This is a genomic window from Alkalihalobacillus sp. NPDC127517 (assembly GCF_050276055.1).
Taxonomy (GTDB): Bacteria; Bacillota; Bacilli; order Bacillales; family Bacillaceae_D; genus Alkalicoccobacillus.
Genome location: NZ_JBNNQX010000004.1, coordinates 1 through 57671 on the forward strand (window position 1 = coordinate 1; position 57671 = coordinate 57671).

Here is a 57671-nt window from a genome sequence, read left to right on the forward strand (position 1 = left end):
GAATGATGATGATATTGATTGATTCATAAAAAATATTTTTATCTCTTTAAAAACCTTAAAACCATTGATACATTAACTTTTTCGGAGGGAGTCTCGGGTTCTCCTTTCGCTCGTTTTACTAAAATATAAATGGCGAATGATTCAATGATTGAATCATTCGCCATTTTTCTAATTGATTTTTCGATACGTACCAGCCTTTTCTTTCTTATTCCTTTTACTTCATCCACGCATCAGACTGCGGATTCTCTCTCCATTTTGCGAGCATGCTTTGTTCTTCTTCTGTAATCACTTGAGTTTCTTTTGCTACTTGGATCAGGGTTGTGTAATCTGTTAAAACCGTTGCTTCAACTTCTGCTGCTTTTAATTGCTCCATTGCTTTTTCAAGCTCATATGTAAAAATCGCAGCAACCCCAAGCACTTCAGCTCCGTCTTCTCGTACTGCCTCCACAGCAGATAAAGAGCTCCCTCCGGTTGAGATTAGATCTTCAATGACAACCACTTTTTGTCCTGCTTCAAGCTTGCCTTCGATTCGCTTTTGTTTCCCGTGTCCCTTTGCGCTTCCTCTAACATAGATCATTGGTAATTCAAGCTCATCACTTACCCATGCAGCATGCGGAATTCCAGCGGTTGCTGTTCCTGCAATCACATCAACATCGGGATAGTTTGTTTTGATCAGATATGCTAATCCCTTTGCAATCTCACGACGAACTTTAGGATAAGAAAGGGTCAAACGATTATCACAGTAGATGGGTGATTTGATCCCTGAGCTCCATGTGAATGGATCTGCAGGCTTTAGACTTACGGCTTCAATAGATAATAATGTTTCTGCAAAGGTTACTTTGTTTGACATGCTTTCATCTCCCATTCTGTTTTCACTTGTTGATACGCTGCATACGGATCTGCGGCCTTTGTGATACTTCGACCCACAACGATACCCCAGCTTCCCTTTTCTCTTGCCTCAAAAGGTGTAACAATTCGGTGCTGATCGCTAGGATCGTCTCCAGCTAATCGAATTCCTGGTGTAACAGTTAGGAATGTTGAACCACACACTTGATGAATATCAGCGACTTCATGAGCGGAGCATACCACCCCGTCTAATCCTGACTCCTTTGTTACCCATGCGTAATGAGCGACAACGTCATTTATTGGTTGATTGATTAATAAATCATTTGTAAGCATTTGCTGACTTGTACTTGTTAGCTGAGTGACTGCTATAAGCTTTGCGCGGTCACGTCCAGCGAGTGTCCCTGCTTCAAGTCCTTCACGTGCTGCCTCCATCATCCTTTGACCCCCGGCAGCATGAACATTTACAAGATCAACATCGAGACTTGCCAATGCTTTCATTGCTTGCTTGACGGTATTTGGGATGTCATGAAGCTTAAGGTCCAGGAAAATACGATGCCCCTGTTTTTTTAGTTCCTCAATCACACCAGCACCTTCGCGGTAAAAGCCTTCCATTCCAATTTTCAGATCTAATGTTTCTCCTTTAAAATGAGCTAGAAAGGCTTGTCGTTTTTCTTTTTGCTCAAAGTCTAAAGCAATAATTAACGGATTGTGCATGTTTCCTTCCAGCTCCCTCCAATTAGATCTTGTACATGGTCAGCACCAAGTTCATCTAGCATGTCCGGAAGCTGCTTAATGAGCGTTGGACAAATCGTCGGATCGACAAAGTTAGCCGTACCTACTGCTACTGCACTTGCCCCTGCAAGTAAGAATTCAATAACGTCTTCAACCGTTTGCACGCCTCCCATTCCGATAATTGGAATGTCAACCGCTTGACTGACTTGATGAACCATTCGAATTGCCACTGGTTTAATGGCTGGACCAGATAATCCGCCATACTGATTAGCTAGAATTGGTTTTCTGGTCCTGATATCAATTCGCGAACCAAGGAGTGTATTAATCATTGATAACCCATCCGCGCCAGCCGCTTCTACTGCTTTTGCCATGGTGACAATATCCGCAATATTAGGAGATAGTTTTACATATACAGGTACGGATGATACTCGTTTGACTTCACGTGTTAACTCAGCCGCGACTTCAGGAATCGTTCCAAAAGCAATCCCGCCCTTTTTTACATTTGGGCAGGAGATATTTAATTCAAGTGCATGGACATTTTTAACCTTTGAAATCGTCTCTGCCACTTCAATATAGTCTTCCATTTCAGAGCCTGCTACATTGGCAAGAATCGGCACATCATAAGCCGCCAATCGAGGCAGTTCTTGTTGAATCACTGCGTTAAGTCCTGGATTTTGCAAACCAATTGCATTTAACATACCTGATTTTGTTTCCGCCACACGAGGTGTTGGATTCCCAAATCTAGGCTCTGCTGTTGTTGCTTTAATCGCAATTGCTCCAAGCTCACTTAAATCATAGAATTCAGCATATTCCTTACCAAATCCAAAACAGCCTGATGCAGGCATAATGGGGTTCTTCATTGATAATCCGGGTAACTCTATGTGTAAACGACTCATACAACAACCTCCCCTACAGGGAATACTGGCCCATCCGTACATACTTTACGATACGAAGCACCCTCTGGATCTGATTCTACGTGGCATACACAAGCAAAGCATGCACCAATGCCACATCCCATTCTTTCCTCAAATGATAAGAACGCTTTACGCTCACGGTACCGTTCTGTCAAAGAAGCAAGCATCGGAGTTGGTCCACACGCATAAAGCACGTCAAACGCTTTTACCTCTTGATCGATTGCATCTGTGACAAAGCCTTTAACCCCGTAACTGCCGTCTACCGTTGCTACATAACAAGCTCCGAGCGCCTTAAACTCTTGTTCGTAAAACGCGTCTTGTCTTGATTGGAAGCCAAGCACTGCCGTTACCTCTACACCTTTTTTAACAAGCTCTTTTGCCAGATAGTAAAGTGGAGGAACACCAATTCCACCTCCAACAAGCAGCGCATGATCACCGGTTTGTGCTGCGTCTAATGGAAAGCCATGCCCAAGCGGTCCAAGCGTGTCTATTGCCACACCATCAGTTTTTGCAGAGAGACGCTTAGTTCCAGCGCCTTCTGCTCGGTAAATCATCTTCATTTCACTTGTTTCAAGGTTTACATCACATATACTAATGGGGCGTCGTAATAAAAGATCGTCGTAAGAATCCACTTTGATATGAAGAAATTGTCCTGGCTCACGCATTTGCTGCACAAGTTCTCCGTGACATGTCAATTCAAAAATATTACGCGCAATTTCATGTTGTCTTACAACTGTTAGCGTACCTCGTTTCTGTTGCATCGTGACATCCCCCCCTTAAGCCTGTGTTTGCATCGCTGGCATACTTTCTGAAGAAAACGTGATTGATTCTAGCACGCGTAGTAGTGCGTCTGCCGTATCAATCGATGTTAAGCACACAACTCCATTTTCAACAGATTCCCGACGAATTCGGAAGCCATCTCGTGCTGTTTGCTTTCCTCTTGTCAACGTATTGATCACAAATTGCGCTTCTCCTTGGCGGATGGTATCAAGCAGATGAGGTTTTTCTTCGCCAATCTTGTTGACAACTTGCACTGGAATGCCTGCTTCCTTAATAAGTTTTGCCGTTCCAGCGGTTGCTTGTAGGCTGTATCCAATTCGGTGGAAGCGATGAACAAGACTCATTGCTTCTTCTTTGTCCTTATCAGCGATTGTGAACAAAACTGAACCATGAGTTGGGATTTTCATACCTGAGGCAATCAAGCCCTTGTAAAGTGCCTTCTCTAACGTTACATCTCGACCCATGACTTCTCCTGTAGATTTCATTTCAGGTCCAAGTGTAATATCTACTCGACGTAGCTTAGCAAATGAGAACACTGGTACTTTTACTGAAACTTCCTTCGGTTCTGATTGATAGCCTGTCTTAAACCCAAGCTCTGGTAATGTCTTACCTAACATCACTTTGGTAGCAAGGTTCGCCATAGACACACCTGTAATTTTGCTTAAGAATGGAACTGTACGGCTTGAGCGCGGATTAACTTCCAATACATACACATCATCTTTGTGCCATACAAATTGAATGTTTAGTAGACCAACAATTTTTAAACCTCGTGCAATGGCAATCGTACGATCAATTAATCGCTGCTTTAATTCTTCTGGAACCGACTGGGTTGGGTAGACCGCGATTGAATCTCCTGAGTGTACTCCTGCACGTTCAATGTGTTCCATGATACCTGGGATGAAAACATTCTCTCCGTCAGAGATCGCATCAACCTCAAGTTCTTTTCCTGTTAAGTACCTATCAATTAAGACGGGATGCTTTGGATTCACTTTTACTGCATTAGCCATGTAATTTAATAGCTCAGCTTCTTTATAGACAATTTCCATTGCTCGTCCACCAAGTACATAGGAAGGACGTACGAGTACTGGGTAGCCAATGTCTGTCGCAATGACGACCGCTTCCTCGACAGATGTTGCTGTTCGTCCGAGTGGCTGTGGAATATCTAGTTCTAATAGCGCTTGCTCGAATTTATCTCGGTTCTCGGCGCGATCCATGTTTTCAAGTGAGGTTCCTATAATTTTCACCCCACGGTTTTCAAGCTCATCGGCTAGGTTAATTGCCGTCTGACCACCAAACTGAACAATGACTCCTTCTGGCTGCTCTAAATCAATCACGTGCATGACGTCTTCAATTGTCAGCGGTTCAAAGTACAGCTTGTCAGAGGTACTAAAGTCAGTCGATACCGTTTCCGGGTTGTTATTCATAATAATCGCTTCGTAGCCTGCTTCACGAATGGCCCAGACTGAATGAACCGTTGCATAATCAAACTCAATACCCTGTCCAATTCGAATGGGTCCAGATCCTAGTACTAAGATACTTTTCTTATCTGTTCGAATGGACTCATTTTCTTCTTCATAGGTTCCGTAGAAATATGGAGTGCTCGATTCAAACTCTGCTGCACATGTATCGACCATTTTGTAGACAGGTACAATGCCTTTTTCCTTACGTGATTGGTAGAGTTCTGCTTCATCCATTCCCCAGATTCTTGCAAGGTATGAGTCAGCAAATCCTAGGCGCTTTGCTTGTTCAAGTAGTTCGTCATCGTTTCGATTCTCGAGTAGCTCGCTTTCAAGCTGAACAATACGCTCCAGCTTCTGAAGGAAGAAGAAATCAATTTTTGTTAGGTCATGGATCTCTTGAATGCCAACACCACGTCTTAACAGCTCACCAATCGCAAACATTCTCTGATCATCTGGTCTTGAAATCTTTTTACAAAGGTCTTCAGTTGATAAAGCTGGCATATCCGGATCAATTAAGTGATCATAGCCTGCTTCAAGCGAACGAACAGCCTTTAAAATGGATTCTTCAAATGAGCGTCCTATGGCCATGACTTCACCAGTTGCTTTCATTTGTGTTCCTAGACGACGGTTGGCTGCTTCAAACTTATCAAATGGCCATCTCGGTATTTTTGTCACAACGTAATCAAGTGCTGGCTCAAAGCTGGCATAGGTTGTGCCGGTGATCGGATTTTTTAATTCATCTAGGCTGTATCCTACAGCAATCTTTGCTGCCATTTTGGCAATCGGATAGCCTGTAGCTTTTGAAGCAAGTGCGGATGAGCGACTCACACGTGGATTTACCTCAATAATGTAGTACTGATTACTATCTGCATCAAGTGCAAATTGAACGTTACACCCACCCTCAATGCCTAGGGCACGAATGATTGAAAGGGAGGAATTTCGTAGCATTTGATAATCACGGTCTGTTAACGTTTGGCTTGGTGCGGTTACGATGGAATCCCCTGTGTGTACACCTACTGGATCAAAGTTTTCCATGTTACAAACAACAATTGCCTGGTTTTTGCTATCACGCATAACCTCGTATTCTACTTCTTTAAAGCCAGCAATGCTTTTTTCAACTAAGCACTGCGTCACAGGACTGTATTTTAACCCACTCTGGACAATCTCGATGAGTTCTTCTTCATTATGCACAATGCCGCCGCCTGTTCCGCCAAGTGTGTAGGCCGGACGAACGATGACTGGATAGCCAATCGTTTGAACAAACTGAAGTGCTTCATCAAGGGTATGCACAATCTCACTCTCAGGCACAGGTTCGCCTAGTTCATACATTAAGGAGCGGAACTGTTCTCTATCCTCGGCTTGCTGAATCGCATCAAGTTTTGTTCCAAGAAGCTCAATTCCATATGCTTCAAGGATACCTGATTGCTCAAGCTCCATTGCCATGTTTAGCCCTGTTTGCCCTCCAAGTGTGGCTAAAATACCGTCCGGTTGTTCCTGACGAATAATTCGACTAACAAACTCTAATGTAATGGGTTCAATGTACACGCGATCGGCCATTGTTGTATCTGTCATGATAGTAGCCGGATTTGAATTGATTAGGATGACTTCATAGCCTTCTTCTTTTAATGCTTGGCATGCCTGTGTACCTGCGTAATCAAATTCCGCAGCTTGACCGATTACGATTGGACCAGACCCAATCACCAAAATTTTGTTTATATCTGTACGTTTCCCCATGCTACTCATCCCCTTTTCTATTTACGCTAGTACATTTGTTGTTTGTGTTTGATTCATTAACGCCATAAACTGATCAAATAAATGGTTCGCATCATGCGGTCCAGGATTCGCCTCAGGATGATACTGCACGCTAAACGCTGGATAGTCCTTATGCGATAGCCCTTCTACTGTTTCATCATTTACTGCGATGTGTGTGATCATTAAATTTGTTCCTTTAAGAGATTCATGATCAACCGTGTATCCGTGATTTTGGGCTGTAATATCAATGGCTCCAGTTGAACACTCTCGAACTGGATGGTTTGAACCACGATGACCAAAACGCAGTTTACTTGTTGTTGCTCCTGATGCTAAAGCAAGAAGCTGATGGCCTAAGCAGATACCGAACAATGGAACGTTTCCAAGTAAATCTTTTACCGTTTGAATCGTTTCCGGTACATCCTGAGGATTTCCTGGTCCATTAGAGACAAGTACTCCGTCTGCTCCTAGGCGAATGATTTCCTCTGCGGGTGTGTTGTAAGGTACAACTACAACATCGCATCCTCGTTCAATGAGTTCAAGTAGGATTCCGTGCTTCATGCCACAGTCAACCAACACCACACGTTTTCCATTTCCCGGCACATGGTAAGGGTCCTTTGTTGATACCCTTGATACTTGATCTTGAAGTGGTGCGCTATCCTTTAAGTCTTGCACAACGTCCTGAACATTTACATTCATAGAACAGATACGCCCTTTTAATGTTCCTACTTCTCGGATCATCCGCGTCAACTTACGTGTATCTATGCCAGACAGTCCTGGAATTCCTTTTGCACGTAACAATGTATCAAGTGATTCCGCGTTACGCCAGTGACTAGGAGCGAGCTCCACCTCACGAACGATTAATCCATGGATTGCCGGGCTGATTGACTCAAAGTCATCTCGGTTAATTCCATAATTTCCGATGAGTGGATAAGTCAATGTAACAATCTGACCACAGTAAGAAGGGTCTGATAAAATTTCCTGATAGCCAGTCATTCCTGTGTTAAAAACAACCTCTCCACTCATCTCTTGATCCGCTCCGAACCCTATACCTGCTAGTACTTCGCCATTTTCTAAGATTAGTTGTTTTTTCATTTTGTGATCTTCTCCTTTTCCCAAACCAATTTTCCATCTACAAATGTTTGCACGGACCATCCAGCACAGTTCCAGCCTTCAAATGGCGTATTCTTTCCTTTTGATGCAAAGTGTTGCTTTTGGATTGGTTCTGTCCGTTGTAAGTTAACAACCGTAACATCCGCCTTTGCACCTGCTTCAAGAGTTCCTGAGTCGAGACCAAATGTTTTTGCTGGAATGACCGTTAACCAATCAACAAGCTGTTTTAGCGTCATGCGGTCTTTTTGGACAAATTCTGTATAAAGAAGTGGAAAGGCTGTCTCAAGTCCAACAATTCCAAAAGGTGCTCGTTCAATTGGCGCATTTTTCTCTTCTTCCGTATGAGGTGCATGATCTGTCGCAATAAAATCAATCGTTCCATCGAGTAATCCTTCGATTAAGGCTGCATGATCCTCGCTGCCTCTGAGTGGTGGATTCATTTTAAAATTTGTATCAAGACCTGGTATGTTATCCTCACAAAGTAATAAGTGATGCGGAGTCACTTCTGCTGTCACACGGATACCCGCTCGCTTCGCATCTCGTACAACACGTACCGATTCCTTTGTACTAATGTGGCATACATGGTAATGTGCACCTGCTGCTTCTGCAAGGAGGACATCTCTTGCAATATGTACCGATTCACAGACAGATGGGATACCATTGATACCTTGTTCTTTGGAAAAGTTTCCTTCATGTACTGAACCATTTTGAATGAGTGTATTGTCTTCACAGTGAGCAACAATGGCCATATCTACCTCTGCTGCACGTTTCATCGCTTCAAGCATCACACCAGCAGACTGAACACCAACACCATCATCTGTGAAAGCAAACGCACCTGCTTCTTTTAACCCTTTAAAATCAGTGAGCTCCTGCCCTAATTGTCTTGTTGTAATTGAAGCGTATGGAAGGACTCGAACCGATCCTGTTTCTTTTGCCCGGTTAACTAACCATTCCATTTGTTCAGGTGTATCGGGCACTGGACGCGTATTTGGCATCGCTGCAATGGTTGTAAAACCGCCTCTTGCTGCTGCATTTGTTCCTGTTTCAATCGTTTCCTTTTTCTCACCACCTGGCTCACGTAGGTGCACATGTGCGTCAACAAATCCTGGAAGAATGAGGTTCCCTTCTACATCAATGGTTTCAGTCACATCACTTGGATCAGCTTCGTATTGAATTTGTCCATTAATCATATAGACATCCTTTAGTACTTGCTCTCCATCCTGCGTTAGTACGTTTCCGTTGATTAGCTTAATTCCCATGTTAACGCCTCCTTAGATATGTTTAAGTGCTCGTTTTAATACTGCCATTCGTACAAAAACACCGTTTTTCATTTGTTTAAAAATACGCGACCGCTCGCATTCAACAAGCTCGTCGGCAATTTCAACCCCGCGATTCACCGGGGCTGGATGAAGAATAATACTATGCTTTTTCATCATTTGTTCTCGTTTAATGGTTAAACCGTACTGATCATGATATTGATCTTTTGAAAAGCTTTCATTTCCATCATGTCTCTCATGCTGAATTCTGAGCATCATCATAACATCCGCTTTTTTTACGGCCTCGTCCATGGAGAGATATCCGTAGTGATCTTCAAATCCATTCATCCATGAGCGTGGGCCGCAAATCCAGACATTCGCACCAAGCTTTGAAAGCATTTCTGCATTTGAACGTGCTACCCTGCTATGTCTGAGGTCTCCACAAATCACTACATCTAAATTGTCAAACTCTCCAAATTCCTGTTGAATGGTTAGAAGATCGAGTAAGGACTGAGTTGGATGCTGTCCACATCCGTCACCTGCATTAATAATCGGAATCGAAAGCTTTGGAAGAAGTTTCGCATAATACTCGTCCTCGGGATGCCTGATCACAACGACATCAGCTCCTATGGATTCAAGCGTTTTTATTGTGTCATACAACGATTCGCCCTTTTTGACACTTGAGGTCTCTCCGTCAAACTGAAGGAGTTCAAGCCCCAATTTCTTTTGCGCTACTTCAAAGCTGAAACGAGTTCTTGTACTTGGCTCAAAAAACAGATTAGCGACAAACTTAGGTGTGTCAGGCGTCCACATTTTCCCGTCTGCAAACGCTTGTGCCTCGTTCAGCAGAGCTTGAACCTCAGCTGTTGTTAAGTCTGAGACAGAAACAAGATTTTTTCGTTCGTTGATATGAATGCTCATCACCATCTTAACTCCTCCTCTAATCATCCGATTAAAACAAAAATGCCTGGAAAGTGACACTTTCCAGGCAGGTTCAAACAGACAGGTAGTCTGCTTGTTTATCCATACCTTGAAAGTCTCTCTGTACTTTTCTTAAAGATACGCTTGTCATTTATTTAGTTTGAGCAGGCTCTTCTTTCATCTCACCAAACATGTCTGTTTGTCCATAGCTAATCTCCTTATTAGGGAGAACCAGGTGTAGGAAAATCCCAACGATTGCTGCAACTGCCATTCCCGGGATTTGAACCGATTCATTCACTTGAATGAAGGCACCACCAATTCCGAGAACTAAGACCACTGATGAGATGATCAGATTACGCTTTTCACCGATGTTAATTTGGTTATCAATTAACATACGCAAACCAGATGATGCGATGATACCGAATAAGAGAATGGATACTCCCCCCATAACCGGTGAAGGAATGGATGAGATAATCGCAGAGACCTTACCGATAAAGGAGAAGATAATCGCGAGAACCGCTGCGCCTCCGATAACAAAGACACTAAACACTCGAGTAATGGTCATGACGCCAATGTTTTCGCCGTACGTAGTGTTTGGTGGTCCTCCAAGACCTGCAGCAATCACAGTTGCTACTCCATCTCCAAGGATTGAACGGTGTAACCCCGGCTTTTTGATAAAGTTACGTCCAGCTACCTTACTGATAACCATTTGTTGACCAATATGCTCTGACAGTGTGACAACAGCCACCGGAACCATGATAAAGGCTATGCTCCATGAAAAGCTAGGCGTATAGGTGACAAACGGCACGATCATCTCAGGAACCGAGAACCAAGCTGCTTCTTTAATTCCTGTTGTATCAACAAGTCCTAGGAAGTAAGCAAAGCTATACCCACCTACCAGTCCAAACAAGATCGGCACCAGTCCTAAGAATCCTTTAAAGAACATCGTTGCAATGATCGTAATGCCTAATGTAACTAAGGCTGTCATTAAATAATTCACACTATATTCAGAAGCTGCGTTATACATCGCTTGATTAACCGCACTACCTGCTAAACTTAAACCGATAACCATGATGACCGGTCCAACAACGATTGGAGGTAAGATCTTCATGAGCCAGTTTACACCAACAGACTTTATAATGAGTGCAACTACTCCGTATACGAGTCCGGCTAGAAAAGCTCCAACCATCGCTCCTTCCATACCACCGATCAAGGTCGCTGATTGTATCGGGATAATGAAAGCGAATGAAGAACCTAAATAAGCTGGTATTTGTCCTTTTGTGACAAGTAGGTATGCAAGTGTTCCTAGCCCGCTTGTTAGTAATGCCGTTGCAGGGCTAATCCCAACTAGAAATGGAACCAATACGGTTGCGCCAAACATGGCGAATAAATGCTGTAAACTGAACAATAACCACTTATCGGCTCTCGGTATTTCGCGAATGCCTACTTCTTTTCCTTGAATCAATGAAATCTCTCCTACTCCTATTTCTCTATCAAAAAACCCCCATGCTCGCGGCAAGGGGGCGTAAGAAATAGACCGGGGCCAATGGTAGCCACGCTATTTCCTAACCCTCTTGCCAGCCTCTCTGGACTGTTTTTAAAGAGGTTTAATGTATACTTGTTTCTGAACGTTGATCAATGACCACTTCATCGGCTCCATCTGCTTCCGTCACTCTTGCAGAAATAATCTCCGTTTTAGAAGTTGGTACATTCTTACCTACAAAATCCGGTCGTATCGGAAGCTCTCTATGGCCACGATCTACCAAGACTGCAAGCTGAATTTGTTCTGGTCGACCTAAGTCAATCAAAGCATCCAGTGCTGCTCTTACTGTACGTCCAGTGAATAATACGTCATCGACTAAAATAACTTTTAATCCGGCTATATTAACTGGTATGTCGGTTCCTTGAAGGATCGGTTCTTCATCCTGATGTTCGTGACTTAAATCATCTCGGTACAAGGTAATGTCTACTTCGCCAACAGGAATATCGTCTCCTTCGATTTGTTCGATTTTCCGAGCTAGGCGAGCAGCAAGATGTACACCGCGTGTTTTTATTCCTACGAGTACGCATTGTTCTACACCTTTATTACGCTCAATAATCTCATGCGCAATTCGTGTAATGGCGCGATTAATGGCTGCTTCATCAAGAATGATACGTGGCATACACTCATCTCCTTTGTGATGATAAAAAGACCTCTTCCGAATGCTGGGAAGAGGTCTCGTTTGCACAGAGAATACAGTTCACCCTACGAACTAAATTGTGCGTTCCGTTTTCCTTCCCAGCCTCTCAGGACTGATCTTAAAGGATCATTTGATTACATTTAGTATCGCAAACTTGTCGATGTATGTCAACGACTAACTTGCAGTTTTTTAAGTAGAACCTTCATATCCTCTGGCATTGGCGCTTCAAATACCATATCTTCACCTGTACGAGGGTGTGTGAAACCAAGCACGGATGCATGTAGTGCCTGTCCTTTAATATCAAGAGTTTTCTTCGGACCGTACTTAGGATCACCTGCAACAGGATGCCCAATATACTTCATGTGAACACGGATTTGGTGTGTACGTCCTGTTTCAAGCTGACACGTGATATATGAATACTTTTCAAACGTTTCAACAACTGTAAAATGAGTGACAGCGTCGCGACCGTTCATATCAGTCACCGCCATACTTTGACGATCCCGCTTGTCACGACCGATCGGCGCATCTACTGTCCCATGCTCGTGTGGTATAACACCGTGAACGATAGTTTGATACAGACGTTTGGTTGTTTTTGCTTTTAATTGATCCACCAGTGACTCATGAGCCTTGTCATTTTTAGCGACCATTAATAAACCAGACGTATCCTTATCAATCCGGTGAACAATTCCAGGGCGAATCACACCATTGATTCCCGGAAGATCGGAACAATGATGGAGTAACGCATTAACAAGTGTGCCATTTGGGTGACCTGGTGCTGGATGTACAACCATCCCACGAGGTTTATTAATAACAATAACATCCTCGTCTTCGTACACTACATCCAAAGGAATATCCTCAGCAACTGCTTCTAGTTCAACCGCCTCAGGAACCGTCACAGTTAACTGGTCAGCCACTTCCACCTTATAATTACTTTTCACCGGCTCATTATTTAATGTAACATGTCCATCTTTAATCCAAATTTGAATTTGGCTTCTTGATACATCATCCATTAAGTCTGTTAATAGTTTATCGACTCTCGTTTGTGCTTGTTCTTCATTTACTGTAAATTCAAATTGATTCATGCTTGCTTCTCCTTTTTTGCTTTCATTTCATCACGGATAAATTTCAGCAATAGAAGAGCTACCCCAATACATAATGCCGAATCTGCCACATTAAAAATAGCAAAATCATATCCAAAAATATACGTGTCTGCGAAATCTACTACTTCGCCTCTAAAAACGCGATCAATAAAATTACCGATGGCTCCTCCCAGGATTAAGCCTAAGGGAATACCAAGGGACGGTTGACCCTTTGCTTCCTTTTGAATGTAATAAATGAGTCCAACCACTACAATCACTGTAATAATGTAGAAAAACCACATTTGACCTTGTAAAATTCCAAAAGCAGCTCCCATATTACGGTGAGACGTAATGTAAGCAACACCTGGAATTAATTCAATTGAATCTCCACGCTCCATGTTTACAACGACTAACCACTTTGTTAATTGATCGATGGCAATCATAATTAATGCAAGAATATATGACACTTGTGTTCCCCCACTCATAACACTTCACAAACTTACTACGTTAAGATTGTAGCACAAAAAAATGGCGATGACACGCCCCATCGCCACAATTCCTTATTCTTGCTCATCTAATTCATCTGAATACTCTTCATATGATTGATTATGCTGTACGTTAATGCTCACATCACCTTGATATCCATATATATCAGTACTTGCAAATTGTTCATACTGTTCAACCGTCCCACGATTTTCATCTTCCTCTTCGGACACTGTATCCTCATAGGTCAGATCACGTTCATTAAATCGTTCAACCGATTGATACGAGTCCTCACTATCAAATTCCGTTTCCTGGTCAGACCCATCGTAGTTATTTTGATCAAACCCACCTAGCACTTCTTCTTCTACAGGTCGATAGTCAGGCATCATTGGACGCTTGGTATCCGCCACTCTAGCTAACGGATTCGCCTCAAGTCTTTCAAAAGGAATTTCAATACCTGTCATTTCACACTTCCCATAGGTTCCTTTATCTATTTTTTCAATTGCATGTAACACCTCTTCATACTCTTCACGAAGGTGCGCATGCAAAGCCATATCCTTTTCTCGCTCATATAGATCTGTACCCGCATCTGCAGGGTGGTTATCATATTGCGAGAGCTCCCCCGTGTTATCTGAGAGTGCCTCCATTTTTTCACCATTTATTCGCCCATCAAGTCGTTCCTCTAGATGTTGCTGTTGACTTAACAATTGCGTTTTGATTGCAGAATAGTCTCTCATGCCCTGCCTCCTAAATCATTAGTCTTCTTAGAATGACCAAAAGGAGAGTTTTTCATGACAGTCAAATGATGAAAAGATGGAGTCGCTATGGATTTCAGTGCTCTTTGTTGATTTCGCCCTCTCTTTGATGATTCCAACCCCTCTTTGTTGATTCACCACATCTCCCTCAAAATTCTCGCACTTAACAAAAAATCCCCTGTCTAAAATAGACAGGGGGACTTCTTATTTGCTTATTTTGCGTAATATTTACGAACAATTTCAGCATTGTATGGGGTTAGATCTGGATATTCAGGATCCTTCCCTACTTCTGGTGAAACAACCCAAGAGCGGGCACAAACTTCACCTTCTGCTTTTTCAACGAGAACCGCTAAATCCTCAAATCTTGCTGCTTCTTCTGGTGCAGCCGCTAAGTTACCTGCAATGGTTACCTTTGAAACGATGAATAGCTTCTCCAGATTACCAGCGGATTCAAGACATTCGCGTGTTGCATCATCTGCATAAAGCGTAAGTGCTGATTGCAATGATTTTCCAATCACTTTAGCGTTACGTGCTTCTTCTAGTGCTTTTAAAACATCATCGCGTAAAGCCATAAATGTTGTCCATTTTTCCACTAGAGCTTCGCTTTCTGCAAAGGTTTCTGAATCAGGCATATCTGTTAGCTGTACACTTTCCTCTGTAACGCCTGGAATGTGCTCCCATACTTCGTCAGCAGTATGTGCCAAGATTGGGGCAGATAGCTTCACAAGTGTCACAAGAACATCATACATGACTGTTTGGAACGCACGACGCTCTGGATGATCTGCATGTTCAATGTACAAGGTATCTTTTGAGATATCCATGTAGAAAGAACTTAGTTCAACTGTACAGAAATTGTGGATGAGATTATAAACGGTTGAGAATTGGTAGTTCTCATACGCTTTTTTCACATCATCAATTAACGTATTTAGCTTCACAACCATAAAGCGGTGGACTTCGCTCATCTCACTGTATGCAACGCGATTTGAAGCTGGGTCAAAGTCATGTAAGTTTCCAAGTAGGAAACGGAACGTGTTACGAATTTTACGATACACTTCAGACACTTGTTTTAAAATTTTATCAGATACACGGTGATCTGCTTGATAGTCAACGGATGATACCCAAAGACGAAGGATATCTGCTCCAAGCTGATTCATTACTTTAATTGGTGCAATCGTGTTTCCAATCGACTTACTCATCTTACGACCTTCGCCGTCCATTGTGAAACCGTGGCTTAACACACCTTTGTACGGTGCTTTTCCTGTAACAGCAACAGCTGTAGATAAAGAAGAGTTAAACCAACCACGATATTGGTCAGAACCTTCCATGTATAAGTCAGCCGGACGGTCAAGTTCACTTCTTGCATGTAATACAGCCTGATGTGACGAACCTGAATCGAACCAAACATCCATGATATCTGTTTCTTTTGTGAACTCACCATTCGGACTATGCTCAGATGTAAAGCCTTCTGGAAGAAGATCTTTTGCATCCCATTCAAACCAGATGTTTGAGCCATGCTCTGCGAATAGCTTAGAAATATGACCGATCGTTTCATCGGTTAAAATCACTTCACCGTTCTCAGCATACAGAACTGGGATTGGAACACCCCATACACGTTGTCTAGAGATACACCAATCTCCACGATCACGTACCATATTGTGAAGGCGGTTTTCACCCCACGCAGGCATCCACGTTGTATCTTTAATCGCTTGAAGTAAATCATCACGGATTCGATCAATCGAAGCAAACCATTGTGCCGTTGCACGGAAAATAACTGGTTTCTTTGTTCTCCAATCATGTGGATACGAATGCGTGAAGAAGGTAAGTTTTAGAAGAGCTCCTACACTTTCAAGCTTCTCAGTGATTGGCTTATTAGCTGCATCATAGAACAATCCTTCAAAACCAGGTGCTTCATCTGTCATGACCCCTTTGTCATCCACGGGGCATAACACATCTAGACCGTACTTACGCGAGACAATAAAGTCATCTTCCCCGTGACCTGGTGCCGTGTGAACACAACCAGTACCAGCATCAACGGTTACATGCTCTCCGCACATGACAAGTGATTCACGATCATAAAATGGGTGCTGCGCTGTTACGTATTCAAGCTCTGAACCTTTGACTGTTTTTACAACGGAATGATTTTCCCAGCCTAGTTCTTCAACAAGCGTTTCAAGCAAACCGCTCGCAACAATAAATTTGTTATCTCCCGTTTGAACGATACTGTATTCAAGATCCGGGTGCACGCTAATTCCAAGGTTAGCCGGAAGCGTCCAAGGAGTAGTTGTCCAGATCACAAATTTCTCATCCCCAGCTAAAACGTCTTTGCCATCTTTTACAGCAAACGCAACGTAGATCGAAGCAGAACGCTTATCATGATATTCAATTTCAGCCTCAGCAAGTGCTGACTCAGAAGTTGGAGACCAATACACTGGCTTTTTACCTTTGTAGATCAACCCTTTTTTCGCCATTTCGCCAAATACTTTAATTTGCTCCGCTTCATACTCACGGTCAAGAGTAATGTAAGGATTCCACCAGTCTCCACGTACACCAAGTCGCATAAATTGCTCACGCTGCGTGTCAACTTGCTCTCTCGCATATTTTTCGCAAAGAGCACGGAATTCAGCAGTTGTCATTTCTTTACGTTTAATCTTTTTATTTTTTGTTAGAGCTGTTTCAATAGGTAACCCATGTGTGTCCCAACCAGGAACATACGGTGCTTGAAAACCTGTCATTGATTTATATCGAACAATAAAGTCCTTAATGATTTTATTTAGCGCGTGTCCAATATGAATGTCACCGTTCGCGTATGGAGGTCCATCATGTAGTACAAAAAGTGGTTTGCCTTCCCCTCTTTTTTGAACCTTCTCATAAATGTTCATATCATCCCAAATTTGCTGTTGCTTAGGTTCGCGATTTGGCAGGTTGCCTCGCATCGGAAATTCCGTTTTTGGCATGAGTAGTGTGTCTTTGTAATCCATTCATATCCTCCTTCTTCTTCTAAAAAACAGAAAAAACCTCTCATCCCAGTAAGGGACGAGAGGTTTTCCCGCGGTACCACCCTAATTTAGAGACACTTGCCTCTACTTTAGTATTCGTAACGCGAATAACACGTTGTAGCCTACTACCAGTTGGGTTCGGTACAAAACGAACGGGTGATACATACATGAATTTCATCTCGGGCTCGCACCATCCCCGATTCGCTTGTGATGAGTATTTCATGTAACGGTTCCATTCTTTGTCTTAACTTCATATAGTTTTAGTATGGATTATTATAAGCGAAGCACGAGTCAAACGCAAGCTCCATTGCTTAGTTAAACTTTTTCCTCAAAAACATGCTCGTCCGTTGTTTGTTCTTCATCAAATGAATCCCAATCATCGGTTTGTAGCATTTCAAGCTGTGCTTCAATTAGCATTTTAAATCGCATTTTGTAAACAGAGGCTTGTTTCTTAAGCTCTTCCATCTCCATCATTACTTTACGAGACTTTGTTAACGCATCGTTTACAATGCGGTTGGCATTCTTCTCAGCTTCCTTCACAATTAATTGTGATTCCTTCTGAGCATTACGGCGAAGTTCTTCTGCTGCCTCTTGAGCAACAAGAATCGATTTGTTCAGTGTCTCTTCAATATTATTGAAGTGATCAAGCTTCTCTTCTAAATTTGCCACCTGTTCAAAAAGATCTTTCTTTTCTCTTAGAACAGCCTCGTAATCCTTAATGACCTGATCAAGAAATTCATTGACTTCATCTTCATCGTAGCCACGAAAGGCACGAGTAAATTCCTTGTTATGAATGTCTAATGGGGTTAAAGGCATATCATTGCCACCTCCGTCAATTTGCGTTTTGTTTGGCAGATCATGCCTACCTGTTCCAGTAAAATATAATACCTCTTACATTCTACCTTATGTATGTTCGGCCTGTCAGCCTTTTTTCGCCCAACGAACTCGAATTTTTTCTTTTTTTGTCGTACCTTCAATTTCAACAAGCTTACTGCGGCCAAGACCACGAACAGATATATGATCCCCCTGCTCCAGCACAAAAGAGGTTTGCTCTATCTTTTTCCAGTTCACTTTAACTAGTCCCTTATCAATCGCCTCTGATGCTTTAGATCTTGCAATCCGGTAGATTTGCGATAGCATCGCATCAAGACGGAGAGAACTGACTGTTCCGGTAGAGTCAATCCACTTTTCATCTGGGACATGATAAGCTGAGACAGAGCCCTCTTGAAATTCAATCGACGCTCTGCCAATTTGTGTGACGTTCATTCGGATGAAATCAGCTGACTCCGCGGCGACAAGTAGTTGAATACTCCCATCTTCTACGGTCATATCTCCAAACTTTTCTCGCTTCAGACCGGAATTCATCAGAGCGCCAAGCAAATCCCTGTGAGTTAACTGGATAAACTTTGCTGGATATGTTGCAGTTAGTAAAGTGACTGGCCAATCAGCCTGATCCATATGTAAATAAACCGGATGAATGTAAGCTCTAGCTCGTTCTAAGCCTTCAGCCCCTCCCCAAATTCTAACCTGAACATCGTCTTGCTCCCCAATTAAGGATTGAACGATGTCTTGCTGGCGAGGATCAAGAAAATCCGTCATTTTGTCCTGATAACGAATGTCTGCATTTTCCTTCCACGTTAGAACTTGGTCGATAAAAGGCCGTTCCTCCGGTCTAAAATGGTCGTAAAGACTCATAGAAGCAAGCTCTCCAACAAGTAGATTAGTCCATTTCCAGCGAAACGAATCACTAGTAAAGCGACAAGTGGTGATAAATCAATCATTCCGATTTGTGGAACAAATTGTCTGAAGATATCAATATACGGTTCAACAAGCCGTCCAATCATTTTTCCAATGCTAGACTCTCTAGCATTTGGGAACCACGACATTAGAACCCAAGCAAAAATAAGAAGTGTATAAAGGGTTATTGCATTTTGAACAAGATTTATTAACATGTCCATTCTGTGATGTGTCCTCCATTCTGTCTATCGATCATACTCTCTTAATTGCATTTCAGTGATATTCCCTGAAATTTCTACATTGTCCGGTGTACACAAGAAGATATTCGGTCCAAGTTTATGAATATCTCCTCCAATGGCATATACCGTTCCACTTAGAAAGTGTACCATATGTCGCGCCTGTCCCTCAGGTAAACGTTGCATATTAATGATAACAGCTCTTCGGTTTTTCAAATGATCGGCAATTTGTTGTGCTTCTTCATCTGTACGTGGCTCCATTAATACCATTTTCGAGCTTTTTTGTGCACTTTGCAAACTAACAACATTTTGCTGTTTCTCTACTGTCTGTGGGGCTTTTTGTTGTTGCATTTGACGAGATTGTTGGAATGGAGTTTGCTGGCTTTGACGAGTCTGCTCTCTATCTTCACCAGTATTGTCCTCAACCACTTGTTCGTATTCCTCTACATGCTCGTCCAAACTGAAATAATTCCTAAACTTAGATTTAAAGCTCAAGCTAACCCCTCCTTACTTAATTTGAAGTTGCTTCATTTCCAACAAGAGCGGTACCGATTCGAATGAACGTTGCTCCTTCTTCAATCGCTACAACATAATCATTTGACATGCCCATGGATAATTGCGTACAAGGTGCGTGGGGCAGGTGAAGTGACATGACTTCATCCCTTAGCTTACGTAACCCACTAAAAACAGGTCTTGTTTCCTCTGGACGCTCTGTATAAGGTGCCATCGTCATTAGTCCTAAGACACGAACCGCTGGAAATGCTTCTAATTGGTTAATAAAGGAGAGAAGTTCATCAGGGTGAACACCAGCCTTTGATTCCTCCCCTGAAACATTTACTTGTACAAAGCAGTTAATCGTCTGACCATCTTCTGCTTGCTTTTGAAATTCCTTAGCAAGAGACACCCGATCAAGGGAATGAAAATAATCAAATTCATGAATCACTTGTTTTACTTTACGAGATTGTAATGATCCAATAAAGTGCCAGGTCGCTTGTTCATTAATAGCTTTCTTTTTCAATAGTCCGGCTTCTGCTCGGTTTTCACCGATATGTTCTACCCCTGCTTTAATTGCTTTTCTTGTAGTTTCATCACTTACATATTTTGTTACCGCAATGACATGTACGTCATCAGCTTGACGATTCGTACGAGAGCAAGCTTCTTTTATATGCAGCCCGATCGTATCTAGGTTTTCTTTTATGTTCATGCTCTCACCTCTATTTACGCTGTCCAATTACACTCATCATTCGACCTGTTTGACCATTGTCTGCTCGGTGTGAAAACATTCGTTCATCACTGGCTGTACAAATAGAAGACACATAGATTTGCTCTTTGGGCACACCCGAACGAACAAGCAATTGTTTATTAAGTTTTTTTAAATCAAGCAAAAACTTGCCGTTAGCTTGAGTGATATATGGACGTTCTTCGTGTTGGTCTAAACATTTGTTTACTGCTTCAATCACAACATCATTTACTTCATACGCCTCTCCGCTTATAGCTGGGCCAATCAATACATGGATGTCACGAGAATGAATTCCCTCATCGTGTTGCCACCTAGAAATCATTGCAGGACCGATTTGTCCAACTGTACCCTTCCACCCTGCATGAGCAAGACCAATCGTATGATGGTTCGGTGCCATAAAGAATAGTGGCACACAATCAGCATATAAGCTCGTTAACAAAAGGTCAGTGTCAGTTGTATAAAGTCCATCCGTTGCAGAAATGGCCGTTTGTAGGGATTCAGTACCTGAGCCTTGATGTTCTTTTGTTACTTTCTTAATGGCAGAATCGTGAATTTGATCGCCTACCACCCATGACGCAAGTGGGTAATCAAGTTCATCAGCAAGCTTCTGCCGATTGGCTATAACATCCTTATCAGAATCTGTCACATGAAGTCCTAAGTTCAAAGAAGTATATGGTGTCTGGCTAAAACCACCATGACGCGTCGTAAATCCAGCCGTCAAACCTGGATACTGCTGCGTAAAACAAGTTGCCTCTAAAAACGACTGTGACGTTTGCTTAAATATTGTTTCAGTTTTCAATGTGAATTCTTCCCTTCATCCTTCACATGAGTAGCTTTATGCGTCTAGTGTACCACATGTGTCCTAGTCATTAAACGACTTTATTCCCTCTTATCGGTTCGTATAAACGGCTTTGGTGCGAACGATGACGAAGGGAGATCAGGGGAAAACGGTTTTGGTGTTTTCACTAAGATGACATCAGAACCAATTTTAATGATATTTGTCCAAGGAATAACGACTTCTTCATCCTTCCCAAAGAACCCCATCATCTTACCTGAACTACTTATAATCATGGCTTCAATCTGTCCAGTCTCTAAGTTTAAGTCGAGATCCGTTAAATGCCCAAGCCGTTTTCCTGTTTCAAGGTTCACAATATCTTTTGCCTGCAAGTCCGAAATTTTCATCATAGTTGATCACTCCTTCATTCATGTATATGAATGACATAAAGCGTTCATGAAAAAAAGGGCCCTAGATAGAGAATTAATTCTCACACTAAGACCCGCTTTTTTAACTTTGTACATATTTGTTCATCTGATTAATAGCTGCTTTTTCTAGCCTCGACACTTGAGCTTGAGAGATTCCAATTTCATCGGCTACTTCCATTTGTGTTTTACCTTGGAAAAACCGCATATTTAAAATTAATTTTTCGCGATCATTTAAACGAATCATTGCTTCTTTTAAGGCGATATCCTCTACCCATTTTACATCTTTATTTCGTTCGTCACTGATTTGATCCATCACAAAGATCGGATCTCCCCCGTCATTATAGATCGGTTCAAATAATGAAACTGGATCCTGAATCGCATCCAGTGCGAAGACCACATCTTCTTTCGGGACATCAAGTACTTTTGCAATTTCCTGTACAGTTGGTTCGTGCTCTCGCTTTTTTTCAGCCATTAGATGATCACGGACCTGCAAGGCCTTGTAAGCGATATCACGTAAGGAACGCGACACGCGGATCGGATTGTTATCTCTAAGATAACGACGAATTTCTCCGATAATCATTGGGACTGCATAGGTTGAGAACTTTACATTCTGACCTAAATCAAAGTTATCAATCGATTTCATTAGACCGATACAGCCAACCTGGAATAAATCGTCAACGAACTCACCACGATTGTTAAAGCGCTGAATGACACTTAGAACAAGTCTTAAGTTTCCGTTTACCAGTTCTTCGCGAGCTGGCAAATAACCATCTTGAAGCTGTCTAAACAATTCTCTCATTTCATTATTCTTAAGTACCGGTAGCGTAGATGTGTCTACACCGCATATTTCTACTTTATGTCGTGTCAAATTCTTACCCTCCATTGCTTTGGGAGATGATGTCTAGGTAAAGTATCTCCTTTGGAGGTAAAAATATGCACTTACTCATGTGCCTAAAAGGTGCAAGATCGAATCACTCTTACTCGCCCTAGTTTAAATTTATTTGAAATTATTTCTAAGCTATTTTAGACCATTTTGTTGAATTCTTTTTGCAATCTTTTTATGATTCGTTTTTCAAGCCTGGAGATGTATGATTGAGAAATTCCTAGCATGTCAGCCACTTCTTTTTGCGTTTTTTCCTCAAATCCAGCAAGACCAAAACGAAGCTCCATGATCTGTTTTTCACGCGCATTTAACGTATGCAGTGCTTTTTTCAACAGCTTCCGATCGACCTTTTCTTCAATTCCTTTTGTAATGATGTCTTCTTCCGTACCAAGCACATCCGATAGCAATAGCTCATTGCCATCCCAATCAATGTTCAAGGGTTCGTCAAACGAAACCTCTGAACGTGTTTTGTTGTTCCGTCGTAGGTACATAAGAATTTCATTTTCAATGCAGCGAGAAGCATAGGTAGCTAGCTTGATTTTCTTTTCTGGGTTAAATGTATTAACTGCTTTAATAAGACCAATCGTTCCTATACTGATCAAATCCTCAATATTAATACCTGTGTTCTCGAATTTGCGAGCAATATAAACAACCAAACGTAAATTCCGTTCGATTAAAACAGCCCTTACAGCCTCATCTCCACTTGGAAGCTTCATTAATAATTCTGCTTCCTCTTCTTTAGAAAGCGGCGGGGGTAATGCCTCGCTTCCCCCTATGTAATAGATTTCATCAGCCTTCATGCCCAACCGTTGCAGCACACGATACCAAACGAGCGTTAGCTTGAGTTTTATCATTGTGACCTCCTTAGATTTTTAAATGGAGTACTAGGCTAACTGTTCACTTGGAGCGCCTAATACTTGCTTTGGATGAAGAATGGCTTGATATGCACCTTCAGGAGAAAGGTCGATTGCTTGCACACCTATTAGGACCTGAGATGTTTTGAATACTTGATTTTGATGAATGACGGTAACATGGTCTGGTTTGATAGCTGGTAAATATGGATTCGCCTGACCTACTGCACGAAAAGGAACAATTCGTAATCGATCGAACAACCAATGTCTCTTTGTACCTGATGACTCATCTGTCTCTAGCTGTATAATCGCTCTTACTACATCTTGTCCAAAAACCTCTTCTAGCTGTTTTGCCTCCATAATCATGACCGGTGCCCTTGTGATCGGATCACTTAACTGATTCCCACTATCGATTAACCCTTTTAGATGAAAGATATGTTCACCTAAAACGACTTCAACCTCAGCAAGCTGATGCAGGTTAAACGACTTCGCCTCAATGGTTTCAAATCGATGTTTCGAAAAATACCACACGAGTGGAAATCCAAATACAACCAACATCCAGCTGATTGGGCTTCCAATTGACGCATGAGGAAGCAGTCCCTCTGAGGTGATTGGAAGCTCTGATTGCCAAAAGAAATGGAGAGCAAACAATGCACCACCCGTCATAAATGTGACAAAATAAAACATGAGTAAGCCCTGGATATAATACGTAAAGCGTCTATACCCAAAAGCAACGAATATAATGAGTGCAGAATATACGAGTTTTGTCACAGGGTGGTAAAACCAATCTCCAATTGGCGTAAACATAAGAAAGACAATCAAGGACGCAACAAATGCACCGAATGTAAATCTGATTTTGGAATGGCGTCGTTTTAGAACAAGTGCAGTAAGTAGGAGTAGTAAATAGTCAATCAGATAGTTTAGTACCCAAATCACATCCAAATACAACGTCATGGGCATCAAACTCCTTCTGAATGTCTCTCAGTATAACTTTTCAATCATTTAATGTCTGTCAGTTCATGGCGAGAAAAGAGCGGTTATTTTAGGAAGTTTTAAAGGATTCTGTCACGCGGAAAATGGTTGGGGAAATCATTTGAAGTACGTAATCGAAGGATCATACTTTTAACGATACAACTAGAAAAAACCGAATGAATCCATTCATAGATTCACCCGGTTAAATCATATTTTATTCGATTATTAGTTATTGCGATTACGACGGTTACGCAGGAACGTTGGGATATCCAAAGTATCTGAGTGATCCGTTGTTGGTGCTTCCTGTTGAGGTTGTGAACGCTGTTGATACCTTTGTTCATTTTGCTGCTTAGCAGGCTCCTCTTTTTGTAGAGATGGTTTTGCTGGACGAGCTGACGACTGTTGTTTTGCATTTTCGTTATCATCAAAGCCAGTTGCAATAATCGTAATAACAATCTCATCTTTTAAGTTCTCATTAATAACAGAACCAAAGATCATGTTTACTTCAGCATCTGAAGCGGCAGAAACGATTTCAGCAGCTTCATGTACTTCATAGAGACTTAGGTTGTTACCACCAGTAATGTTCATTAAGACACCCTGTGCCCCATCAACAGATGTTTCAAGTAATGGAGATGAAATGGCCTTTTTCGCGGCTTCCGTTGCACGGTTTTCACCCGTTGCAATCCCGATACCCATTAGCGCAGAGCCTTTATCACTCATAATCGTTTTCACATCGGCGAAGTCAAGGTTAATTAAACCTGGTGTTGCAATGAGGTCAGAGATACCTTGTACACCTTGACGTAATACATTGTCTGCTTCACGGAACGCTTCAAGCATAGGTGTATTCTTATCAACCATCTCAAGTAAACGATCATTAGGAATAACGATAAGTGTATCTACTTTTTCTTTTAATGCAGCAATCCCGTTTGCAGCTTGATTGGAACGTTTACGTCCTTCAAATGTGAATGGACGAGTAACCACACCAACTGTTAGGGCACCGATCTCTTTTGCTACTTCAGCAATAACCGGGGCAGCACCTGTTCCAGTTCCGCCTCCCATACCAGCAGTAATAAAGACCATGTCTGCGCCTTGAAGAACTTCTTCAATTTGCTCACGACTTTCTTCAGCTGCCTTTTTTCCGATTTCCGGATTCGCTCCAGCTCCAAGTCCACGAGTAAGCTTGCCTCCGAGCTGATATTTCGATTCTGCTTTTGATAGATGAAGTGCTTGTGCATCAGTATTCACTGCAATAAACTCTACACCTTGAAGTCCATTTTCAATCATACGGTTTACGGCGTTACTTCCACCACCGCCAACTCCGATAACTTTAATCTGTGCCAGTTGTTCCATATCCGTTTCGAATTCCAACATGTTAAAATCCCCCTAATCGCCTGTCTGCCTGCTTGTATTAGTTACTCAAAAAATGACTTGAATAAGTCTTTCATTTTCGATTTTTTGTTTTGACTTTTTTCTTCGTATTCTTGTTCAATTGGTTCATGAGGTTGTTGTTTTTGTTGATTCCGACTTTGTCTTGAATTGTCTTCAAGATCTGTAACTGAAGCTGCAATTTCGCGCCCCTGTAACTTTACATTTCTGCTTGCGAATTGAATAAGTCCTACACTTGTTGTAAAGCGCGGTTCTCTTACTCCGATATAATCCGGAATCGCAATTCGTACATTTCCTCTAAGCAGGTCTTTTGCTAATTCTAACACACCTGGCAGCATCACAGTACCACCAGTTAAGACAAAGCCACCAGGGAAATCACGGAATCCTAAACGAACAAGCTCTTTAAAGAGTAGCTCAAAGATTTCTTCCATCCGTGGTTCAATAATGTGAGCTAATTCTTCTTGAGACATCGTTTGTTTTTCATTAGAGCCAATCGTTGTGAATGTAAATTGCTCTTCAGCATTCGCTTCGTCAACAAATGCCATACCGTGTTTTTTCTTAATTTTCTCTGCATCTTCTGTAGAAACCCTTAATCCAACAGCTATATCGTTGGTTAGGTGATCCCCACCGATTGGAAGAACCGAAACAGCCTGAAGTGCTCCTTGTTCAAACACTGAAACCGTCGAAGAACCTCCTCCGATATCAATGATACATACGCCTAAGCTTTTTTCGTCTTTTGAGACAGCAATTGACCCAGAAGCGAGTGATTGCAGGCAAATGTCTGCTATATCTAGTCCTGCACGTTCTACACAGCGCAGTAAGTTATGTAATACCGTTTTTGACCCTGTGATGATTGTTCCTTCCATTTCAAGGCGAACGCCAATCATCCCTCTTGGATCTGTAATTTCATCTAAGCCATCAACAATAAATTGTTTTGGAATGACATCAATAATTTCACGTTCAGGAGGGATCGAAACGACCTGAGCAGCATCAATGACTCTTCCAATATCTTCAGTACCAATTTCTCGATCGGGACTGGAGACCGCAACAACCCCATGACAAGGTTGAAGTTGCACATGGTTTCCATTTATTCCAACCACTACTTGCTTAATTTGCAAACCTACCATTCGCTCGGCTTGATCAACGGCTCGTTGGATTGATTGAACAGTTTCGTCTATATCAACGATTGCCCCTTTTTTAATCCCTTCCGATTCCGCTGTCCCGACACCAAGAACGTTAATCGTTTTGTTTGTAACTTCTCCAATGATCACTCGGACACTTGATGTACCGATGTCTAAACTGACATATGTTTCTGTGGTGTTCATTCTGCGGCACCTCCTTATCATTTAATCACAAGCTAGTTTCATATAGAATGAGAAGGTTATTGCCAGTTTATCAATTTAAAAGCGTTTAAACAGTAAAATGTCTTCCCTTTACTAAGATGAATATGTATACATTCAACACATAATAGGTGAGTTCCTGTTTATTCATTTTAATTAATTGATATCCAAACCTCTAATCCCATTTGCTTCTTCATTTCAAATTCTAGTTTAATTTGGAAACGATCATGTTGATCATAGTAGACTGATCATCATAAGCGTCAGTCCGTCTAGTACAAGTCTACACCAAGTTTGTTTACTAGAAAAGCGTAACCTACCGTCAATTCGCGGAAAACGTCCATTATTTTTTTAATAGGATCGTTTAAATAGAAATTGACCGCGTCTCAAGACCCGTATGAAGCCAATCGAGGTAGAACCCGTCCACTTATCATTTGTTTGGCATTTATTACATAAGTCAAAAATGCTTCAGAATGCCCAGAGGACTCCATGTACAGTGAGGATGTTTTCCCTATGACTGTCATCTGAAAATCTTAAATCCACCTACCTTAGTCGTGGTTAGCAATCCCCTATTCCTCGATCTCTTCTTCTTCATAATTTAAGTCCTCGAAATAAGGACTCATTTTCATGTGAAGGATTCCGTGTTTAGAGCGATCAACTTCTTTTGCAACAGAAGGGTATGGAGACATCCACTCTGAGAAATTATTCACGGATGTTTGAACGGTTAATCCATCATTCATATACAGACGAAGAGCTAAAGGGTCATCCTCAGTCGGAACAAACAGTATTTCAGATATTCGTTCTTTAATCTGATCAGATGTTTTCCCTAGTTCTTCCGCTAGTTTTTCAAGCTTAACGTTCTCATCCTCTGAGATAATGACCGGAGCATCTGATGGAATCTCTTCTTCTGGAAGGGCATTAAGCAATGAACCACTCTCAAGCATTGGTCGGTATCCATCCACTTGTTTCACATACCCTACTCTTGGATACTCCGTAATTGTAATTTCTACTGTATTCGGAAGTTTCCTTGAAAGCTCTGCTGTCGACACTTCTTTAAGGTCTTCAATCCTCTCAACACTTTCTGTTTTATGTAAATTCCAGATACTATCACCAGGAGAAAGATCACTCGCTTCAATGATTTCATCACGATCAGCCACTACGTTTCCTTTTACTTGTATAGTGTTAACCTGACTTAGTGGTGATTGAAAATAAATCATTAAGACTAAGAGAATAAAAAAGATCCCTAAGAATAACAGGAGTCTTCGGTTCGCCCGCTGTTTTCGTTGTTCCTTTAACGAAGGGATGCGGTCATTAACTGAAATCACTTTCTTGTCGCTCATGTTAACTCCCTTCTTAACATGTCCAATATCATGTCATGTTTCATTCCATTAAAAGTAGACGAGTGCATACAATTCTTCTTATATCGGTTATGTATATCATACATTTAAGAGTTTAAGCAGAATATTATCGTTGCGCCATTCTATTCTAGCATGAACACAGGTTTCAATACACTCGAAACCTGTGTGAGATCTTGTGATAAATTGGGCTTTTATGCTGAATTCCGTCTATTTTCACAACAAAAAAGAGCGGTGTCACTCACCACTCTCTTTTTTTACCATTTTGCATGTCTACTAATATTTAAAAGAATACCAATTGAAACAAGCATTAATGTGAGAGATGACCCTCCATAACTTAAGAGAGGAAGCGTAATTCCCGTTACTGGCATAAGCCCTGACACGACACCAATGTTAATCATCACTTGAATGGCGATCATTGTAACAATTCCTGCTGCTAGCAAACTTCCGTATAGGTCAGGAGCAGCGAGAGCCGCCCGTACGCCACGCCATAGTAAGATACCAAAAAGGAACAGAATGACGCAGCCTCCAATGAATCCAAGCTCTTCACTCAAAATTGCAAAGATAAAATCAGTTTGTGGTTCAGGTAGGTAAAAGTATTTTTGACGACTGTCACCAAAGCCAAGACCCATCAAACCTCCTGGACCAATGGCATAAAGAGATTGGATGATTTGAAACCCACTTCCAAGTGGATCACTCCATGGATCTAGAAAGGACGTAATACGTTGAATCCGATATGGAGCAGATGCGATTAAGCCAACAAATCCAGCTAATCCTACAACGCCTAACCAGACAAAGTGGCTGATTCGTGCCCCAGAAACAAAAATCATGACTACACATGTCCCAACCATGACCGCACCTGTACCCAAGTCTGGTTGAAGCATAATCAACGCAAAGGCACTCATCACAAGAGCGAGATTTGGGACAAGTCCTTTTTTGAAGGAGACTATTTTCTTTTGATTTTCAGATAAGTATCTGGCTAAAAAGATAGCCATTCCCATTTTCATAAATTCAGAAGGTTGAATTGAAAATGCACCCACACCAAGCCAGCTTCTTGCTCCTCCACGTACAAGCCCTACACCTGGAACGAGAACGAGAATTAACAGAAAAAAACATACAAGTAAAATAAGTTTTGCGTACGTTCTCCATGTCCAGTACTCTACTCTCATAATGAAAATCATGAGTGTGACTCCAACTACTGCAAAAAAGAGCTGTCTCTTCAAAAAGAAGAAAGAGTCTTCAAACCGATATTCTGCCCATGCCGCACTTGCACTGTATACCATAATGACACCAATGCACAGTAACGTTAGTGTCGTAAGCAACATGATATAATCCGGAGCCGATCTTGATTGTTTCATAAGACACCTCGATTACTTACTTAAGTCTATTCTTTACTCAACTTATGCTTGTACGAGTAGAAACATGTCCATTTTGTATGCAAAAATGCCTCTTGAGAGAACTCAAGAGGCATTGATTAATTCGGTAATTCATTAATTGCATGAATAAAGGCATGTCCACGTTCTTCAAACGTTTTAAACTGATCCCAGCTTGCACATGCAGGAGAAAGAAGAAGAACATCACCTTCACTGGATTCACGATAAGCCACATCAACCGCTTCGGCAAGTGTGCTGACCATTTCAAGAGTTGAAATATCTGTTTTGCGAACGGTCTCAGCAATCCGGTCTTTTGTTTCACCATATGTGATAACGGCCTTAACTCCTTGCAAGGAAGGAATAAGTGAGTCAAAGGAATTCCCTCGGTCAAGACCTCCAGCAAGTAAAATAACCGGTTTGTCAAATGCTTCTAAAGCTTTTGACGTAGCAAGAATATTTGTTGCCTTAGAATCATTATAAACCAATCGTCCATTTAGCTCTTTAACAAATTGAAGTCGGTGCTCCACTCCCCCAAATGTTTTTAAGACGAATTGGATTTGAGTTAATGTCGCTCCGGCAAGGATAGACGCCCCAATGGCTGCTAAAATATTTTCAATATTATGTTTTCCCGGAAGCATGATGTCAGATGTAGCAATGATTGGCTTTGAACGATAACGTACAAACCCGTCAACGACGTCAAGACCATTAGGTAGTTTCTCCGTTGTAGAGAAACCAATTTTGGTTGCATGACTTTTTTCTGCAATGTCTTTTACAAGTTCATCAGAAGCATTATAGACCAGATAATCTGATTCTTCTTGCTTTGCCTGAATTCGTGCTTTTGCAGCTACATAGTTATGTTTTGAACCGTGATAATCAAGATGAGCATCAAACAAATTCAGTAGGACAGAGATGGTTGGACGGAATTCATCTGTTCCCATTAGCTGGAAGCTGGATAATTCCATCACTATGATGTCATCCATTGTTGCTTGTTCAGCTACTTCACAAGCAACAACTCCGATATTTCCAGCAATCTGAGGTGTTCGCCCGCTATTCTTAAGCATTTCAGTAATAAGTGTAGTCGTTGTTGTTTTTCCGTTTGATCCAGTAATAGCAACGATGTCTGCTTCACTAATCTGATATGCCAGTTCAATTTCCGTTAAAATGGATATGTTCTTTTTCTCAGCTTCAACAAGCAGTTCATTTGAATAAGGGATCCCTGGGTTTTTAATGATAAAATCCAACGGACGATCAAGTAATGATAGTGGGTGCGAACCACAAATAACTTCGACCCCTTGCTCCATTAGCTCTTGAGCTTGCGGATTGTCATCAACTGACTTTCCATCATTTACAACCACAGTGGCTCCAAGCTTATGCAAAAGTCTGGCTGCTGCGTAGCCGCTTTTAGCAAGACCGATAACGAGAACTTGTTTTCCTTGATATTGATCTGTATGAACCATCTATAACCACACTCCTGTATAGATAGCCGCAATGGCAAAGACCATTCCCACTAACCAGAACGTTACAACAACACGCCATTCGGACCAACCTGATAATTCATAATGGTGGTGTAATGGACTCATTTTAAACACACGTTTCCCTCTTGTTTTGAAGGAAATTACTTGAATGATGACGGATAGTGTTTCAATAACAAATACGCCACCAACCAATATGAGCATCAATTCCATCTTACTGAGAATCGCAATTCCTGTAATGGCTCCACCTAGAGCTAAAGAGCCTGTATCTCCCATAAAGACCTTAGCGGGATGTGCGTTAAATACTAAGAAACCAAGAACAGCTCCAACTACCGCTGCGCTAAATAATGAAACATCAAGGAAGCCGGCACTCCAAGCTAGAATAGCAAAGGCACCAAACGCAATGGCCCCTGTTCCAGCAAGTAAGCCATCGAGTCCATCCGTTAAGTTAACAGCATTTGACGCTCCAACAAGCATGACAATGATTAAAGGCAAGTAGAAAAAGCCAATATCAAACGAAATATTTGTAGCGGGTATTGCTATTTCGGTTGAAAAACCAATCTGGATAAGACCTAAATAAAAGACTACAGCGATAATGAGCTGCCCTACTAGCTTTTGTTTTGATGTTAATCCAAGGTTATGCTTTTTCACTACCTTGATGTAGTCATCAACAAACCCTACTAACCCGTATCCGACAGTGACAATAAGTAATAAGATAATTTCTGGTGTTAATTGATTTGTACTAATTGTCACACCTAGAACGGTAGCTAGAATCGCTAAAACAACAACGATTCCCCCCATCGTAGGTGTACCGCTTTTCTTCTGGTGAGACTCTGGCCCCTCCTCACGGATGCTTTGACCAAACTTTAATCGTTTTAAAAATGGGATGAATATCGGCGAAAAAATGACCGCTACTCCAAATGAAATGATCAGCGTTAGAAGCAGAAGTTGTTCATTCATTTATTCATCTCCCCCTTCCCGCTTTCTGTTAAATAGTTAAGAATTGTTTCAAGCTTTAGCCCTCTTGAAGCTTTTAACAAGATGACTGTTTGTTCATTTAAGGATGGCTTAATTAAGGTTGCAGCCTCTTGAACCGTCGGCGCGTGATTCAATTTAATGGTGTCAGACCTTTGTTGTTTTTTAGTTGCTTCGTACAACCATTCTGCTTTGTCACCTACTGTGACGAGATGAGTGATCGGTGCTTCAACTGAATCAGCGATTTGTTCATGTAATGCTTTTTCATTTGCCCCTAACTCGTACATATCACCGAGTACCGCAATATAATGTGTAAATCCATCTAATTCCTTTAATGCGTCAATTGACGCTTTCATTGATGTAGGACTTGCATTATAGGCATCATTAATGATTAATTCACCATGATCACCAACCAGGCGCTCGAGTCTCATTCCACTTATCTTTACCTCTTCTAATCCCGCTTGAATGTGTGCAAATGATACACCCAATCCTTTAGCCAGGCTGGCAGCTAAAGCTGCATTTTTCACATTGTGCTTACCAAGCATAGGTAGTGTAAAATCTCCTACCGAATGTAATTTGAACTGAAACCCAGTTGAGTCCACTAAGACGTTTGTAATCTGGTTGTGATTATGCTGGTCAAACCCAACCGTACAAACATCTTCGCCTTTAAGCAGTTGCAGTAATGGTTCATCTCCATCTATGTAGAGCGTGCCCCCAGCTACTAGGCCGTCTCGAATTTCCGCTTTCGCTTTAGCAATCCCTTCTCGTGAACCAAGCTGTTCCATATGAGATTCGCCGATATTTGTAATGACTGCAGCATCGGGCTCAGATAATGTACTTAACAAGTGGATTTCACCGTACCCACTCATACCCATCTCTAAAATTAAATACTGACAATCAGCTGGCATACCAAGAATCGTTAAGGGTAAACCAATATGATTATTATAATTCCCCTGTGTTTTATATGTGGGACCTGCAAAGCTTAGAATCGAAGCGAGCATATCTTTTACAGTTGTTTTTCCATTGCTTCCGGTCACACCAATCACTTTTGGGTTAACCTCTTTACGGTAAAGCTTTGCAAGCTTCTGTAAAGCAAGTAGTGTATCCTCTACAAAATAGAGTTGAAAGTCAGTTGGAAGGCTTACAGGCACTGGCTCATCCTTTTGCCAAATAGCAGCCTGCGCTCCTTGCTCAATCGCACTCTCAATAAATTGGTGACCATCAAACCGTTCTCCACTAATCGGCACATATAATGCGTTCTGTTGCAACGTACGCGTATCAATAGACACACTGGTGTAAACAGTATTTTCATTATTAGTTACTCGCAGTGATAAGCTAACGGCTTGAATTAAACTGTGTGAAATACTCATAATGATAATCCTCTTATCGCTTCTTCAGCCACTTCTCGATCATCAAAATGGTGCTTAACACCAGCAATATCCTGATACGTCTCGTGTCCTTTACCAGCAATCAGAATGACATCTCCAGCTTCGGCTTGTTCGATGGCACGCGTAATGGCTTGTTTACGATCAAGAATCGTTTCAAAGTTATCAGATACTAACCCTTCAGTCATATCCTTTAAAATCAGCTCAGGATCCTCTGAACGTGGATTATCGGAAGTGAAAATGGCACGGTCCGCTTGCTTCACAGCAATTTCAGCCATTACTGGACGTTTGCTTGCATCTCGGTCTCCACCACAACCTACAACAACCGTTACTTGACCGTTCGTTAAGTCAGCTACTGTATCTAATACGTTTTTTAAGCTATCAGCTGTATGTGCATAGTCAACAATAACTGAAAATGGCTGACCACATTGAACTGGCTCAAAGCGTCCAGCAATTCCTTCAACACGTTCAAGACTATATTTAATTTGATCTAGCTTTAAGCCAGAAGCAAGTCCTGCTGCCACAGCTGCCAGTGCATTATACACACTAAACAAGCCAATAAGTTTAAAACGAACCTCTGTTCTTTCTCCAAATGCTTCTAATGTAAAGCTTGTGCCTTCTGGTGTTGATTTAATATCTTTTGCTCTAACATCACTCGCTTTGCGAATTCCATAAGTAATAACATCTGCAGTTGTTAATTGAGCCAATCTGGCACCTGAGAGATCATCAATGTTGATGACAGCTGTTTTTCCTTCATACGTGTTACCTAACTGAGAGAATAACAAGCTTTTAGCAAAAAAGTATTTTTCCATTGTTTCATGATAATCAAGATGATCGGGCGTTAAGTTTGTAAACACAGCAATATCAAAGTCACACCCTCTGACTCTTCCATGATGAAGTGCATGAGAAGACACTTCCATTACTGCTGTATCAATTTTTGCTTGAACCATGTTATGAAATGTCTTTTGCAACACAAGCGATTCTGGCGTTGTATTTGCCGTATCAAATGTTGCGTCACCAATCTTCGTATACATCGTTCCAATTAAACCAGTTTGCTGCTTGGCATCACGAAACATTTGATCAAGTATATGAGTTGTTGAAGTCTTACCGTTGGTTCCCGTCACCCCAACAAGCCGTAGCTTCTTTGTGGGCTCATCATAGAATTGACTGGCAATCCGCGCCATTGCACGCTTAGCATCATCTACTAGAATTAATGGCACCGAGACGTCAAGAGACCGCTCAGCAATGATTGCGGCGGCTCCTTGGTCAATTGCTTTTTGGGCAAAATCGTGTCCATCAACGGTGTACCCTTTTATACATATAAAAAGGGATCCTGGGGTTACATTTCTTGAGTCCATCTCTACTTGCTGTATTTGAATTTGTCTCTGCTCAGGCGTTAGTTCGCTTGTTATACGCAGCGGTCTAAGCAGTTCGTCTAATGTCATCATTTTAAGTCCCTCTCATTCACTGCAATAAGCTGTTTTCTTTTCAGTCAAACATTCATGTTTACCCTTATCTGAAAACATACAAACTATATTTTAGTCGTTTGCGTCCGATTTGTCACCCATGTAAATTCGAACTGTTGATCCTGCTGCTACTTTACTCCCAGGCAGAGGAGCTTGCGTGACCACAACTTCTCCTTCTCCTGACGCATCTAGTCTTAGATCCATGTATCCTTCATGAATTTCTCGTCTCGTCCGCCCGACTAAATCAGGGACTTCCATAATCGGTTCATCATTCCATGATACTTTTTTCTCAATTTGTTCCGTTCTCTTTTCAACCCCCATTGCAGCTAAACTATCTCCAATGATATTACCTACAATTGGTGCGGCTACAATGCCTCCAAATTGCAGGGTATCTTTCGGATTGTCAACTGCAACGTAGACGACGATTTCAGGATCATCTGCTGGTGCAAACCCAATAAACGAGACAATATGATTATTTTCAAGATATTTTCCGTCTTTTGCTTTTTGAGCGGTTCCTGTTTTCCCCCCAACACGGTATCCATCCACAAATGCTCCTTTACCGGTTCCAAGTGCGACAACGGTTTCCAGTGCATGTCGGACTTCTTTGGAGGTTTCCTCTGAAATCACTTGTCGTTTCATATAAGGAGATTGCTGCTTAACCACTTCTCCAGTAAGAGGATCGACCCACTCCTTACCAATAAACGGTTTATATAAATACCCTCCATTTACTGCCGCAGATACAGCTGTAACTTGTTGAAGCGGAGTAACAGCAACCCCTTGACCAAATGCAGTGGTAGCTTGTTCGAGTGGTCCGACACGATCTCGATTAAATAGGATTCCCGTTCCTTCTCCTTGCAGGTCAATACCCGTCTTCGAACCAAATCCAAAGTCCTCAATGTAATCAAACAACTTATCTTTTCCAAGTCTTTCACCAAGTGTAACGAAACCAGGGTTACACGAATTTTGAACGACTTCTAAAAACGTTTGTTGACCGTGGCCACCTTTTTTCCAGCAGCGCAGTCGATGTCCTGACACTTCAATGTAGCCAGGATCATAAAACTGATCATGCTCTAGGTCCACTTTCCCCTCTTCTAATGCCGCCGCAAGCGTAATAATTTTAAAGGTTGATCCTGGCTCATATTGCATCCAGACTGGTTTATTTTGATTATATATTTCAGGCGAAACCTCTTGGAAGTTCTCTGGATTATAGTCTGGACGACTGCTCATACCGAGAACCTCTCCCGTTTTAGGATTCATTGCAATAGCCATAGCTCCATCAGGATTATAGGTTGCCTCTGCGATATCAAGCTCTCGCTCCATAATCGTTTGCACCCGACTATCAATCGTTAAACGCATATCCAATCCGTTTATAGGTGCTTCGTACTCATCAGCAAGGTTTGGCATCCGACTATTTTTAGCCGTGGAGAAAAAAGATACATGTCCTTGCTGACCCTTCAGTTCTTCGTCGTAATATAATTCAAGTCCTGTTAAACCTTGATTGTCTATTCCTGCAAAACCTAGTACATGAGAAAGATAGCTTCCATGTGGGTAATGTCTTTTGCTATCTTCGGCAATAAATACACCTGGTAGTCTTAGGTTACGAATTTCACTTGCTTTTTCTTTACTTATTTTCTGACCCTCAGGTCTGATCCATACTCTTGATTCAGATTTTGTTAATTGTTCGAGTAGCCGACTCTTATCCATATCAAGAATAGCCGCAAGACTTTCTGCGCTTTGATCAGGGTCTTCAATTTGCCTAGGTACCACGAGAACGGAAGGAGCACTTACATTCGTTGCGAGCACCTCATCATTTCGATCACGGATTTCTCCTCTTTTCGGTTCAAAAGGGATCACACGACTCCACGAGTCCATCGCTAACTGAGTAAGCTCTTCCCCTTTTACAAATTGAACGTATCCTAATCGACCAGCAATGATTAGAAAGACTGCTAGTCCTACAATTAATATCGCTATAAGTCTTTTTCTCACCGTTGTCTGAGATACTCTCATACATACTCCCTCCGATTCTAAACATCTGACAAGCCCATGCTTGTATCAGCTTATGAAAAGGAGAGAGCGAAAAGAACTTACACGCTAAAACTATTCATTACTTTCTTCTTCAATCTCAGGTTCAAGATCGATTTGTTCTTCATCAGTTGCCTCTTCTTCATTAGGCATTTCGGGATCAGTTGAGAATTCCGCTTGAATCTCTTCACCCGATTGAACTGCTTCACCAGGGGCCGGTGATTGATTCCTTAAAAATCCATTGCCCTCTTGATTAAGCTTCAAATCAAGGGCGGCCGTTACTTTAAGTACATCTCTTGTAGACCATCCCGAGAGATCAGGAAGTGTATACGGACCATCATCTGCAACAAGAATGACTTTTTCACCATCAAGTAAGCCAGTTTCCGCCTGCGGCTGTTGCGTGAGCACTTTTGAACCCGAGCCAAGAACTGTTACCTGCATATTCTGTTCTTCTAAAATAGCCATCGCTTCTTCAATAGACGATCCTTCAAATTCGTCCATTTGATACCCTGCTTCGGTTTCTTTTTTCACCTCTTCAACGGTTGGAGCAATGTTCAAGTAATCCAGGCTCCGTTGCATAATGGTATTAAAAATTAATGCAACAGGCTCACTTCCGATCTCAAAATCATCGAGCTGCGGACGCTCCACAGCCACATAAACCATCACTTTCGGATCATCCTCAGGTGCCATACCCATAAATGAAAAGAGATTGTTACCATGGCCTTTCATGTAGCCTGGTCCTTCATCATTTAATATTTGAGCCGTTCCTGTTTTTCCCGCAATATCAAAACCAGCAATCTGATAAGCGTTACCAGTTCCCTCCGGTTCACTAACAACTTCTCCCATAAGCTTACGTACTTCTTTTGCCGTTTCTGCACTTATTGGCTGACCAACCTCTGTTGGTTCGTTTTTCTGGATGACGGTATCCGAATCATGCTCCGTAATCGAATCAATGACATAAGGCTTCATCATTTTTCCATCATTTGCAATAGCTGTTGCCGCTTGGATAATTTGAATCGGCGTAACAGCTGAGCCTTGACCAAATGAAGTAGTCGCAGCATCGGATCTTCCATTTTGTGCAATTAAACTATCTGTCTCATTCGGAAGATCAATTCCTGTTTTATCAAAGAAACCAAACTTGTGCCAGTAATCATACAGTTTATCTGGACCTAGTTTGTCTAATGCCAAAATCATCATGGCAACATTTGATGAACGAAGGAATCCCTCTCTAAAAGTAATCGAACCCCAACCACCTTGTTTATGGTCGCTAATTTTCGACTCTGAATCTACTTGGTAGCTTCCAGATTGATAGTGTTCTTCGCTATCCCAGACTCCTTCTTCAATACCCGCCGCAACGGTAAACATTTTCATCGTTGACCCTGGTTCAAACCGATCGGAAACAGCATAATTTGTGTAATTCTCCACCGACTCATATTCGTTTGGATTAAAGCTTGGACGATTACTCATCGCAAGAATTTTACCCGTTTTTGGATCAGCGACAATTGCCGTCATTTTCTTCGGAGAATAGTCTTCTTCAACTTTAGTCATCACTTGTTCGAGGGCAATTTGAATGTTTGAGTCAAGCGTAAGATGAATGTCGTTTCCATCCTTAGCTGGCGTAATTGTATCATTTGGATTAGGCAAAGGATTGCCCTTATGGTCACTGTCATATTTGATGGTGCCATTTTCAGGGCTTAAATACTCATCTAGGCTTCGTTCAAGACCCATACGCGCTTCTGCCATATCTCTTTCCGTGTAGCCAATAACATGCGATGCATATACCTGTTTAGGATAGTATCTCCTTGGCTGCTTCGTAAAAAGAATGCCGTCTAATTGTAAATCTCTAATTTCCGTCATTTTTTCATAGGAAAGATTTCTTGCTCCGGATCCCAATTCCACTTGAAACTTATCATCCTGTTCTAGCATCCGTTTTAGATCATTTGTTTCCAGACCAATAAGAGGCGCTAATTCTTTAGCTGTTTCCTCTGGATCTCTTACATGGCTAAGCTGATCTTTAGCTAGAACGGCATATACACTATACGATTGCAATTGTTCGGCAACCGCGTCACCACTCCGGTCATAGATCGTTCCTCGTTTTCCTTCAATAACCTGACTTTTTTGCCACCGCTGCTCTGCAATGGCAGTAAGGTCCTGACCTTTGACTTCTTTTGCCGCTTGTATGTACGCAATACGACCGCAAAGGACTAAGAATAAAACTAAAAAGCAAGTGAGCAGCATTAAAGCGCGTTTATTTGTTACAGCTCGTTTAATATCCATTGCTGAGCTCCTTTCTACTCTTGTCTGATGCTTGTTCTATAAAAAAACTAGTTCATGTAATGAACTAGTTTTTGTTTACAACTTCTACGTTTTCAGCATTTAATTCAAAACCATTCTCTTTTGCGATACTGAATAAACGTTCAGGGTCACGAGCTTCCACTACTTGTAAATTCAAACCTTCATTCACTTGTGTTTGTTGTGTGATCGCCTGTTCAATTTCATGATTTTGTTTATTTAAGCTATAGATAGACACGTAATTATGTACAACAAATCCTGATAGTGCGAGCAATAGCCCGGCAATCATGAGCGCTATCAATTTTTCTCCCAGTGTAATTCTTGCTCTGGAAGTGCGAATAACCTTTTTTGTTTGTGGTGCTTGTTTCGGTTGTTGATTTGGTTGATAATTCGGTTGAATTTGTCGTGCAAGCATGGTGTGTCCCCCTTATACATTCTTTTGTGCAATACGCAATTTTGCTGATCTGGATCGATTGTTTTCATCGAGCTCTTCTTCACTTGCTACAATTGGTTTTCGTGTGATGATCTTCATTTTGGGTTCAAATCCTTCAGGGATGATTGGAAGACCCTTCGGTAGATCCGGCATTTTAGACCATTCTTTAAACATTTGTTTGCATAAGCGATCTTCTAATGAATGAAACGTAATGACACAAAGTCTTCCCTCTTCATTTAATAGATCATAAGAATCCTGCAGAGCTGTTTCGAATGCACCTAATTCATCATTAACTGCAATTCGTATGGCTTGAAATGTTCGTTTAGCAGGATGACCGCCTGTTCTTCTTGCCGGAGCAGGAATAGCATCCTTAATGATTTCAACCAGTTGACCTGTTGTCTGAATTGGCTCAGTCTCACGAAAAGCCTCAATCTTTCTGGCTATTTGTTTGGCGAATTTTTCCTCTCCATAGCGTGAAATGATTGAAAAAATCTTGGCAAAGGGCCACTCATTCACAACATGATAGGCAGAAAGTTCCGCTTCTTGATTCATTCTCATATCAAGTGGAGCGTCTTGGTGATAACTAAATCCTCTTTCGGCTTGATCAAGCTGAGGTGATGACACACCTAGATCAAATAAAATGCCGTCCACTTTTGTCACATTTCGATCATCTAGCTCCTCACGGATATGACGGAAGTTTGCTTGAATCAACGTGTAACGACCTTCATAGCTACTTAATCGTTCATTTGCAGCTTTAATCGCTGTCACATCCTGGTCGAATGCGTATAAATGTCCGCCATCAGTTAGTTGCTGGACAATTCGTTCACTATGTCCTGCTCCACCTAGCGTACAATCCACATACGTACCATTTGGTTTAATATGTAAGCCTTTAATTGATTCTTCTTTTAAAACGGTAAAATGATTAAACAAGGGTTCACCTTCTCTTCTTAAGCTTAGCTTAAAGATCAAAGTCTGTTAGATTCTCAGAGATCTCAGCTAAAGACTCCTCGGATTCACCCACATAGTGTTCCCACATCGATTGACTCCATACCTCTACTCGATTTGAGACGCCAATGACTACGCACTCTTTCTCAATCTGAGCATACTGACGCAGCGGAGCGGCTAAATTTACCCGACCTTGCTTATCTAATTCACATTCTGAGGCACCAGAAAAGAAAAAGCGGGTAAATGCACGAGCATCTTTTTTGGTGAAAGGAAGCGTTTTAAGCTGTTCTTCAAGCTTGGTCCATTCTTCGTAAGGGTAGACAAACAAACATTTATCAAGTCCACGGGTCACAACAAAAGACTGACCTAGTTCCTCGCGAAACTTCGCAGGAATGATCATTCGGCCTTTTTCATCTACATTGTGTCGGTATTCGCCCATGAACATGTTTTTCGGTCCCCCCCACTAACTATCAATAACTTACCACAACCCCCCACTTTTCACCACTATCTTTTCGTAAGTTTCTCCACAAAACAAAAAAAATCCTGCCTAAGGCAGAATTTTTTTGAATTTTTATTTGTATTGTGAGAAAAAACCTTATAAAAAGAGTAGCTTGTGCTCCCCATTTACAGCAATCGGCTGATTGAAAAGTTGTTTTAAACCACTTTGTCCCACAATGTTTATTAAAATAATGGGATGTAGGATACGCTCCTGTGGAGAGCCCAATGGTTTAAGCCAGAAGATTGCTTCTTCAAACTGCGAAATCGCATGTTTGTGGGTTTCTTCTATATGACGATGTAATCTTGATTCCAGAAATTGAATTTGATCCATAAGAAATGTTGCATTTTTTTCACTCATCGCATGCAACGTAGGATCCATCTGCTCTGCCAGTTCACGTAATGGAGCGTGTACCTGATGTACATTTTCCTTCACCTGATCAACAATCTCCTCAATTGGGTACGAATGCTGAGCTTTAATCCACTCTTGTTTTAGATATTCACTCTCTTCTCCAAGAAGTGTTTCATATGAATAATCGACTCCATCCACCCATTTTTGGACAGACCTAGGAACAATCGTCATTTGAATTCGTGGAATTAAAGGAGGCATCTTCCACTCAAATTGATTAAAAACAGGTTTAAGCGTTCCCCAATAGGCAAGCTCACCAGGTCCAGGTATAAAAGCAAGCACCGGTAGTACCCATTCTTGCATAAGTGGCCTTGTTATTACATTATTACTAAAACGTTCTGGCTCTGCTTTAAGTATGGACAGCAGTTCTTCTTTTGTGAAGGATTGCTCTCCACTTCTACAGGAGAAGTGTCCATCCTCATAATCAAGGCGCACTCTTTTTTGATCAACGCTTAAGAAAAGATGTGCATTCTCTTCATCTGTCACAATCGGAGCTTGGTACCCCTTTTGAACAAACTGAGACAATCCTAATTGTTGATTTGTTTGAAGGGCATCCATCTTTTCAATGATTTCTTTGAAAAAACCACTTTCAAGTTGTCGTAACTCAGGATGATGTGCATCAACAAACACGAGTCCTTCTTCTTGGAAAAAGTAATTCATCAACTTTATGAAAAAGTCTGTATATGTGCGGCACGTTGTCGCAGCCTGTTGAATCCTTTCAATCAGCTCACAGGTATAATCTGTTTCAGGTAAGGTTTCAAAAACTCCTTCAAGCCATTTGAATAATTCTTCTTTAGGTAAGTCCTTTTCCGAAGCAGAACATTGAAGATCTTCATCTTCAATTGGATGCTTCCGCCACTTTCCGCCCTTTTCTTTAAAAACAAAACGAATTTCCTCGAAATCATGATCCTCACCGGCAACCCAAAATACAGGAACAACAGGGATCTTTAAATCTTTTTCTTGTTGTTTGGCAGAAAGTACTACCGTTAGCGCTTTATATAAGGTGAATAAAGGCCCTGTTAAAAGGCCTGCTTGCTGTCCACCAACAATAGCTACAGCGTCTTCCTTATGCAATTTTTTAATATTCTCGATTGCCGCATCCGGATACTCAAGATCTTTATGCGTTTTTAAAAGGTGAGTCACTAACTCTTCTCGGTCCATGCCACGATTCGATCGATTTGCCAATTCATCCGCACGTTTTTTTAGCCAATCCGTTGATTCATATGTATAATCAAACAGCTCATTTAGCTCTGTTCGTTGATTAAGATAATCACGATAAAATCCGGCAGGAGGGTTTAGATGTATTTCTTTTGTTTCCATATATGACGAATCCCTTCCTTTGTTAGTCAATTCACGATGTTGTTCTTCACTCTTATGCTTAGACTTTCTTATCATAGCAAAAGTAGATGGCAATACCAAACAGAATGAACTTAAACAAATGAGAAAATGCTTCGGAGGAGTCCATATCCACTAAGTAAAATATAAATGGTCACAAAAATAAGGAAATTCAATCTCCAGATTCCTTTAAAGAGCTTTGTTGCATAGAAATCATCCATCACATTCCAATAAATAATGGTAAATGCGATCGCAACCGCAAAAAATAAAGCGAGCACAAGCCAGACCGATGTTGGGTCCCACAGCTGATCCATAATATAGTAAACAGCCGCCATAAACAGGATGGCAGACCAATCACTCGCCCATTTGATTGCTTTACGCTTTTGTTTCGTCAGCTTCACGGTTGTAATATAAATTAAATACCAGCCAAATGCTGGAATTGTGACAACGGTGGCAACAAAAGCTGCTACTGTACTTGTTACCATAGATGCTTCACCTCTAATCAGTCTCTTATTGTCGGTAGGATTGTTCGCGGTTCATTAACGCCTGATACAGAAAAGAAATAGTAGGAAGAGATCGACCAACTATTTGGGCTCTACGAAGTAAATAACCTAAAATGGCGTCGACCTCTGTTTGCCTCTCTTGTTTTATATCGATAAACATAGACGAAGTGTTTTCTGCCGTCTGTTTGCAAACAGAGAGCACATGAGTCCAGACTTTCTCCATATCAGGTTCAAGAGGATGAAGAGAAATAGCCTCATCAAATACGGACCTCATGAGGTGGTTCAGCTCATGAGATTCAAGCAGCTCTCCATTTTTTTTACCTATTAAGGCTGTGATTGGATTAATACACGCATTCACTACTAATTTCATCCAAAGAAGCTCTTCCCACGTCTCCTTTTCGAAAATAGGGAATTCACTTGATTGAATCGTATGTAACCAATGAGTTAACGTGTTTGAACGCGCCTGGAACATCGCCCAATTTAACTCCCCTACCCCTGTATGTTGAACGGTTGTTTGATTGATGCGAACAGCCCCGTGACTAATGGTGGCAAAAGCAATGGTTGGATCATTAAGCCTCGACGCAATCTCAACGTGAGCCATCCCGTTTTGTAAAAAAAGATAGCTTTGATCATTCTTTTTTTTCCTTACGATCTCCTGCATCATTGGTTCTAAATCATAGGATTTGACTGCAAACACACACACATCAGCTTCTTCTACTTTTGCTTGATTCAGTTGAATGCTATCGATTTGAATCGTTTCAGAAAAATCTCCACGAATAAGTGTTAGCCCTTTACGCTTTAATAGATCTGCCTGAGCCTCTGTTCTAGTACAAAGAGTGACTTCATTATTGTTTTTTCGTAAGTAGGCTGATACTAAAAGCCCAATAGCGCCCCCGCCTATTACATAGATTTTCATAATACCCCGTCCTATCCTTACCAATAGTTGAATTGTACCATATCCTTCAAAATAAATAGATCTTTTTTAGTGGATTTAATGACGTATGCGGAATCGTTATTAATGCGTTTTCAGATTGTTTATGTTAGAATAATGAAAACGCATTCTTATATTTTTAGGAGGATTTATTATGAGCAAACCAGTTGTTGAACGTCTTCTAGTAAATTATAAAACATTAGATGAATTTAAGAATTTCAGAGAGTTTGGTGCTGCAGAGCTCTCAATGAAAGATGATTTGAATGCTAACATTATAGAAAATGATAGTGAATCTCCGTTTTACGGAATATATTTCGGGAAAAAGCTTGTTGCTAGAATGAGCCTCTACCGGATTGACAGCCGTTTTGACCAATATTTTGATCCACCTCAGGACTACTTTGAATTATGGAAGCTTGAAGTGTTGGAGCCTTACCGTAACCAAGGATATGGTCAAGCATTGGTTGAATTTGCAAAGAGCTTTGGTTTACCAGTTAAAACAAATGCTAGACAAGCTTCAAGTGAATTTTGGGAAAAAGCTGGTTTTGACTCTCTTACGTACGACCCAGCTCGTGATCGCGGGGAAAGTCCTTATGTTTGGTTCCCAGAGGGTGTTATTGAACAGGAGCAACAAACTGCTGCGGCAACGGAGCAAGACTGAACCGAATATTTACACCAAAAAGGCAAATGTCTCTTAAGTAGACATTTGCCTTTAACTATTTACTACACGTTTACATCGTTCGTTCAATCGGATGATCCCTTGTAAATTTTCTTGCCCGATCCATTATTGTAAGGAGCGCCTTATAATCTTGAGTAATAAGGTCCTTATCGCGTGCAAGCTGCTCCAGCTTTTCTCTTAATTGCTTATTTTCCTGTTTTAACGCATCTACTTCGAGTGACCCTTTTGCTTCTTGTGTTTGTTCATACGATTGTAAAAACGTAATAACATCACGTAAGTTTAACTCTTGCCGAGGGGCAAAAGGGGCAGACTCCGCAATGACTTGTACATCCTCTTTTACTTGAACCACTGGTTCTGAATCTGAGCTTGTTTTTTGTTTCTCAACTTGAGAGAAGGATTTTTTACCCTTTTGCTTTTTAGCCAACGCAACAGCAGATTCATATTTTTTTCGGATGGTTGAATTCCAACGGAACCCACATGCTGCACTTGATCTTGATAATTTTTTGCCGACTTCTTCAAAGGCAGCTAGCTGAGTACTTGATTCGCGAATGTGTCGTAACACGACTTCGGCAAGTAACAGATCCTCATCTTCAGACCACGCATCTTGTCGAGTGACTACCATGTTCATCTCTCCTTTTAGATCATATGCTTTCTTATGTCTATGCAAATTAAGTGTTAGATAGACTAGGAACTAGTATTCAGTTATATCCTTTTTTTCTCTAGTCTATTCACTCTACTTCACATGGGAGCAACACGATAAAAAAACCCCTAAGGCATAATACCTTAGAGGTCTTTTTCAAACATTATTTTGTTACTTTTTCACCTTTGTAAGAACCACATTCTTTACAAACGCGGTGGCTAAGTTTCATCTCGCCACACTCTGCACATTTCACCATGCCAGGGACAGCTAGTTTCAAGTGCGTACGACGTTTTCTTTTAGCGGTTTTAGACGTTCTTCTAAATGGTACTGCCAATATTCCCACCTCCTTAAAAAAATCAAACAATCAATCATTCATCGACTCGTTACGACTTATCAAAAAACTTGGCTAAATCAGCCATACGCGGGTCAATTCGATCCTTTTGTGACTCTTCAGTCACAAGCTCCCAATCTTTACCTGAAGGTGGAGCCAATGGTTCTGCACCCTCTTCAGCATAGACCTGGAATGGAAGTTCTAAAAGAATTCGCTCTTCCAGAATAGGAGTTAGATCAATCTCATCATCAAGAACCAAATGAACTTCATCCCTATCTGAGATATCAGGCATAACCGATCCCTCAGGTAGAAAATGTTCATCAAAGCTAATTGATAGTGGCCACTTCACATCTGCAAGGGTTCTTGCACATGGCAGAGTCAACTCTCCCTCAAGCTTTAAAGAAAATGTAATGAGATTTGCCGGATACGTCACTTCTCCAGTTACCCGGATCATTGTCATATCACGAATATCATTACTCTCTTTTAATAACTGATCAAAGCGAACCGACTCATCAATAGGAAAGGTCTTATGCTTAGCTGCTTTTAGTTCACGCAGCGTCCATTTCATGATAAACCACCTCTAAGGCACAAAAGTAATTATAGATCTGACACTAATGAATGTCAACCTTTTTTCTTTACAGTTTAATGCGTATACTAAGATTAGTTCCTTCATTAGAACTACATCTATTCTAGCATGTCAGATAACCCGAGTAAAGGAGACCGTCCATGCAAAACTCAACGAGCAACGTAAAAGCTGTTGGAATGGTTGTCGAATACAATCCGTTTCACAACGGACATCTGTATCAGCTCCAGCAAGCAAAAAAAGATACTGGCGCTGACGTGGTTGTAGCTGTTATGAGTAGCTCCTTCCTGCAACGAGGGGAACCTTCACTACTCTCTAAGTGGTCTCGTACAAAAATGGCTTTGGCGAGTGGTGTAGACCTTGTGCTGGAGCTTCCTTATGCTTATGCTACTCAAAAAGCAGAGACTTTTGCAAAAGGAGCCATCTCCATCTTAACTGCAGCTGGAGTTGATTATCTTCACTTTGGTAGTGAATCCGGCTCTATTGAAGAATTTCATGAGTTAGCAAAGGTGATGCAACAGCATGAAGAGGAATGGGATCTGTTAGTCAAAGAAAAGATGAGTAATGGTCACAGCTACCCGCGTGCCGCATCTCTTGCATTTAGCCAATTAGGGGCAGAGACCACTCTATCTCTTGAGCAACCAAATAACATCCTAGGCTACCATTATATAAAAGCCATTAACGACCAACACTCATCAATCATTCCATATACAACAAAGCGAATCGCTGCAGGATATCATGATCGCACGATTACCTCGCACTCCATTGCCAGTGCGACAAGTATAAGAGAAGCCATTTTCACTGCTGAGGAGCAGACAAATCTTGTGAAACAAGTGATGCCCCCTCCCTCCTATGCTGAACTAATGAATTACTCACAGACTACACATCAGCTTCATAACTGGGAACATTACTTTCCGTTTTTACAATACAGAGTCTTAAGTTCTTCTAAAGATGAACTTGCTTCCATTTATGAATGTGTAGAAGGCTTAGAATATCGTGTAATGGATACGATTAGCAAAGCCCAGACCTTTCAAGATTGGATGAATTCATTAAAAACAAAACGGTATACATGGACTAGATTACAGCGCTTAGCCACTCACATACTAACTCATACAACAAAATCTGAGCTAAACCACATACACACTTCTCCCCTGCCTTATATACGGCCACTCGGGATGAACGAACGCGGGCAAGTATATCTCCGCGCACTTAAAAAGAAAGCGTCTGTTCCGATATTAAGTCGATTCGCATCATCCACCGATATCCTTGCCACGATCGAACTTAGAGCCTCAAGAGCTTATCTCGCACCACTTTCCCGTGAAGTGCGACAAAGGCGAATGGACGAGGAATTTAAAGCCCCCATACGATTCTAGTATCCTAGAAGTATGGGGGTTGCTCATTTCCCTTCCTTATTGTCTGGGAGTTCCTCTAAAAAACGTAGTGCATCCTCTATCGTTTGGACCGGAATCACCTGCATATCTGTCCCGATATCTTCTGCAGCATGTTTCGCTTCCTCATAATTTGTTTCATTTTGTCCGCTTGCATCAGGTGCAAAGAAATACTGAGCCCCCGCCTTATCTGCTGCAACAACCTTTTGAGATGCTCCACCAATTGGTCCAACTATCCCCTGATCATTAATCGTGCCAGTACCAGCAACGAGGTATCCGTGCGTAATATCCTCATCTACAAGCTGATTATATATTTCAAGTGAATACATGAGTCCAGCAGAGGGTCCTCCAATATCTGTTTCATTAATCGTCACACTCGGCGAGAACGTCACATCTCGATCGGTTACAGGTGAAAGAATTCCTAGCCCAACTCGCCCTTCCTCCACTTCATATTCATCTGGAAAGGACTGAAAAGCTAATTCAACCGTTTGTGGTTCCCCGTCACGTGTCACAGACAATGTAACAACATCATCCTTAGAATACCCTTCTAGAAGGGTAAGCAATTCCTCTGCCGTGTGAGTAGGCGTACCATTCACTTCCGTAATTAAATCACCTGTTTTAAGTTCTTTCGCCGCAGACATTCCTTCAATGAGATTGGTTACAAGAACACCACGGTATTCATACGTTACCTCTGCATCAGCTTGTTCGTACGCTGCAATCTTTGCATTCTCCTGGGAACCTGACATTAACAGTCGTTGTCTTTCATGATAATCTGAATCCGTTTCGTCGGAACTTCTCACTTGCTCTTCAGGGAGGATATGCCTATATGAGCTTAAGAGCGACCAAACGTAATACAAGGGGGTGGCCCTTGCCATCTCAACCGTTGTCAGCATAAATGCTCCTTCTTCGACTCCATTTGTTCCTTCTACCGTAATCATACCGTTTAGCTCCTGAGCAATTCCAGGTTGCGAATAGTAATAAGGAAGCTTAATCAGATTCAACAGTAGGACAAGAGCTAAAACAATAATGTATCGTTTTCTAATTAAAGGTTTTTTCGGTTCATTCATATGGATCTCCTCCTAGCAGGACGTCATTGCTCATTGATTCATTGGTCTATTTCAACTGTTCCTACGTATAGTAGAGAATACGTAAGAGACAAGCTCAAGGGGGAGAAGACGTGCCAGTTTTAAAAACATGGTTATTTAGTGGGACAGCAATCTTAATGGCATTTGCCTTGATCATGTTCCCCAAAGAAGCTCTTGAGGCATCACTAAATGGTATGGGAATGTGGTGGGACGTTGTCTTTCCTTCCTTGTTACCTTTTTTCATCCTATCCGAATTACTCATTGGTTTTGGCGTGGTTGCCTTTCTCGGAACCATCCTCGAACCGTTTATGCGCCCCATCTTTAGAGTACCTGGAGCCGGAAGCTTTGTTTGGGCCATGGGGCTTGCTTCAGGGAATCCCGCCGGTGCCAAGCTTGCAGCAAGGCTTCGTCAACAAGAAAAAGTCACTCGTGTAGAAGGAGAACGTTTAGCTGCTTTTACCAATTCCTCTAATCCACTCTTTCTTTTTGGTGCAATTGCTGTAGGCTTTTTTCATAATCCAGCTCTTGGCTTACTTCTTGCTGCCGCTCATTATTTAGGTAATATTCTTGTTGGCTTATCTATGAGGTATTATGGCAGGAAGGAAGAAAGAAATGAGCGTTCTATTGAAACACGGAGTCGATTCTCTTTAAAAGAAGCGTTCTCGCGCATGCACATGGAGCGAATTCAAGATGGTCGGCCGATCGGAAAACTTTTAGGAGACGCCGTTCAATCCTCTGTTCGCACCTTGTTACTTGTTGGTGGCTTTATCATTTTATTTTCAGTCGTTAATAAAATGCTTTCAATTAGTGGCTTTACTGACCTTTTCGCTCAAGGCGTCTCTTGGTTATTTTCCCTTTTTCAGCTTTCCTCTCAATTAAGCATGCCCTTTATATCCGGTTTATTTGAAATTACGTCCGGTGCTCACTTACTTTCAACTGCAGATGCCCACCTTTTAGAAAAAGTAGTGGTTGCCAGCTTTTTTATTGCGTTTGGCGGTTTTTCAATTCAGGCTCAAGTAGCGAGTATTCTTTCAGAAACAGATTTACGCTTTAGACCGTTCTTTATCGGTCGCGTACTCCATGGATTTTTTAGTGCTGCTTTAATTCTACTACTTTGGAAGCCACTTTATGTAAATCGAACGGTACATGAAACCTATTTTCCTAGTTCCACTCACTTGCAATCAAACGTAGAAATACTAGTGACTGGTTGGAATCAATGGCTCCAGCTTTCACCTTTTGTAACTCTTTTTGGTCTTGTTCTCTATGTAGCGCTGAAAGCACGTAGCCAGATGATTCTCAGCTATAAGTAGCGATTAGTGCTTTCTCAACCGCCTCTGGAACGAGCTTGCTAAGAGGTTGCCTATACTTTGCCGCTTCCTTCACAATCGTAGAACTGATAAAAGCAAGCTCTGCGCTGGTCGCCAAAAAGTACGTTTCCACTTCAGGAGCAAATTGCCGATTAATTGTGGCAACCTGCATCTCATAGTCGAAGTCACTGGATCCTCGTAACCCACGAATCATGGCGCGACTCCCTTGTTGCTTAACATATTGTACGGTTAATCCCTCATACGCATCAACCGTTACATGAGGGAGATGACTGATAGACTCTCTGATGAACTGCAACCGCTCTTCTACTGTAAAAAGGGTTTGCTTTTTGGAATTATGTACAAGTAACACTCTTACTTCATCAAAAGCATGAGATGCCCTCTCAATAATATCAATATGTCCTCGTGTAATGGGATCAAACGAGCCTGGGAAAACAGCTAATGTCATACCGTTTCACCTTCACTTTCTGAATGGTTTGCCCAGATTGTAATCGTTGTTTCACCGTATTGTTCATTTCTTTTCACACGCAAACGGCCGCATTGTGTTGGAAGTTTAACAGATGTCGCATGCTCTACTACAATCACACCTGATGATGTTAGTACATTGTGCTCATCAATAAATTCAAGTTGCCGAGTAAGTGTTTGTTTCGCATAAGGCGGATCTAAAAAGATCGTATCAAATGATAATTCTCTTTTTATGATTGCTTTTAAAGCTCGATCTGCCTCTGTTCGATAGACTTCAGCCATTCCGTCTAACTTTGTAAATGTTAGATTGTCATGAATGGTTTGAATTGCTTTTTTATCTTGATCAACAAAGATTACAGAATCTAATCCTCTGCTTAAGCCTTCAATCCCGAGCCCCCCACTTCCTGCATACAGATCAAGTCCACTTCCTCCATCAAAGTAAGGACCAATCATATTAAAAATGGACTCTTTTACTTTATCTGTTGTAGGTCTTGTCCCTTTGCCTGGAACAGCCTTTAATGTGAGCCCTTTTTTATTTCCAGAAATTACGCGCATCTTAGTCACCTAGCCTTTATTGTTCGTATGAAGCCATTCATTTATCCTATTATATCATGAAAATGATTTGTGTTATTCCATGTATAGTTTAGTCATAGTTAGCCCATACTACCCATTAACAGCATGTTTTCATGTTGTGACAACCACGGAGAAGACTTACTTTCCCCATAAGCTCTCTCCGGTTTCTCCTCTCCCATAGCCTGTCTCATCTTAAAATGAGTATAGGCACCCGCAGTCACTTAGACTGCGGCTTTTTTTATCTCGACTAATCCATTCATTCATGCTATATTGTCTCGTGATTACGAGATGCTAGAGGAGTGTGCTAAAGATGATCCAGCGTTTTATTGAACTTGGCGAAGGATACGGGGATTTTTACGAATTACTTGAACTGGCTACAACCAACAAAGAAAGACTGGCTGAATTCGTTCAATTTGAAACAACCTTAGACAATCAAAAGCGAGCATCGCTAGCGGTCATCCTACACCCTGCGACCAAGGCGGGATTTATGCCCATTTATTACTGCCGTGAAGGGATTAGTATAAAAGAAGATCTTGAGAGTAAACGCGTTCGAGAATTCAGGGAGCTCGCTGATTCTTTTCAAAAACGGATTCGTCATTTGGAAGTTAGACCTTCAAAGGATTTTGCAGAAATAGAGTTGTACGAGCAATACTTAATTGGTGTGTTCCGTGTGAACCATTGTTTGCCACCATTAAATTGGTAGGATGAATACAGAACGTTTACGTGAAATGAGCCTTAGACAAAACTAAAAATGAATGTGAAAATGGCGAATGATTCTAAGATCGAATCATTCGCCATTCCTATTTTCAACAAAACGAGCGAGGGAGAACCCGAGACTCCTGTGGTTAAATACGTGGTAAAGACACTGTAACGACGCCGTAACCGCGGAAAGTGAGGGATTCTCCTGTAGCGGATATTGTGCTATGTTCGTGCTTTGCTATCTCCATTCACGTTATAGGCCACTTTTCTTATGTTGGTGATTGTTTTAAACTACGTTTTTGATCACGTTGAAAGGTTTGTTCAGCCGGCTCCATAATCTTCAGTTTAACGACCACTACTGCGCAAATCAGTATTAATGATGTTGTTAAAAGCAAGCCCCTAACTCCATATAAGCTGACTAACCAGCCCCCAATGATTGGACCAACCATCGAACCTAGATACATTGCACTGTTTGAGAACCCATACGTGCGACTCTCCATTCCTTTAGGAGCATGCATACGAATTAACGTGTTTGCAGCAGGAAGAAGTCCTCCTAGACAAAGGCCTACAAAAAATCGGAGAATGATTAGCTGCCAGATATGCGTCACAAACACTTGAGGAATTGTAAACAACGCGACCCCCATTAAACAATAGACAAGGGTCCGGTGAGCACCTTTTCGGTCACTCATTCTTCCGAGCCAAGCGGCCGTGGTAAAGTTTGCAAATCCCGTGACTGACACAACAATACCAGCATAAAGAGAAACATTAGCAGCTGGTGTTAACTCTTCAACATACAAAGATAGAAGCGGGTTGACACCCATGATGGCTAACTGAATCATTAAAATGACCGCATAAATTGATAAAACCGGTCGATTTGAGGTAATCTTTTTAAATTCACTCATTGTACTTGTTTTTGTTTTTTCTTCATTAGCTGGTGGTGTAAAATGTTCTTTGACAAAAACAGAAACAACAATGGCTGCAATAAGAATAAATGCTCCTGTTATAAAGAAAACCATTCGATAACCAAAAGCCTGTGACATCACGCCACCGAACAATGGTCCTCCAATTGCACCTGCAACTGTTCCTGATTGAAGAATCCCAAGCGCATACCCAGTATGCCTTTTAGGTGTATTGGTACTGACCAAGCCAATTGCCGCTGGTATAAAGCCTGAAATCACTCCATTTAGTAACCTTAAAAATAATAAGCTAATGGGACCCGCTGCAAGACCTGTCAAACTAATGACGATCGCCATTCCGAAACCTGAGCGTAAGATCATAAGTTTACGTCCACGCCGGTCCGCAAGCCTTCCCCAAAAAGGAGAAAACATAAAGGCAGTTAAAAAGTTTGCACCAAAGATAACGCCTGCCCATAAACTGATTTCTTTTGGATCAGTAAGACCTAGTTCTTTAAGATATAAAGGTAGGAAGGGCATAATCATTGACATGGCACTCATCACTAAAAAAGTGCATCCAGCCAGGATCCACACATTTCGTTTCCAAGATTCCAATCCGATCACTTCCTCGTACACCTATTATATATTTCGTTGGGCGAAACAATCAAGTGATCTACTCTTGTATTCTGCCCTTTATATCCCTATTTAAGTCTTTCAATCAAACGTAGTCTCCGTTTTACGTAAGTTTCCACAAAAAAACCAAGTGGAACACCACTTGGTTTAAATACCCATCTTATAGTCATACTCTTTTGCTTTATCAGGTTTTGCATTTTGATAATCGGTTTTGATAAAAGGTCTCATTGACGGCTTCACTTCACGTACAAAATGAAAACTGCGAAGCTTTTCCATTGTGTCTTCAATTTGATCCTGGTTACAATAGAAAACAACGTATTTCATCTTTTTGGAGACATAATGAACATTTCCAAACCGTCTAAGCTGCCTTGCAAATTTAAGAGAGGTTAACCATACGACAATTCCTTGACGTTGTCCATTCACCATCATCTTACTCTCCTTACTCGTTATGTCATACGTATCTTATCACGCGCTTTTTCTTGTTTCCAACGAACAACCTTACGAACTTTATTTATGTATAAGTGAAGGGAGTGATCTGCTTGTTTAAGATGTACTATTCCAGTTTAATTCAAGAGTTATTACCGATTCAAGTAGAAAAACGGTTTATAAGTGGATTTTGTTTTCTCTACATTCAGTCGGAGTTACCGGCTGATCAATTAGAGCGCCTTCTTAACAAAGCTGCAACAAGCATTTGTCATAACAAGAAGATCACGTTTGAATGCTCACCCGTTCGCCCTTTAAGAGAGGGCCAACTTTTTCGGATTCGTTTTTTGCCGCCTACCGAAAAGATGTTTTGCTGCGGCAATGAGTGCACTGACTGCGTAAGAGAAAAACGAAAAAAATAATGGCGAACCATACGTTTTGACGTACCATTCGCCATTTATTCGTTACACAGAAGACTTATTACCCGCAGCTACAACCGCCACCTGACCCACAGCCTCCGCTGCATGACATGCTGTCAAAGAAAGGATTTCCAGTAGGAACCTTAATTGTTGTTGAAACAGCATGAGCGACCATTCCACTAATTTCATTTAATAAGCCTTCTAACTCTTTTTCTGCTTGCTTAAACGCAATCACACGTTCATGCTTATCCATACTGCGCTTCGCTTGGCGAATCTCCTTTGACACTCGGTCATAATCCGGATGATACTTACCAAAGCGTTGTACTTCTTCATTCAGTTCCTTTAGATCATTAAATGTTTTAATTAATGCCTGAGCCTCAGGATCTGCGTGAAGCTGTTCTCTAGCCTCTATATATTCTGCAACGGGTACAGATTTTAAAATGACTTCACTTAATGCATCTGTTTCCGTTAATAGCTCCATTTCATTTATGGTAGCGAGCATCATAGCACCCCCTAAAAAGAAGTATAGCACGTCTGAAGCGGTGTTCATACCTATATAAGAACATTTACCCAAACCTTCGTTATGGCCATTGACAACGTACGGATGCAGAACTATAATTCATTGAATTTAGTTGAAGACAGAAAGGCGTTGGGTTCATACATGAACGTAATTTCGTTTAATCCATTTCGAACGATTGGTATCCTAAATCAGCATTATATTAAGCCGGAAAATATGTTTTTAGAGAAGAAACGAATTGAAGAAGCAGATCTTTGTCTCTTCCCGGAAAATTGGCAAGTTAACTCACTTGTATATGGGATGAAAAAGCGAATCTTTCCTAGTATACAGTCGATTCAATTAGGGTTTAATAAGATTGAAATGACTCGAGCCCTTTGGAGTGTTGTGCCGGAGCATGTCCCCAAAACGATGATTCTTGGTCGGAACAGGGATACTTTTCAAAAGGTACTTGATGAATTTCCTTTTCCGTTTGTCGCTAAAGAAATTCGAAGCTCCATGGGCCGGGGTGTGTTTTTAATTGAAAATGAACAACAGTTTCGTGAGTATAGCGACCAAAACCCCACCTACTATATTCAGGAGTTTCTCCCGATCGAACGTGATTTGCGCGTATGTATCGTAGGTGACAAAGCGATCGCTTCCTATTGGCGCGAAAACAAGGACACTTTTAAAAACAACGTGGCTCAAGGGGGACAAATTTATTTCGATGACATCCCACAAGAGGCAGTAGAGGTTGCCGTACGCACTGCTAAAACTCTTGGGATTAATCATGCCGGGTTTGATTTAATCGTCGTTGATAACCACTACTACATCTTAGAATTTAACACGTTATTTGGGAACCAAGGCTTCCAAGAGCTGAATGTCTCCGTTGAACAAGAAATAGCGAACTATCTTGGCTTAGAACGTTAAGAAGACACAAACAGGAAACCGTCACGAGCTGAAGGTTTCCTGCGTTTGTGCAACCGTATCCTGCCCCATCTTTAACATCTCCATCATCATCATGGCAAGACCCAAATTTGACTGCATCTTCTCTACACGCTGAGGAAATGTTCGTCCGTAAAAACGATTTGCTTCTTTTTCAAGTGCCTGAATGGCCGATGGGTCACGCGATAAGGTCCGATACCATTGTGGGTTTTGACGAACAAATAATCGAAATTCCTGATTCTCATTAAACAAACGAATAATCTCAGGTCTCATTCAAGTCCTCCCTCCTCTTTAATCACGTCTAAACGAAAACGGTTGGTCTGAATTTGATCGTTGCTCCTGACCTTCCGTCCGTTGAAAGCCTTGAATAAGCGATTGAACATTCCCAAGCACTGAACTGAATTGCGCCAAATGATTTTGCAGGTCCTGGACATTCATTTTTTTGACCATACCCATGATCTGACCCATAAACTCTGAAGCTGTGCTAGGATCCGTTTGTTGACTCGTATCGTTTGTTTGCTGTGTTTGTTGCTGCGTCTGCTCCTGAGTACGTTCCCCGAATTCATCAGGTGACTTATATGGCTGCCATTGACTATGATCAGCCCCTAAGACACTCCACTCTTCATAAAAGGATTGAAGTGACTTTTGACCGAGTCGCACGTCGTTCATAATCATCGGATGCTCGCGAACAAATGCTTTAAAATCTTGCACACTTTGATGGAGTTCATGTGAGGACGCCATGTCTACCTCACCACCTTTTTCGTTTATAGTACTATACTAGAAAAATGCCTAGTCCATGGTTCGTCTTTTTTTGAAAAAAAGGTGAATTTTTTTGTTACAATAAACAAGGTTATTATTATTTCAGGAGGTTTTAGCATGGAACACGTTACAAATCAATCCGTTCAAACTCAATTTGAACAGTATCTACAATCCGCAACGAATCAAGATAAAGAAATTCTTTCGTCGATCCTGACGAATTTACAACAAAAAAAGGACACCAGCGGGTCCTATTTGTCAGCTCTTATTAAGATGGAAGCAAAAACATTTGCAAATAAACAGCTTGAAATGACCATTCCGATTAGTCCAATCATACATAATTCTCTAGACATCGTACACGGAGGCATAACTGCTACGCTTGCCGATTCTACGATGGGGACATTGGTTCATCGATTGTTACCAGAGCACCAGACAGCCGTTACAACTAACTTATCCGTTCAATACATCCGTCCAGGAAAAGGCACACACTTATCGTGTACGGCTTCTGTTACCCATCAAGGTAAACAGTTATGTGTAACAGAAGCACGAGTTGTAGATGATCGCGGAAAGCTAGTAGCAACAGCAAACGGTACATTTATGGTTATCGCAAAATCAAAGTAAACTACTCAACCGGGGTCAAAAAATTCTGAGTGAAACTCCTCCGATAGACCCCTACCCCGAGTTCTGTAAAGCCTTCGTGAAGAAGGTTCACGCGATGCCCTTCGCTGTTTAACCACCCTTCAACCGCAGCAGCACCATCAACGTAATTAAGTGCAATGTTTTCACCTGCTGTTTTAAATGGAACTTCACCAGCAATAAATCGGGCATCAAGCTTTCCATAAGT

Annotated in this window: 59 protein-coding genes (1 of these 59 running past the window's edge); 7 read left to right on the forward strand and 52 right to left on the reverse strand. The window is 41.5% G+C overall.

The annotated features are described in order from the left end of the window. Positions 1-214 precede the first annotated feature (214 nt). The 40 genes from pyrE to ACQKKO_RS05945 form a co-directional block, all read right to left on the reverse strand. A complete protein-coding gene (gene pyrE / locus ACQKKO_RS05750) occupies positions 215-850 on the reverse strand; it encodes an orotate phosphoribosyltransferase (protein WP_498645200.1) in 636 nt (211 codons plus the stop codon). Beyond that, positions 835-1560 (reverse strand): orotidine-5'-phosphate decarboxylase, encoded by a 726-nt coding sequence (gene pyrF, locus ACQKKO_RS05755; protein ID WP_498645202.1) that lies wholly within the window; start codon positions 1558-1560, stop codon positions 835-837. Before pyrF ends, pyrE begins: the two co-directional genes overlap by 16 nt. Then, positions 1545-2474, reverse strand: a complete 930-nt coding sequence (locus ACQKKO_RS05760; RefSeq protein WP_498645203.1) for a dihydroorotate dehydrogenase — start codon at positions 2472-2474, stop codon at positions 1545-1547. The genes pyrF and ACQKKO_RS05760 overlap by 16 nt, the downstream gene beginning before the upstream one ends. Beyond that, on the reverse strand, positions 2471-3253 hold the full coding sequence (locus tag ACQKKO_RS05765; protein WP_498645205.1) for a dihydroorotate dehydrogenase electron transfer subunit: 783 nt from the start codon (positions 3251-3253) through the stop codon (positions 2471-2473). The genes ACQKKO_RS05760 and ACQKKO_RS05765 overlap by 4 nt, the downstream gene beginning before the upstream one ends. 15 nt (positions 3254-3268) lie before the next feature. Next, entirely contained in the window at positions 3269-6466 is a 3198-nt protein-coding gene (gene carB / locus ACQKKO_RS05770; protein WP_498645207.1) for a carbamoyl-phosphate synthase large subunit, read from the reverse strand. 21 nt (positions 6467-6487) lie between these two features. Further along, positions 6488-7576 carry a glutamine-hydrolyzing carbamoyl-phosphate synthase small subunit gene (gene carA, locus ACQKKO_RS05775; protein ID WP_498645209.1) on the reverse strand — a complete coding sequence of 363 codons (1089 nt, stop codon included), beginning with the start codon at positions 7574-7576 and terminating at the stop codon, positions 6488-6490. Beyond that, on the reverse strand, positions 7573-8853 hold the full coding sequence (pyrC, locus tag ACQKKO_RS05780) for a dihydroorotase (RefSeq protein ID WP_498645211.1): 1281 nt from the start codon (positions 8851-8853) through the stop codon (positions 7573-7575). The genes carA and pyrC overlap by 4 nt, the downstream gene beginning before the upstream one ends. A 12-nt stretch (positions 8854-8865) precedes the next feature. After that, positions 8866-9777: an aspartate carbamoyltransferase catalytic subunit gene (locus tag ACQKKO_RS05785; protein ID WP_498645213.1), complete on the reverse strand. Its 912-nt coding sequence runs from the start codon at positions 9775-9777 to the stop codon at positions 8866-8868. Positions 9778-9922: 145 nt separating this feature from the next. Then, entirely contained in the window at positions 9923-11236 is a 1314-nt protein-coding gene (locus ACQKKO_RS05790; protein ID WP_498645215.1) for a solute carrier family 23 protein, read from the reverse strand. Between the two features lie 142 nt (positions 11237-11378). Next, on the reverse strand, positions 11379-11933 hold the full coding sequence (pyrR, locus tag ACQKKO_RS05795) for a bifunctional pyr operon transcriptional regulator/uracil phosphoribosyltransferase PyrR (protein WP_498645217.1): 555 nt from the start codon (positions 11931-11933) through the stop codon (positions 11379-11381). 185 nt (positions 11934-12118) lie between these two features. Further along, entirely contained in the window at positions 12119-13033 is a 915-nt protein-coding gene (locus tag ACQKKO_RS05800; protein ID WP_498645218.1) for an RluA family pseudouridine synthase, read from the reverse strand. Then, positions 13030-13497, reverse strand: a complete 468-nt coding sequence (gene lspA, locus ACQKKO_RS05805; protein WP_498645220.1) for a signal peptidase II — start codon at positions 13495-13497, stop codon at positions 13030-13032. The genes ACQKKO_RS05800 and lspA overlap by 4 nt, the downstream gene beginning before the upstream one ends. 93 nt (positions 13498-13590) lie before the next feature. After that, positions 13591-14250, reverse strand: coding sequence for a TraR/DksA C4-type zinc finger protein (locus tag ACQKKO_RS05810; protein ID WP_498645222.1), 660 nt, complete (start codon positions 14248-14250; stop codon positions 13591-13593). 230 nt (positions 14251-14480) lie between these two features. Next, entirely contained in the window at positions 14481-17246 is a 2766-nt protein-coding gene (gene ileS / locus ACQKKO_RS05815; protein ID WP_498645225.1) for an isoleucine--tRNA ligase, read from the reverse strand. 333 nt (positions 17247-17579) lie between these two features. Next, a complete protein-coding gene (locus ACQKKO_RS05820; RefSeq protein ID WP_203087313.1) occupies positions 17580-18080 on the reverse strand; it encodes a DivIVA domain-containing protein in 501 nt (166 codons plus the stop codon). 105 nt (positions 18081-18185) lie between these two features. Next, positions 18186-18959, reverse strand: a complete 774-nt coding sequence (locus ACQKKO_RS05825; protein ID WP_498645227.1) for a YlmH family RNA-binding protein — start codon at positions 18957-18959, stop codon at positions 18186-18188. After that, positions 18956-19222: a YggT family protein gene (locus tag ACQKKO_RS05830; protein ID WP_498645229.1), complete on the reverse strand. Its 267-nt coding sequence runs from the start codon at positions 19220-19222 to the stop codon at positions 18956-18958. The genes ACQKKO_RS05825 and ACQKKO_RS05830 overlap by 4 nt, the downstream gene beginning before the upstream one ends. Before the next feature lie 24 nt (positions 19223-19246). After that, positions 19247-19732, reverse strand: coding sequence for a cell division protein SepF (locus ACQKKO_RS05835; protein ID WP_498645231.1), 486 nt, complete (start codon positions 19730-19732; stop codon positions 19247-19249). A gap of 16 nt (positions 19733-19748) precedes the next feature. After that, on the reverse strand, positions 19749-20441 hold the full coding sequence (locus ACQKKO_RS05840) for a YggS family pyridoxal phosphate-dependent enzyme (RefSeq protein WP_498645233.1): 693 nt from the start codon (positions 20439-20441) through the stop codon (positions 19749-19751). Positions 20442-20451: 10 nt separating this feature from the next. Then, positions 20452-21276: a peptidoglycan editing factor PgeF gene (pgeF, locus tag ACQKKO_RS05845; RefSeq protein ID WP_498645234.1), complete on the reverse strand. Its 825-nt coding sequence runs from the start codon at positions 21274-21276 to the stop codon at positions 20452-20454. An 80-nt stretch (positions 21277-21356) separates the two neighbouring features. Then, positions 21357-21662 (reverse strand): YlmC/YmxH family sporulation protein, encoded by a 306-nt coding sequence (locus ACQKKO_RS05850; protein ID WP_498645236.1) that lies wholly within the window; start codon positions 21660-21662, stop codon positions 21357-21359. Between the two features lie 100 nt (positions 21663-21762). Next, positions 21763-22548, reverse strand: coding sequence for an RNA polymerase sporulation sigma factor SigG (sigG, locus tag ACQKKO_RS05855; RefSeq protein WP_203087319.1), 786 nt, complete (start codon positions 22546-22548; stop codon positions 21763-21765). A gap of 155 nt (positions 22549-22703) precedes the next feature. After that, the gene (gene sigE, locus ACQKKO_RS05860) at positions 22704-23417 is read right to left on the reverse strand and encodes an RNA polymerase sporulation sigma factor SigE (RefSeq protein WP_203087320.1); all 714 of its coding nucleotides are present in this window, start codon (positions 23415-23417) and stop codon (positions 22704-22706) included. Positions 23418-23447: 30 nt separating this feature from the next. Next, the gene (gene spoIIGA / locus ACQKKO_RS05865; protein ID WP_498645239.1) at positions 23448-24368 is read right to left on the reverse strand and encodes a sigma-E processing peptidase SpoIIGA; all 921 of its coding nucleotides are present in this window, start codon (positions 24366-24368) and stop codon (positions 23448-23450) included. A gap of 243 nt (positions 24369-24611) precedes the next feature. Beyond that, positions 24612-25757 (reverse strand): cell division protein FtsZ, encoded by a 1146-nt coding sequence (gene ftsZ, locus ACQKKO_RS05870; RefSeq protein ID WP_498645241.1) that lies wholly within the window; start codon positions 25755-25757, stop codon positions 24612-24614. A 41-nt stretch (positions 25758-25798) separates the two neighbouring features. Next, a complete protein-coding gene (gene ftsA, locus ACQKKO_RS05875) occupies positions 25799-27097 on the reverse strand; it encodes a cell division protein FtsA (RefSeq protein ID WP_498645242.1) in 1299 nt (432 codons plus the stop codon). Between the two features lie 581 nt (positions 27098-27678). After that, positions 27679-28449: a cell division protein FtsQ/DivIB gene (locus tag ACQKKO_RS05880; protein ID WP_498645244.1), complete on the reverse strand. Its 771-nt coding sequence runs from the start codon at positions 28447-28449 to the stop codon at positions 27679-27681. Between the two features lie 272 nt (positions 28450-28721). Next, a complete protein-coding gene (gene spoVE, locus ACQKKO_RS05885; protein WP_498645246.1) occupies positions 28722-29822 on the reverse strand; it encodes a stage V sporulation protein E in 1101 nt (366 codons plus the stop codon). A gap of 116 nt (positions 29823-29938) precedes the next feature. Then, on the reverse strand, positions 29939-31294 hold the full coding sequence (murD, locus tag ACQKKO_RS05890) for a UDP-N-acetylmuramoyl-L-alanine--D-glutamate ligase (protein ID WP_498645248.1): 1356 nt from the start codon (positions 31292-31294) through the stop codon (positions 29939-29941). Further along, positions 31295-32269 (reverse strand): phospho-N-acetylmuramoyl-pentapeptide-transferase, encoded by a 975-nt coding sequence (gene mraY / locus ACQKKO_RS05895; RefSeq protein ID WP_498645250.1) that lies wholly within the window; start codon positions 32267-32269, stop codon positions 31295-31297. It lies immediately after the preceding gene. Next, entirely contained in the window at positions 32266-33654 is a 1389-nt protein-coding gene (locus ACQKKO_RS05900; protein ID WP_498645251.1) for a UDP-N-acetylmuramoyl-tripeptide--D-alanyl-D-alanine ligase, read from the reverse strand. The genes mraY and ACQKKO_RS05900 overlap by 4 nt, the downstream gene beginning before the upstream one ends. Next, a complete protein-coding gene (locus ACQKKO_RS05905) occupies positions 33651-35114 on the reverse strand; it encodes a UDP-N-acetylmuramoyl-L-alanyl-D-glutamate--2,6-diaminopimelate ligase (protein WP_498645798.1) in 1464 nt (487 codons plus the stop codon). The genes ACQKKO_RS05900 and ACQKKO_RS05905 overlap by 4 nt, the downstream gene beginning before the upstream one ends. Positions 35115-35207: 93 nt before the next feature. Beyond that, complete coding sequence (locus tag ACQKKO_RS05910) at positions 35208-37142, reverse strand: stage V sporulation protein D (RefSeq protein ID WP_498645253.1); 1935 nt, start codon at positions 37140-37142, stop codon at positions 35208-35210. A gap of 90 nt (positions 37143-37232) precedes the next feature. Beyond that, complete coding sequence (locus ACQKKO_RS05915) at positions 37233-39434, reverse strand: penicillin-binding protein (protein ID WP_498645255.1); 2202 nt, start codon at positions 39432-39434, stop codon at positions 37233-37235. Positions 39435-39498: 64 nt separating this feature from the next. Next, positions 39499-39864 (reverse strand): cell division protein FtsL, encoded by a 366-nt coding sequence (gene ftsL / locus ACQKKO_RS05920; protein ID WP_498645257.1) that lies wholly within the window; start codon positions 39862-39864, stop codon positions 39499-39501. A gap of 12 nt (positions 39865-39876) precedes the next feature. After that, on the reverse strand, positions 39877-40812 hold the full coding sequence (gene rsmH / locus ACQKKO_RS05925) for a 16S rRNA (cytosine(1402)-N(4))-methyltransferase RsmH (RefSeq protein WP_498645259.1): 936 nt from the start codon (positions 40810-40812) through the stop codon (positions 39877-39879). 28 nt (positions 40813-40840) lie between these two features. Then, on the reverse strand, positions 40841-41272 hold the full coding sequence (gene mraZ, locus ACQKKO_RS05930) for a division/cell wall cluster transcriptional repressor MraZ (RefSeq protein ID WP_203087333.1): 432 nt from the start codon (positions 41270-41272) through the stop codon (positions 40841-40843). 150 nt (positions 41273-41422) lie between these two features. Continuing rightward, on the reverse strand, positions 41423-43051 hold the full coding sequence (gene bshC / locus ACQKKO_RS05935) for a bacillithiol biosynthesis cysteine-adding enzyme BshC (RefSeq protein ID WP_498645262.1): 1629 nt from the start codon (positions 43049-43051) through the stop codon (positions 41423-41425). A 110-nt stretch (positions 43052-43161) separates the two neighbouring features. Next, positions 43162-43551, reverse strand: coding sequence for a DUF3397 domain-containing protein (locus tag ACQKKO_RS05940; RefSeq protein ID WP_498645263.1), 390 nt, complete (start codon positions 43549-43551; stop codon positions 43162-43164). Between the two features lie 25 nt (positions 43552-43576). Then, positions 43577-44485 (reverse strand): 2-dehydropantoate 2-reductase, encoded by a 909-nt coding sequence (locus ACQKKO_RS05945; RefSeq protein ID WP_498645265.1) that lies wholly within the window; start codon positions 44483-44485, stop codon positions 43577-43579. 169 nt (positions 44486-44654) lie between these two features. Here ACQKKO_RS05945 and ACQKKO_RS05950 point away from each other — a divergent pair, with 169 nt between their 5' ends. After that, positions 44655-45158 (forward strand): N-acetyltransferase, encoded by a 504-nt coding sequence (locus ACQKKO_RS05950; protein ID WP_498645266.1) that lies wholly within the window; start codon positions 44655-44657, stop codon positions 45156-45158. Positions 45159-45228: 70 nt separating this feature from the next. On the opposite strand, the gene ACQKKO_RS05955 is transcribed toward ACQKKO_RS05950, so the two are convergent. From ACQKKO_RS05955 to ACQKKO_RS05965, 3 genes are all read right to left on the reverse strand, one after another. Then, positions 45229-45798, reverse strand: coding sequence for an RsfA family transcriptional regulator (locus tag ACQKKO_RS05955; protein ID WP_498645268.1), 570 nt, complete (start codon positions 45796-45798; stop codon positions 45229-45231). Positions 45799-45979: 181 nt separating this feature from the next. Beyond that, positions 45980-46150 (reverse strand): 50S ribosomal protein L32, encoded by a 171-nt coding sequence (gene rpmF, locus ACQKKO_RS05960; RefSeq protein WP_203087339.1) that lies wholly within the window; start codon positions 46148-46150, stop codon positions 45980-45982. A gap of 49 nt (positions 46151-46199) precedes the next feature. Continuing rightward, positions 46200-46715 (reverse strand): YceD family protein, encoded by a 516-nt coding sequence (locus ACQKKO_RS05965; RefSeq protein ID WP_498645270.1) that lies wholly within the window; start codon positions 46713-46715, stop codon positions 46200-46202. Between the two features lie 158 nt (positions 46716-46873). On the opposite strand from ACQKKO_RS05965, the gene ACQKKO_RS05970 reads away from it, so the two are divergent. Further along, a complete protein-coding gene (locus ACQKKO_RS05970) occupies positions 46874-48103 on the forward strand; it encodes a nucleotidyltransferase (RefSeq protein WP_498645273.1) in 1230 nt (409 codons plus the stop codon). Positions 48104-48126: 23 nt separating this feature from the next. Here ACQKKO_RS05970 and ACQKKO_RS05975 read toward each other — a convergent pair whose 3' ends face one another. Further along, complete coding sequence (locus tag ACQKKO_RS05975; RefSeq protein ID WP_498645275.1) at positions 48127-49185, reverse strand: SepM family pheromone-processing serine protease; 1059 nt, start codon at positions 49183-49185, stop codon at positions 48127-48129. A gap of 110 nt (positions 49186-49295) precedes the next feature. Here ACQKKO_RS05975 and ylbJ point away from each other — a divergent pair, with 110 nt between their 5' ends. Continuing rightward, positions 49296-50513, forward strand: a complete 1218-nt coding sequence (gene ylbJ, locus ACQKKO_RS05980; protein ID WP_498645277.1) for a sporulation integral membrane protein YlbJ — start codon at positions 49296-49298, stop codon at positions 50511-50513. Here the strand turns inward: ylbJ and coaD are convergent. Continuing rightward, a complete protein-coding gene (gene coaD / locus ACQKKO_RS05985; RefSeq protein ID WP_498645279.1) occupies positions 50500-50976 on the reverse strand; it encodes a pantetheine-phosphate adenylyltransferase in 477 nt (158 codons plus the stop codon). The genes ylbJ and coaD overlap by 14 nt on opposite strands. Beyond that, entirely contained in the window at positions 50973-51548 is a 576-nt protein-coding gene (gene rsmD / locus ACQKKO_RS05990; RefSeq protein ID WP_498645281.1) for a 16S rRNA (guanine(966)-N(2))-methyltransferase RsmD, read from the reverse strand. Before rsmD ends, coaD begins: the two co-directional genes overlap by 4 nt. 328 nt (positions 51549-51876) lie before the next feature. Between rsmD and ACQKKO_RS05995 the strand changes: the two genes are divergently transcribed. Continuing rightward, the gene (locus ACQKKO_RS05995; RefSeq protein ID WP_498645283.1) at positions 51877-52269 is read left to right on the forward strand and encodes a DUF7147 family protein; all 393 of its coding nucleotides are present in this window, start codon (positions 51877-51879) and stop codon (positions 52267-52269) included. A gap of 265 nt (positions 52270-52534) precedes the next feature. On the opposite strand, the gene ACQKKO_RS06000 is transcribed toward ACQKKO_RS05995, so the two are convergent. Next, positions 52535-53782, reverse strand: a complete 1248-nt coding sequence (locus tag ACQKKO_RS06000; protein WP_498645285.1) for an MFS transporter — start codon at positions 53780-53782, stop codon at positions 52535-52537. Between the two features lie 156 nt (positions 53783-53938). Continuing rightward, a complete protein-coding gene (locus ACQKKO_RS06005) occupies positions 53939-54217 on the reverse strand; it encodes a YlbG family protein (RefSeq protein ID WP_498645287.1) in 279 nt (92 codons plus the stop codon). Positions 54218-54330: 113 nt separating this feature from the next. On the opposite strand from ACQKKO_RS06005, the gene ACQKKO_RS06010 reads away from it, so the two are divergent. Continuing rightward, the gene (locus tag ACQKKO_RS06010) at positions 54331-54636 is read left to right on the forward strand and encodes a hypothetical protein (protein ID WP_498645289.1); all 306 of its coding nucleotides are present in this window, start codon (positions 54331-54333) and stop codon (positions 54634-54636) included. Between the two features lie 58 nt (positions 54637-54694). Here ACQKKO_RS06010 and ACQKKO_RS06015 read toward each other — a convergent pair whose 3' ends face one another. Continuing rightward, complete coding sequence (locus ACQKKO_RS06015; RefSeq protein ID WP_498645292.1) at positions 54695-55135, reverse strand: YlbF/YmcA family competence regulator; 441 nt, start codon at positions 55133-55135, stop codon at positions 54695-54697. 159 nt (positions 55136-55294) lie between these two features. On the opposite strand from ACQKKO_RS06015, the gene ACQKKO_RS06020 reads away from it, so the two are divergent. Next, positions 55295-56056 carry an ATP-grasp domain-containing protein gene (locus ACQKKO_RS06020; protein ID WP_498645294.1) on the forward strand — a complete coding sequence of 254 codons (762 nt, stop codon included), beginning with the start codon at positions 55295-55297 and terminating at the stop codon, positions 56054-56056. Between the two features lie 21 nt (positions 56057-56077). Here ACQKKO_RS06020 and ACQKKO_RS06025 read toward each other — a convergent pair whose 3' ends face one another. Both ACQKKO_RS06025 and ACQKKO_RS06030 read right to left on the reverse strand, forming a co-directional pair. Then, the gene (locus ACQKKO_RS06025) at positions 56078-56344 is read right to left on the reverse strand and encodes a YlbE-like family protein (protein ID WP_498645296.1); all 267 of its coding nucleotides are present in this window, start codon (positions 56342-56344) and stop codon (positions 56078-56080) included. An 18-nt stretch (positions 56345-56362) separates the two neighbouring features. Further along, positions 56363-56812 (reverse strand): YlbD family protein, encoded by a 450-nt coding sequence (locus tag ACQKKO_RS06030; protein ID WP_498645298.1) that lies wholly within the window; start codon positions 56810-56812, stop codon positions 56363-56365. 135 nt (positions 56813-56947) lie between these two features. Between ACQKKO_RS06030 and ACQKKO_RS06035 the strand changes: the two genes are divergently transcribed. Further along, positions 56948-57448, forward strand: coding sequence for a PaaI family thioesterase (locus tag ACQKKO_RS06035; protein WP_498645300.1), 501 nt, complete (start codon positions 56948-56950; stop codon positions 57446-57448). 1 nt (position 57449) lies between these two features. Here ACQKKO_RS06035 and ACQKKO_RS06040 read toward each other — a convergent pair whose 3' ends face one another. Continuing rightward, positions 57450-57671 carry the final stretch of a CAP domain-containing protein gene (locus ACQKKO_RS06040; protein WP_498645303.1) on the reverse strand. It continues 843 nt past the right edge of the window, so only the last 222 of its 1065 coding nucleotides appear in the window; the start codon falls outside the window, past its right edge; the stop codon is at positions 57450-57452.

Excerpts from the sequence above, each read along its gene's own strand:
- rsmD (WP_498645281.1), bottom strand. The coding sequence starts at position 51,548 with ATGCGCGTAATTTCTGGAAATAAAAAAGGGCTCACATTAAAGGCTGTT.
- ACQKKO_RS06005 (WP_498645287.1), bottom strand. The coding sequence starts at position 54,217 with ATGGTGAATGGACAACGTCAAGGAATTGTCGTATGGTTAACCTCTCTT.
- carB (WP_498645207.1), bottom strand. The coding sequence starts at position 6,466 with ATGGGGAAACGTACAGATATAAACAAAATTTTGGTGATTGGGTCTGGT.
- ftsL (WP_498645257.1), bottom strand. The coding sequence starts at position 39,864 with ATGCTTGCACGACAAATTCAACCGAATTATCAACCAAATCAACAACCG.
- sigE (WP_203087320.1), bottom strand. The coding sequence starts at position 23,417 with ATGATAAAACTCAAGCTAACGCTCGTTTGGTATCGTGTGCTGCAACGG.
- ACQKKO_RS05975 (WP_498645275.1), bottom strand. The coding sequence starts at position 49,185 with ATGAATGAACCGAAAAAACCTTTAATTAGAAAACGATACATTATTGTT.
- ACQKKO_RS05910 (WP_498645253.1), bottom strand. The coding sequence starts at position 37,142 with ATGAGAGTATCTCAGACAACGGTGAGAAAAAGACTTATAGCGATATTA.
- ACQKKO_RS05840 (WP_498645233.1), bottom strand. The coding sequence starts at position 20,441 with ATGAACATAAAAGAAAACCTAGATACGATCGGGCTGCATATAAAAGAA.
- ACQKKO_RS05850 (WP_498645236.1), bottom strand. The coding sequence starts at position 21,662 with ATGATGAAAATTTCGGACTTGCAGGCAAAAGATATTGTGAACCTTGAA.
- ACQKKO_RS06035 (WP_498645300.1), top strand. The coding sequence starts at position 56,948 with ATGGAACACGTTACAAATCAATCCGTTCAAACTCAATTTGAACAGTAT.
- ACQKKO_RS05945 (WP_498645265.1), bottom strand. The coding sequence starts at position 44,485 with ATGAAAATCTATGTAATAGGCGGGGGCGCTATTGGGCTTTTAGTATCA.
- bshC (WP_498645262.1), bottom strand. The coding sequence starts at position 43,051 with ATGGAAACAAAAGAAATACATCTAAACCCTCCTGCCGGATTTTATCGT.
- ACQKKO_RS05940 (WP_498645263.1), bottom strand. The coding sequence starts at position 43,551 with ATGGTAACAAGTACAGTAGCAGCTTTTGTTGCCACCGTTGTCACAATT.
- spoIIGA (WP_498645239.1), bottom strand. The coding sequence starts at position 24,368 with ATGACGTTGTATTTGGATGTGATTTGGGTACTAAACTATCTGATTGAC.
- ftsA (WP_498645242.1), bottom strand. The coding sequence starts at position 27,097 with ATGAACACCACAGAAACATATGTCAGTTTAGACATCGGTACATCAAGT.
- ACQKKO_RS05825 (WP_498645227.1), bottom strand. The coding sequence starts at position 18,959 with ATGAGTCTTTACGACCATTTTAGACCGGAGGAACGGCCTTTTATCGAC.
- pyrF (WP_498645202.1), bottom strand. The coding sequence starts at position 1,560 with ATGCACAATCCGTTAATTATTGCTTTAGACTTTGAGCAAAAAGAAAAA.
- spoVE (WP_498645246.1), bottom strand. The coding sequence starts at position 29,822 with ATGAAACAATCAAGATCGGCTCCGGATTATATCATGTTGCTTACGACA.
- ftsZ (WP_498645241.1), bottom strand. The coding sequence starts at position 25,757 with ATGTTGGAATTCGAAACGGATATGGAACAACTGGCACAGATTAAAGTT.
- ACQKKO_RS05900 (WP_498645251.1), bottom strand. The coding sequence starts at position 33,654 with ATGAGTATTTCACACAGTTTAATTCAAGCCGTTAGCTTATCACTGCGA.
- pyrC (WP_498645211.1), bottom strand. The coding sequence starts at position 8,853 with ATGGGAATTAAGCTAATCAACGGAAACGTACTAACGCAGGATGGAGAG.
- pyrE (WP_498645200.1), bottom strand. The coding sequence starts at position 850 with ATGTCAAACAAAGTAACCTTTGCAGAAACATTATTATCTATTGAAGCC.
- ACQKKO_RS05785 (WP_498645213.1), bottom strand. The coding sequence starts at position 9,777 with ATGGTGATGAGCATTCATATCAACGAACGAAAAAATCTTGTTTCTGTC.
- carA (WP_498645209.1), bottom strand. The coding sequence starts at position 7,576 with ATGAAAAAACAACTAATCTTAGAAAATGGCGAAGTACTAGCAGGTATA.
- ACQKKO_RS05965 (WP_498645270.1), bottom strand. The coding sequence starts at position 46,715 with ATGAAATGGACGCTGCGTGAACTAAAAGCAGCTAAGCATAAGACCTTT.
- ACQKKO_RS05810 (WP_498645222.1), bottom strand. The coding sequence starts at position 14,250 with ATGAGAGACTATTCTGCAATCAAAACGCAATTGTTAAGTCAACAGCAA.
- ACQKKO_RS05765 (WP_498645205.1), bottom strand. The coding sequence starts at position 3,253 with ATGCAACAGAAACGAGGTACGCTAACAGTTGTAAGACAACATGAAATT.
- ACQKKO_RS05905 (WP_498645798.1), bottom strand. The coding sequence starts at position 35,114 with ATGACATTAGACGAACTGCTTAGACCGCTGCGTATAACAAGCGAACTA.
- ACQKKO_RS05760 (WP_498645203.1), bottom strand. The coding sequence starts at position 2,474 with ATGAGTCGTTTACACATAGAGTTACCCGGATTATCAATGAAGAACCCC.
- ACQKKO_RS05915 (WP_498645255.1), bottom strand. The coding sequence starts at position 39,434 with ATGGATATTAAACGAGCTGTAACAAATAAACGCGCTTTAATGCTGCTC.
- ACQKKO_RS05880 (WP_498645244.1), bottom strand. The coding sequence starts at position 28,449 with ATGAGCGACAAGAAAGTGATTTCAGTTAATGACCGCATCCCTTCGTTA.
- ACQKKO_RS05955 (WP_498645268.1), bottom strand. The coding sequence starts at position 45,798 with ATGGTAGTCACTCGACAAGATGCGTGGTCTGAAGATGAGGATCTGTTA.
- ileS (WP_498645225.1), bottom strand. The coding sequence starts at position 17,246 with ATGGATTACAAAGACACACTACTCATGCCAAAAACGGAATTTCCGATG.
- ACQKKO_RS05800 (WP_498645218.1), bottom strand. The coding sequence starts at position 13,033 with ATGAATCAATTTGAATTTACAGTAAATGAAGAACAAGCACAAACGAGA.
- ACQKKO_RS05950 (WP_498645266.1), top strand. The coding sequence starts at position 44,655 with ATGAGCAAACCAGTTGTTGAACGTCTTCTAGTAAATTATAAAACATTA.
- mraZ (WP_203087333.1), bottom strand. The coding sequence starts at position 41,272 with ATGTTCATGGGCGAATACCGACACAATGTAGATGAAAAAGGCCGAATG.
- ACQKKO_RS05830 (WP_498645229.1), bottom strand. The coding sequence starts at position 19,222 with ATGGACATGTTAATAAATCTTGTTCAAAATGCAATAACCCTTTATACA.
- ACQKKO_RS06020 (WP_498645294.1), top strand. The coding sequence starts at position 55,295 with ATGAACGTAATTTCGTTTAATCCATTTCGAACGATTGGTATCCTAAAT.
- coaD (WP_498645279.1), bottom strand. The coding sequence starts at position 50,976 with ATGACATTAGCTGTTTTCCCAGGCTCGTTTGATCCCATTACACGAGGA.
- murD (WP_498645248.1), bottom strand. The coding sequence starts at position 31,294 with ATGGTTCATACAGATCAATATCAAGGAAAACAAGTTCTCGTTATCGGT.
- ACQKKO_RS05820 (WP_203087313.1), bottom strand. The coding sequence starts at position 18,080 with ATGCCTTTAACCCCATTAGACATTCATAACAAGGAATTTACTCGTGCC.
- ACQKKO_RS05995 (WP_498645283.1), top strand. The coding sequence starts at position 51,877 with ATGATCCAGCGTTTTATTGAACTTGGCGAAGGATACGGGGATTTTTAC.
- ACQKKO_RS06025 (WP_498645296.1), bottom strand. The coding sequence starts at position 56,344 with ATGAGACCTGAGATTATTCGTTTGTTTAATGAGAATCAGGAATTTCGA.
- ACQKKO_RS05970 (WP_498645273.1), top strand. The coding sequence starts at position 46,874 with ATGCAAAACTCAACGAGCAACGTAAAAGCTGTTGGAATGGTTGTCGAA.
- ACQKKO_RS06030 (WP_498645298.1), bottom strand. The coding sequence starts at position 56,812 with ATGGCGTCCTCACATGAACTCCATCAAAGTGTGCAAGATTTTAAAGCA.
- pyrR (WP_498645217.1), bottom strand. The coding sequence starts at position 11,933 with ATGCCACGTATCATTCTTGATGAAGCAGCCATTAATCGCGCCATTACA.
- mraY (WP_498645250.1), bottom strand. The coding sequence starts at position 32,269 with ATGAATGAACAACTTCTGCTTCTAACGCTGATCATTTCATTTGGAGTA.
- ACQKKO_RS06015 (WP_498645292.1), bottom strand. The coding sequence starts at position 55,135 with ATGCTCGCTACCATAAATGAAATGGAGCTATTAACGGAAACAGATGCA.